56 protein-coding genes (1 of these 56 only partly in view) are annotated in these 55,122 nt (G+C 66.6%); 21 read left to right on the forward strand and 35 right to left on the reverse strand.

Features of this window, described 5'->3' with window-relative positions:
- Window positions 1-334 precede the first annotated feature (334 nt).
- Entirely contained in the window at window positions 335-745 is a 411-nt protein-coding gene (locus tag INR38_RS21390) for a hypothetical protein (protein WP_013802153.1), read from the reverse strand.
- Between the two features lie 820 nt (window positions 746-1,565).
- On the opposite strand from INR38_RS21390, the gene INR38_RS21395 reads away from it, so the two are divergent.
- Window positions 1,566-2,765 carry a COX15/CtaA family protein gene (locus INR38_RS21395; protein ID WP_180319408.1) on the forward strand — a complete coding sequence of 400 codons (1,200 nt, stop codon included), beginning with the start codon at window positions 1,566-1,568 and terminating at the stop codon, window positions 2,763-2,765.
- Window positions 2,762-3,667: a heme o synthase gene (cyoE, locus tag INR38_RS21400; RefSeq protein ID WP_012205889.1), complete on the forward strand. Its 906-nt coding sequence runs from the start codon at window positions 2,762-2,764 to the stop codon at window positions 3,665-3,667. The genes INR38_RS21395 and cyoE overlap by 4 nt, the downstream gene beginning before the upstream one ends.
- Window positions 3,668-3,747: 80 nt before the next feature.
- Here cyoE and INR38_RS21405 read toward each other — a convergent pair whose 3' ends face one another.
- The 7 genes from INR38_RS21405 to cyoA form a co-directional block, all read right to left on the reverse strand.
- Window positions 3,748-4,284: a response regulator transcription factor gene (locus INR38_RS21405; RefSeq protein WP_013802156.1), complete on the reverse strand. Its 537-nt coding sequence runs from the start codon at window positions 4,282-4,284 to the stop codon at window positions 3,748-3,750.
- 29 nt (window positions 4,285-4,313) lie between these two features.
- Complete coding sequence (locus tag INR38_RS21410; RefSeq protein WP_013802157.1) at window positions 4,314-5,615, reverse strand: ATP-binding protein; 1,302 nt, start codon at window positions 5,613-5,615, stop codon at window positions 4,314-4,316.
- A 177-nt stretch (window positions 5,616-5,792) separates the two neighbouring features.
- Window positions 5,793-6,506, reverse strand: coding sequence for an SURF1 family protein (locus tag INR38_RS21415; RefSeq protein ID WP_013802158.1), 714 nt, complete (start codon window positions 6,504-6,506; stop codon window positions 5,793-5,795).
- 71 nt (window positions 6,507-6,577) lie between these two features.
- Window positions 6,578-7,018: a cytochrome o ubiquinol oxidase subunit IV gene (gene cyoD, locus INR38_RS21420; RefSeq protein WP_012205885.1), complete on the reverse strand. Its 441-nt coding sequence runs from the start codon at window positions 7,016-7,018 to the stop codon at window positions 6,578-6,580.
- Window positions 7,019-7,651 (reverse strand): cytochrome o ubiquinol oxidase subunit III, encoded by a 633-nt coding sequence (cyoC, locus tag INR38_RS21425; RefSeq protein WP_012205884.1) that lies wholly within the window; start codon window positions 7,649-7,651, stop codon window positions 7,019-7,021.
- Window positions 7,644-9,650 carry a cytochrome o ubiquinol oxidase subunit I gene (gene cyoB, locus INR38_RS21430; protein ID WP_013802159.1) on the reverse strand — a complete coding sequence of 669 codons (2,007 nt, stop codon included), beginning with the start codon at window positions 9,648-9,650 and terminating at the stop codon, window positions 7,644-7,646. The genes cyoC and cyoB overlap by 8 nt, the downstream gene beginning before the upstream one ends.
- A gap of 66 nt (window positions 9,651-9,716) precedes the next feature.
- Window positions 9,717-10,763, reverse strand: a complete 1,047-nt coding sequence (gene cyoA / locus INR38_RS21435; RefSeq protein ID WP_012205882.1) for a ubiquinol oxidase subunit II — start codon at window positions 10,761-10,763, stop codon at window positions 9,717-9,719.
- Window positions 10,764-11,061: 298 nt separating this feature from the next.
- On the opposite strand from cyoA, the gene INR38_RS21440 reads away from it, so the two are divergent.
- The gene (locus INR38_RS21440) at window positions 11,062-12,399 is read left to right on the forward strand and encodes an MFS transporter (protein WP_013802160.1); all 1,338 of its coding nucleotides are present in this window, start codon (window positions 11,062-11,064) and stop codon (window positions 12,397-12,399) included.
- A 56-nt stretch (window positions 12,400-12,455) separates the two neighbouring features.
- On the opposite strand, the gene INR38_RS28775 is transcribed toward INR38_RS21440, so the two are convergent.
- Window positions 12,456-12,689, reverse strand: coding sequence for a hypothetical protein (locus tag INR38_RS28775; RefSeq protein ID WP_017403895.1), 234 nt, complete (start codon window positions 12,687-12,689; stop codon window positions 12,456-12,458).
- A 192-nt stretch (window positions 12,690-12,881) separates the two neighbouring features.
- Complete coding sequence (locus tag INR38_RS21450; RefSeq protein ID WP_128422700.1) at window positions 12,882-13,082, reverse strand: hypothetical protein; 201 nt, start codon at window positions 13,080-13,082, stop codon at window positions 12,882-12,884.
- A 168-nt stretch (window positions 13,083-13,250) separates the two neighbouring features.
- On the opposite strand from INR38_RS21450, the gene alaS reads away from it, so the two are divergent.
- The 3 genes from alaS to INR38_RS21465 all read left to right on the forward strand — a co-directional run bounded on the left by alaS (window position 13,251) and on the right by INR38_RS21465 (window position 18,315).
- The gene (gene alaS / locus INR38_RS21455) at window positions 13,251-15,875 is read left to right on the forward strand and encodes an alanine--tRNA ligase (protein WP_065346358.1); all 2,625 of its coding nucleotides are present in this window, start codon (window positions 13,251-13,253) and stop codon (window positions 15,873-15,875) included.
- 88 nt (window positions 15,876-15,963) lie between these two features.
- On the forward strand, window positions 15,964-17,055 hold the full coding sequence (locus INR38_RS21460) for an ABC transporter substrate-binding protein (RefSeq protein ID WP_013802163.1): 1,092 nt from the start codon (window positions 15,964-15,966) through the stop codon (window positions 17,053-17,055).
- Window positions 17,056-17,064: 9 nt separating this feature from the next.
- Window positions 17,065-18,315, forward strand: a complete 1,251-nt coding sequence (locus tag INR38_RS21465) for a sensor domain-containing diguanylate cyclase (RefSeq protein WP_013802164.1) — start codon at window positions 17,065-17,067, stop codon at window positions 18,313-18,315.
- A 22-nt stretch (window positions 18,316-18,337) separates the two neighbouring features.
- Here the strand turns inward: INR38_RS21465 and INR38_RS21470 are convergent, their stop codons facing one another.
- From INR38_RS21470 to INR38_RS21490, 5 genes are all read right to left on the reverse strand, one after another.
- Entirely contained in the window at window positions 18,338-19,360 is a 1,023-nt protein-coding gene (locus tag INR38_RS21470) for a GGDEF domain-containing protein (RefSeq protein ID WP_088164513.1), read from the reverse strand.
- A gap of 34 nt (window positions 19,361-19,394) precedes the next feature.
- Window positions 19,395-20,174, reverse strand: coding sequence for a tRNA (guanosine(46)-N7)-methyltransferase TrmB (gene trmB / locus INR38_RS21475; protein ID WP_012205875.1), 780 nt, complete (start codon window positions 20,172-20,174; stop codon window positions 19,395-19,397).
- 40 nt (window positions 20,175-20,214) lie between these two features.
- Window positions 20,215-21,153, reverse strand: a complete 939-nt coding sequence (gene gluQRS, locus INR38_RS21480) for a tRNA glutamyl-Q(34) synthetase GluQRS (RefSeq protein ID WP_065346362.1) — start codon at window positions 21,151-21,153, stop codon at window positions 20,215-20,217.
- A gap of 55 nt (window positions 21,154-21,208) precedes the next feature.
- A complete protein-coding gene (locus tag INR38_RS21485; RefSeq protein ID WP_013802167.1) occupies window positions 21,209-22,336 on the reverse strand; it encodes an FAD-dependent oxidoreductase in 1,128 nt (375 codons plus the stop codon).
- Window positions 22,337-22,470: 134 nt separating this feature from the next.
- Window positions 22,471-23,409, reverse strand: a complete 939-nt coding sequence (locus INR38_RS21490; protein ID WP_034394359.1) for a LysR family transcriptional regulator — start codon at window positions 23,407-23,409, stop codon at window positions 22,471-22,473.
- Window positions 23,410-23,542: 133 nt separating this feature from the next.
- Here INR38_RS21490 and INR38_RS21495 point away from each other — a divergent pair, with 133 nt between their 5' ends.
- The 3 genes from INR38_RS21495 to INR38_RS21505 all read left to right on the forward strand — a co-directional run bounded on the left by INR38_RS21495 (window position 23,543) and on the right by INR38_RS21505 (window position 25,426).
- Entirely contained in the window at window positions 23,543-24,244 is a 702-nt protein-coding gene (locus tag INR38_RS21495; RefSeq protein ID WP_012205871.1) for a pirin family protein, read from the forward strand.
- 44 nt (window positions 24,245-24,288) lie between these two features.
- Window positions 24,289-24,696, forward strand: coding sequence for a DoxX family protein (locus INR38_RS21500; protein WP_012205870.1), 408 nt, complete (start codon window positions 24,289-24,291; stop codon window positions 24,694-24,696).
- 160 nt (window positions 24,697-24,856) lie between these two features.
- Window positions 24,857-25,426 carry a flavodoxin family protein gene (locus tag INR38_RS21505; protein WP_088164517.1) on the forward strand — a complete coding sequence of 190 codons (570 nt, stop codon included), beginning with the start codon at window positions 24,857-24,859 and terminating at the stop codon, window positions 25,424-25,426.
- Window positions 25,427-25,446: 20 nt separating this feature from the next.
- Here the strand turns inward: INR38_RS21505 and INR38_RS21510 are convergent, their stop codons facing one another.
- The 4 genes from INR38_RS21510 to INR38_RS21525 all read right to left on the reverse strand — a co-directional run bounded on the left by INR38_RS21510 (window position 25,447) and on the right by INR38_RS21525 (window position 29,066).
- The gene (locus INR38_RS21510; protein WP_207443109.1) at window positions 25,447-26,787 is read right to left on the reverse strand and encodes an FAD-dependent oxidoreductase; all 1,341 of its coding nucleotides are present in this window, start codon (window positions 26,785-26,787) and stop codon (window positions 25,447-25,449) included.
- Window positions 26,784-27,539, reverse strand: coding sequence for an amino acid ABC transporter ATP-binding protein (locus tag INR38_RS21515; protein ID WP_207443108.1), 756 nt, complete (start codon window positions 27,537-27,539; stop codon window positions 26,784-26,786). The genes INR38_RS21510 and INR38_RS21515 overlap by 4 nt, the downstream gene beginning before the upstream one ends.
- Complete coding sequence (gene ehuD, locus INR38_RS21520; RefSeq protein WP_207443107.1) at window positions 27,536-28,201, reverse strand: ectoine/hydroxyectoine ABC transporter permease subunit EhuD; 666 nt, start codon at window positions 28,199-28,201, stop codon at window positions 27,536-27,538. Before ehuD ends, INR38_RS21515 begins: the two co-directional genes overlap by 4 nt.
- A 91-nt stretch (window positions 28,202-28,292) precedes the next feature.
- Window positions 28,293-29,066 (reverse strand): ABC transporter substrate-binding protein, encoded by a 774-nt coding sequence (locus INR38_RS21525; RefSeq protein WP_063325443.1) that lies wholly within the window; start codon window positions 29,064-29,066, stop codon window positions 28,293-28,295.
- Between the two features lie 235 nt (window positions 29,067-29,301).
- Here INR38_RS21525 and INR38_RS21530 point away from each other — a divergent pair, with 235 nt between their 5' ends.
- Complete coding sequence (locus INR38_RS21530; protein WP_034365152.1) at window positions 29,302-30,081, forward strand: IclR family transcriptional regulator; 780 nt, start codon at window positions 29,302-29,304, stop codon at window positions 30,079-30,081.
- Window positions 30,082-30,171: 90 nt separating this feature from the next.
- Here the strand turns inward: INR38_RS21530 and INR38_RS21535 are convergent, their stop codons facing one another.
- From INR38_RS21535 to INR38_RS21550, 4 genes are all read right to left on the reverse strand, one after another.
- Entirely contained in the window at window positions 30,172-30,945 is a 774-nt protein-coding gene (locus INR38_RS21535; protein ID WP_207443106.1) for a sulfurtransferase, read from the reverse strand.
- Between the two features lie 65 nt (window positions 30,946-31,010).
- On the reverse strand, window positions 31,011-31,880 hold the full coding sequence (locus tag INR38_RS21540) for a MinD/ParA family protein (protein ID WP_013802173.1): 870 nt from the start codon (window positions 31,878-31,880) through the stop codon (window positions 31,011-31,013).
- Entirely contained in the window at window positions 31,867-32,730 is an 864-nt protein-coding gene (locus INR38_RS21545; protein WP_081816226.1) for a GGDEF domain-containing protein, read from the reverse strand. Before INR38_RS21545 ends, INR38_RS21540 begins: the two co-directional genes overlap by 14 nt.
- Window positions 32,681-34,426, reverse strand: a complete 1,746-nt coding sequence (locus tag INR38_RS21550; protein WP_207443105.1) for a SulP family inorganic anion transporter — start codon at window positions 34,424-34,426, stop codon at window positions 32,681-32,683. Before INR38_RS21550 ends, INR38_RS21545 begins: the two co-directional genes overlap by 50 nt.
- A 150-nt stretch (window positions 34,427-34,576) precedes the next feature.
- On the opposite strand from INR38_RS21550, the gene INR38_RS21555 reads away from it, so the two are divergent.
- From INR38_RS21555 to INR38_RS21575, 5 genes are all read left to right on the forward strand, one after another.
- A complete protein-coding gene (locus INR38_RS21555; RefSeq protein ID WP_013802176.1) occupies window positions 34,577-35,047 on the forward strand; it encodes a BON domain-containing protein in 471 nt (156 codons plus the stop codon).
- A 100-nt stretch (window positions 35,048-35,147) separates the two neighbouring features.
- Window positions 35,148-36,377 carry a PLP-dependent transferase gene (locus tag INR38_RS21560; RefSeq protein WP_013802177.1) on the forward strand — a complete coding sequence of 410 codons (1,230 nt, stop codon included), beginning with the start codon at window positions 35,148-35,150 and terminating at the stop codon, window positions 36,375-36,377.
- A 98-nt stretch (window positions 36,378-36,475) separates the two neighbouring features.
- Window positions 36,476-38,227 carry an alkaline phosphatase D family protein gene (locus INR38_RS21565; RefSeq protein ID WP_207443104.1) on the forward strand — a complete coding sequence of 584 codons (1,752 nt, stop codon included), beginning with the start codon at window positions 36,476-36,478 and terminating at the stop codon, window positions 38,225-38,227.
- A gap of 112 nt (window positions 38,228-38,339) precedes the next feature.
- The gene (locus INR38_RS21570; protein ID WP_099751135.1) at window positions 38,340-39,149 is read left to right on the forward strand and encodes a DUF2189 domain-containing protein; all 810 of its coding nucleotides are present in this window, start codon (window positions 38,340-38,342) and stop codon (window positions 39,147-39,149) included.
- 64 nt (window positions 39,150-39,213) lie between these two features.
- Window positions 39,214-39,399, forward strand: a complete 186-nt coding sequence (locus INR38_RS21575; RefSeq protein WP_123693602.1) for a hypothetical protein — start codon at window positions 39,214-39,216, stop codon at window positions 39,397-39,399.
- Window positions 39,400-39,418: 19 nt separating this feature from the next.
- Here INR38_RS21575 and INR38_RS21580 read toward each other — a convergent pair whose 3' ends face one another.
- On the reverse strand, window positions 39,419-40,084 hold the full coding sequence (locus tag INR38_RS21580) for an arylesterase (RefSeq protein ID WP_034398647.1): 666 nt from the start codon (window positions 40,082-40,084) through the stop codon (window positions 39,419-39,421).
- 16 nt (window positions 40,085-40,100) lie between these two features.
- Between INR38_RS21580 and INR38_RS21585 the strand changes: the two genes are divergently transcribed.
- A complete protein-coding gene (locus tag INR38_RS21585; protein WP_013802182.1) occupies window positions 40,101-40,811 on the forward strand; it encodes an ABC transporter ATP-binding protein in 711 nt (236 codons plus the stop codon).
- 25 nt (window positions 40,812-40,836) lie between these two features.
- On the opposite strand, the gene sstT is transcribed toward INR38_RS21585, so the two are convergent.
- Window positions 40,837-42,060 (reverse strand): serine/threonine transporter SstT, encoded by a 1,224-nt coding sequence (sstT, locus tag INR38_RS21590; protein WP_013802183.1) that lies wholly within the window; start codon window positions 42,058-42,060, stop codon window positions 40,837-40,839.
- Window positions 42,061-42,277: 217 nt separating this feature from the next.
- On the opposite strand from sstT, the gene rlmB reads away from it, so the two are divergent.
- Window positions 42,278-43,069: a 23S rRNA (guanosine(2251)-2'-O)-methyltransferase RlmB gene (rlmB, locus tag INR38_RS21595; protein WP_012205857.1), complete on the forward strand. Its 792-nt coding sequence runs from the start codon at window positions 42,278-42,280 to the stop codon at window positions 43,067-43,069.
- On the opposite strand, the gene INR38_RS21600 is transcribed toward rlmB, so the two are convergent.
- From INR38_RS21600 to INR38_RS21620, 5 genes are all read right to left on the reverse strand, one after another.
- A complete protein-coding gene (locus tag INR38_RS21600; protein ID WP_034394298.1) occupies window positions 43,066-43,467 on the reverse strand; it encodes a DUF1428 domain-containing protein in 402 nt (133 codons plus the stop codon). The two genes, rlmB and INR38_RS21600, sit on opposite strands and share 4 nt — an antisense overlap.
- A gap of 25 nt (window positions 43,468-43,492) precedes the next feature.
- Window positions 43,493-43,969 (reverse strand): SRPBCC family protein, encoded by a 477-nt coding sequence (locus tag INR38_RS21605; protein WP_034394293.1) that lies wholly within the window; start codon window positions 43,967-43,969, stop codon window positions 43,493-43,495.
- A gap of 8 nt (window positions 43,970-43,977) precedes the next feature.
- Window positions 43,978-44,361, reverse strand: coding sequence for a VOC family protein (locus tag INR38_RS21610; RefSeq protein WP_013802186.1), 384 nt, complete (start codon window positions 44,359-44,361; stop codon window positions 43,978-43,980).
- A 47-nt stretch (window positions 44,362-44,408) separates the two neighbouring features.
- Entirely contained in the window at window positions 44,409-44,831 is a 423-nt protein-coding gene (locus INR38_RS21615) for a VOC family protein (protein ID WP_207443103.1), read from the reverse strand.
- 68 nt (window positions 44,832-44,899) lie between these two features.
- Window positions 44,900-45,403: a VOC family protein gene (locus INR38_RS21620; protein ID WP_013802188.1), complete on the reverse strand. Its 504-nt coding sequence runs from the start codon at window positions 45,401-45,403 to the stop codon at window positions 44,900-44,902.
- A 223-nt stretch (window positions 45,404-45,626) separates the two neighbouring features.
- Here INR38_RS21620 and INR38_RS21625 point away from each other — a divergent pair, with 223 nt between their 5' ends.
- Window positions 45,627-46,265: a TetR/AcrR family transcriptional regulator gene (locus tag INR38_RS21625; RefSeq protein ID WP_207443102.1), complete on the forward strand. Its 639-nt coding sequence runs from the start codon at window positions 45,627-45,629 to the stop codon at window positions 46,263-46,265.
- Window positions 46,265-47,110 carry an NAD-dependent deacylase gene (locus INR38_RS21630; RefSeq protein ID WP_043796117.1) on the forward strand — a complete coding sequence of 282 codons (846 nt, stop codon included), beginning with the start codon at window positions 46,265-46,267 and terminating at the stop codon, window positions 47,108-47,110. Before INR38_RS21625 ends, INR38_RS21630 begins: the two co-directional genes overlap by 1 nt.
- A gap of 44 nt (window positions 47,111-47,154) precedes the next feature.
- Here INR38_RS21630 and INR38_RS21635 read toward each other — a convergent pair whose 3' ends face one another.
- From INR38_RS21635 to INR38_RS21645, 3 genes are read right to left on the reverse strand one after another with little or no spacing between them, the layout of a single operon-like run.
- The gene (locus tag INR38_RS21635) at window positions 47,155-48,135 is read right to left on the reverse strand and encodes an aldo/keto reductase (protein ID WP_197943566.1); all 981 of its coding nucleotides are present in this window, start codon (window positions 48,133-48,135) and stop codon (window positions 47,155-47,157) included.
- A 46-nt stretch (window positions 48,136-48,181) separates the two neighbouring features.
- Window positions 48,182-48,790, reverse strand: coding sequence for a chromate transporter (locus INR38_RS21640; RefSeq protein ID WP_207443101.1), 609 nt, complete (start codon window positions 48,788-48,790; stop codon window positions 48,182-48,184).
- Window positions 48,787-49,398, reverse strand: coding sequence for a chromate transporter (locus tag INR38_RS21645; protein ID WP_013802193.1), 612 nt, complete (start codon window positions 49,396-49,398; stop codon window positions 48,787-48,789). Before INR38_RS21645 ends, INR38_RS21640 begins: the two co-directional genes overlap by 4 nt.
- A 285-nt stretch (window positions 49,399-49,683) precedes the next feature.
- Here INR38_RS21645 and INR38_RS21650 point away from each other — a divergent pair, with 285 nt between their 5' ends.
- Entirely contained in the window at window positions 49,684-51,504 is a 1,821-nt protein-coding gene (locus INR38_RS21650; RefSeq protein WP_207443100.1) for an ABC transporter ATP-binding protein/permease, read from the forward strand.
- 28 nt (window positions 51,505-51,532) lie between these two features.
- Here INR38_RS21650 and INR38_RS21655 read toward each other — a convergent pair whose 3' ends face one another.
- Complete coding sequence (locus tag INR38_RS21655) at window positions 51,533-52,957, reverse strand: dihydrolipoyl dehydrogenase (RefSeq protein ID WP_207443099.1); 1,425 nt, start codon at window positions 52,955-52,957, stop codon at window positions 51,533-51,535.
- Window positions 52,958-53,194: 237 nt separating this feature from the next.
- Window positions 53,195-53,689, reverse strand: coding sequence for a hypothetical protein (locus INR38_RS21660; RefSeq protein WP_207443098.1), 495 nt, complete (start codon window positions 53,687-53,689; stop codon window positions 53,195-53,197).
- A 294-nt stretch (window positions 53,690-53,983) separates the two neighbouring features.
- Here INR38_RS21660 and INR38_RS21665 point away from each other — a divergent pair, with 294 nt between their 5' ends.
- Window positions 53,984-55,122, forward strand: partial view of an HAF repeat-containing protein gene (locus INR38_RS21665; RefSeq protein WP_207443097.1) — the 5' portion only. It continues 76 nt past the right edge of the window; only the first 1,139 of its 1,215 coding nucleotides appear in the window; it begins with the start codon at window positions 53,984-53,986; its stop codon lies beyond the right edge, outside the window.

The raw sequence follows: 55,122 nt of genomic DNA on the forward strand, positions 1-55,122 counted from the left end.
AGCTCCTGCCGCATTTCCTCCAGCACCTGAATGGCTCCCTGGATCATGGCCTGTCTGTGCTCCAGCGCAGCCTTTTGGGCCTGCAGCCGGTCCAGCTGCTCGGCGACCAGCGCCTCGTCGGCCCGCAGCTTCTTCAGCCGCTCCTGTATGGCCTCCATTTCCGGGGCGCTCATCTGCCAATCCTCCAGCATCGAAGGGCGCCGAGCATGGCCCGGACCCTTCTCACAATTCACACGAATGCCGGCAATTATCTGTGCGCCTTAGTGATTGGCTATGAATGAATTGACATAGATTGTCATCGACCGGCGCAGAAGGCCGAAGGCTGTGCAGTTGTTCAAAGCAGCCAGGTCCTGTTGGGCCGGTTGCCGTCGATTTCCACAAGTCCTGCGTCCTGCAGTATGGGCAGGATGTAGGTGATCACCACGGCCGCGTTGTCGTTGGCCTGCTTGGCCGCAAAGCCCAGAAAGCCGGGCCGGTGCTGGCTGGAGGCCACGATGCAGGGCCGCTCGGCGCCGTGATGCTCCTGGGCCAGATGGCGCAGCACGGCGCCGAAGGCTTCCCGCCTTATGCGCACCGTGTTGCCCTTGTGCGTTCTGACTTCCAGGCCGCTGTCGCTGCGGCGGATGACAGTGAAGGACGCGGTGCGTCCCTTGTCGGGCGTCTTCAGGGGCTTGTCCTGGGCGATGCCGTCCCAGAAGGCATTGAAATCGTTGTTGGAGAGCACGCGCACGAAAAAGAGGTCCATTGCCTGGAGGTTTTCTTGGACGTGGAGTCTCCCTGGCTTCGACTGGCCGAAGATGAGCAAATCTGAGCAGTGCCGCTCAATGTGCGAGAAATTTGAGGAAGATCCGGCCTTGCCGCGTTCTGACCTCGGTCCCTTCGATAAAGCCCATCAGTCTGGCCGAACCGTCCATGGAGTACAGCGCCGGCCCATCGATGCGGTAGATGGGCCTGGTCCCGCACCGGACGAATTCATCGCCTTCGACACGCCCGATTTCGTTTCCGTGCCCATCAAGCACAGTCCACGAGCCTCCTGCAATCATGGCCTCACCCGGCAGTTGCCGGTTCCCAAGTGAAACCACCAATCTAAGGAACGCGAGGTGTCTGAATCTGAGCGAATCTGAGCAGTCGTGTAAAGCTGGGCCGCCGACGCCTTGGGCAGGGTCCTGTGGAAACTCGTGTGCGCCAGGCCCAAGCCGCATCGCACCGGCCAAAAGAAGCTGGCTGCGATCTAGGGGCACTGCATGCGTGGGCGATTGAGCGGTTCGCAGCCAAGTAGAATTGTTTCATATCAAAGACATGCTGCTCTGAAAGTTGCAGCGACCGGGCCCGCTTGCGGGCCTTGTGCATGAGGTGCGCCTCCCACTGCCTGTATCTGGGTGCATGTCCTGATTCTCTGTAGGCCCGGCCTGCGATCCAATCTCGCGCATGGGGCTGAGCCTTCTCGTCAAATTGCTCTCATTTATGAAGATCTGCTGTCGCCAACCGGATGCGCCTGCGGCATTGCCTTTCGGCTTGCCCGGGGGCCATGCCGTGTGGTGCACGCCGCGCTGCGGAGGGCGGGCGTGAGCGAACAGGCGCTGTACGATCTGGCCCCCGTTCTGGAGCTGATGCTGCTGGGCCTGTTGCTGGCGCTGGGCCCCCTGGCCTGGGTGTGGCTGCGCAACCGCAGCGGCGGCTCGCTCAAGCGGCTGCAGGCGCTGTCGGTGCTCACGCTGTTCCTGACCTTCGATCTGGTGCTGTTCGGCGCCTTCACCCGCCTGACTGATTCCGGCCTGGGCTGCCCCGACTGGCCGGGCTGCTATGGCAGCGCCAGCCCCATGGGCGCCCGCGCGCAGATTGCCGAGGCGCAGGCCGCCATGCCCACCGGGCCGGTGACGCATGGCAAGGCATGGATAGAGATGGTTCACCGCTATCTGGCAACCACCGTGGGCGTGCTCATCATCGCCATGACCATCATGGCCTGGCGGCGCGCGCGGCGCCTGGGCAGGGCGGGTGGCGCAGGGGCCGAGCGTACAGGGGCGGAGGGCACAGGCGGTGCCCTGAGTCCGTGGTGGCCCACGCTGGCGCTGTTCTGGGTCTGCCTGCAGGGCGCCTTTGGAGCCTGGACCGTGACCATGAAGCTTTTCCCGGCCATCGTGACCCTGCACCTGCTGGGCGGCACGGGGCTGCTGGCCTTGCTGTGCGTGCCCGCCGTGGGGTTGAGCCGTGCTGCGCGCCAGCAAAGGGCGACCGTGATTTCGCCCGCGCTGCGCGCGGGGCTGTGGCTGGGCCTTGCGCTGCTGGTGCTGCAGGTGGCGCTGGGCGGCTGGGTCAGCACCAACTATGCGGTGCTGGCCTGCAGCAGTTTCCCGACCTGCCAGGGCAGTTGGTGGCCGGCCATGGATTTTTCGCAGGCGCTGCAGATCTGGCGTCCGTTGGGCCTGCTGCAGGACGGCAGCAACATCAGCTTTGCGGGCCTCACGGCCATCCACTATCTGCACCGCCTGGCAGCCTATGTGGTGGTGGCTGCGCTGGCCGGGCTGTGGTGGCGTTTGGGTGAAGTGCCCGCACTGGCGTCGCAGCGCCGCGTGCTGGGTGCGTTTTTGGTGCTGCAGGTGCTGACAGGCCTGTCGAACGTGGTGCTCGATTGGCCGCTGGTGGCCGCGGTGCTGCATACGGGCGGCGCAGCTGCGCTGGTGACCGTGATTGTTTGGTGCCTGGCGGCCAGCCGCCCGGGCGCACTGCGGGACGGTCTGCCGGTTGCCCGTGGAGAGATTGCATGAGTAAACAAGCTTCCCTGAGTGTCGAGCCCTCGCGCTGGACACAGTTCTATGCCCTGACCAAGCCGCGTGTGGTGCAGCTGATCGTGTTCTGCGCACTGATCGGCATGGTGCTGGCCGTGCCAGGCTGGCCCAACGCCGACCAGTGGCTGCACATGGCGCTGGCCTGCCTGGGCATCTGGCTGGTGGCGGGCGCGGCTGCCGCCTTCAACTGCCTGGTGGAGCGCCATATCGATGCGCGCATGAAGCGCACCTCCTGGCGGCCCACGGCGCGCGGCGAGCTGAGCAGCCAGCAGGCGCTGGCCTTCTCGGCCATCCTGTGCACGCTGGGCGCGCTGGTGCTGCTGCTGTGCACCAACCCGCTGACCATGTGGCTGACGCTGGCCACCTTCGTGGGCTATGCCGTGATCTACACGGTGATCCTCAAGCCCGCCACGCCGCAGAACATCGTGATCGGCGGTGCCTCCGGTGCCATGCCGCCCGTGCTGGGCTGGGCCGCGATGACGGGCCAGGTCGGTCCCGAGGCGCTGATCCTGTTCCTTATCATCTTCCTGTGGACACCACCCCATTTCTGGGCGCTGGCGCTGTACCGCGTGGAAGACTACCGCCAGTCCGGCCTGCCCATGCTGCCCGTGACGCATGGCAGCGAGTACACGCGGCTGCAGATCCTGCTGTACACGGTGATCCTGTTTGCGGCCTGCATGCTGCCCTTCATGTACGGCATGAGTTCCTGGCTGTACCTGGTGGTGGCCGTGGTGCTGAGTGTGGGCTTCTGTGCCTATGCCTTTGCACTGTGGCGCAATTACTCGGACCAGCTGTCGCGCAAGACCTTCCGCTTCTCGCTGATCCATCTGAGCGTGCTGTTCCTGGCGCTGCTGATCGATCACTACCTCTGGCTGGGCTGATGGGTTGATGGCCTGAGGGCCATGGCCGCGCAATGACAAACCGGGCCCTTGAGGCCCGGTTTGTCTTGGTGCCTGCCGCCTTACTTGATCTGCCGCTTTTCCAGCTTGCGCGCCAGCGTGCGCCGGTGCATGCCCAGGCGGCGGGCGGCTTCGGAGATGTTGAAATCGCTCTCGGCCAGGGTTTCGTGGATGTGTTCCCACTCCAGCGTCTTGATGGAGGTGGGGTTGCGTGACAGTTCCACGTCGGTGCGGCCCTCGAGGCGGCCGAAGGCGGCCTCGATATCGTCGGTGTTGGAGGGCTTGGCCAGATAGTGGCATGCGCCTAGCTTGACCGCCTCCACGGCCGTGGCAATGCTGGCATAGCCTGTGAGCACGACGATCAGCGCCTCGGGGCTGTGCTGGTGCAGCATCTGCACGCAGCTCAGGCCCGACGCGTTGCCCGCCAGCTTGAGGTCCATGACGGCGTATTGCGGCGAGTGCGTCTGCAGCAGCTCGCGCACTTCCTCGGCGCTGGCGGCCTGCAGCACGCGGTAGCCACGCCGCTCGAACGAGCGCGTCAGCGTGCGCGCAAAGGTCGCATCGTCTTCAACCAGCAGCAGGAGGCGGGAGCTGTCCATGGGCGATTCGGGTTCCTGTGGGCGCCGCTTCAGGCGCCGGGTTCAATGGCAATCGATGACAGGGGCAGGCGGATCTCCACCTCACTGCCCCGCGGCGGGGTGTTCCTCACCTGAACGCGTCCGCCCAGCGAGCGCGCCACGTTGAGCACCAGGAACAGGCCCAGCCCCCGGCCCGGGCGCTCCGTCTTGGTGGAGATATGGCGCTGGCCCAGCTGTTCCAGCACGGCGGGTGCAAAGCCCGGTCCCTTGTCGCGCACGGTGATGCACAGCATGCCAGTGCGCACGGCCAGGTGCAGCGCCACATGGCGGGGGGAGGCTTCGGCCGCATTGTCGAGCACATTGCAAACCATTTGCTGCAACGCGGTATCGGAAAGAATGGGGAAGTCCTCGTCGGCCTGGACATAGTCGAAATGCTCCACGGCGTGGCGTGACTGCCAGTGCGCGACCACGCCGTCCATGAAGGCGCGCAGCGTGGTGGCCTGTGGCGCATCGGCGCGGGTCTCGCCGGCCGACATGAGCACGCTGGAGACGATGGACTTGCAGCGCAGCAGCTGCTGCTGCATTTCCTGCAGGTCGGCCAGCAGGTCGGGGTCTTGCGTGATCGCGGGCATGCGCTGCCAGTCGCCCAGGATGACGGACATGGTGGACAGCGGCGTGCCCAGCTCGTGCGCCGCGCCCGTGGCCAGCAGGCCCATGCGCACGATGTGCTCCTCTTCGCTGGCACGCTGGCGCATGTTGGCCAGCCGTGCGTCACGCCGGCGCAGGTTGGAGACGATGCGGCGCAGGAAGACCACCAGCAGCACCGTGGTCAGCCCGAAGCTGATCAGAATGCCGCTCACGTACAGGCCGGGCAGCCCGTCGGGACCTGCAGCGCCAATGGGCAGGGGCCAGTGCACGATGGCCAGCACCAGGGTGCACAGCGAGGTGCTGGCAACGATGATCCAGGCGTGCACGGGCCTGAGCAGCACGGCGCCCAGAATGCCCTGCAGCAGGAACAGATAGATGAAGGGATTGCTGGCGCCGCCGCTCAAATACAGCTGTATGGCCAGGGCGAGCACGTCGGCCAGCAGGGCCAGGAACAGGTTGCGCGCCGAGATCTGGCGGCGGTGGCTGCGGTACCAGTAGATGTAGCCAAGATTGGTGAAGACGCTGGCCATCAGCACCAGGGCCATGGCCGGCAGCGGCAGGGTGATGCCGAAGCCGTAGTGCACCAGGGAGATGGTGATCACCTGCCCGACCACGGCAAACCAGCGCAGCTGTATCAGCAGCTGCATGTTCTGGCGTTCGGTGGTGCGCTCGACGCGGAACAGGGACTCTGAAGGCGAATTCACGCGGGCGATTGTGCGCTACCGCAGGCAGCCGTGGCGCGGCAGGGTCTTGTAGAGGACTGGCGTAAAAAAGGCCACCGATGTCATCGGTGGCCCTGTTGCCTGGAGCGACGGCTTTACGGCTCTACGGCTTTACGGCTCTACGGCTCTACGGCTCTACGGCTCTACGGCTTTACGGCTTTACGGCTTGCTGCTTGCCTGCCGGTCATTGCGCCTGACCAGCCAGGCCGCGCCGACCACCATCAGCGCCAGCCCGTACCAGGTCAGCGCATAGACCAGGTGGCTGTTGGGGAAGCGGATCACGGTCATGCCCGGGCGCGGCCAGGTGCCGTCTGCCACGGGCTGGCCCGGCAGGCCTGCGTCGATGAAGTAGGGGGCTGCATGGTCCAGGCCCTGGGCCTGTGCAATGGCCGCCACATCGCGCGAGAACCAGCGCTGCTGCGCGGGATCGTTCTCGCGCAGGAAGCCGCCGCGCGGCTCGCTGATGCGCAGCAGGCCGGCCACCGTCACCGGATCCTGGGGCGCCTGTGCGGGCTGATCCTGCCAGCGTGCGCGCTGCGCTGTGGGAATGAAGCCCCGGTTCACCAGCACCTGGTTGCCGTTGTCCATCTGCAGCGGCGTCAGCACCCAGAAGCCGGCACCCAATTCGGTCACGGCCTGGGTCAGCACGGTCTTGCCGGCCAGCCAGTGGCCGCTGGCCTGCACGGCGCGGTACTCGTGGTCGGCGGCCGTGATCTGCGGCCATTCGGCGGGCGGGGGCAGGGCAGCGGGCGCGGCGTGCACGCGCTGGTCCACGCGCTCTATCAAGTCCAGCTTCCAGGCACGGCGCTGGACCTGCCAGCTGCCCAGGAAGATGAAGCCCAAAAACAAGGCGATGCCCACCGAGATGAGCATCGCCTGAGCGAGTGGGCCACGCCGGCGCGATGCGCCGGCGTGGCTGGAGGGCCCGGAGTTTCCGGATGCGGTCAAGGCGTGACCGAGGCCGGAGCCGTCTGCGCGGCAGGGTCGGCCGGCATGGTGTGCTGGGGCATCATGTTGGTGTTCATGTGGAACATGACCCACAGGGTGCCCGCAATGCCGATGGCCACGAAGACCACGGTGAAGATGGTGGACAGCAGGGTCCAGCCGCCTTCGATCTTGCCGTTCATGTGCAGGAAGAAGACCATGTGGACCAGGATCTGCACCACGGCGAAGCCGCCGAGCACCATTACGGCCGTTGCACGGTCCGAGATGACATTGCTCATCACCAGCCAGAACGGGATGGCCGTCAGGATGATCGAGAGCACGAAGCCCCACATATAGCCCGAGAAGGTGCTGTGCGGGCCTGCGTCGTGGTGGTGATCGTCATGGCCGTGATGGTCGTGGTGACCGTGGCCATGGCCGGCGTGGATGTCGTGTGCAGCCATTTACAGCACCCCCATCAGGTAAACAAAAGTGAAGACGCCGATCCAGACCACGTCCAAGAAGTGCCAGAACATCGACAGGCACATCAGGCGGCGGTTGTTCTCGTGCGTCAGGCCGTGCTTGTTGATCTGGATCATCAGCGTGACCAGCCAGATCAGGCCGAAGCTCACGTGCAGGCCGTGGGTGCCCACCAGCGTGAAGAACGAGGACAGGAAGGCGCTGCGCTGAGGGCCTGCGCCCTCGTGCAGCAGGTGGGAGAACTCATAGAGTTCCAGGCCCAGGAAGCACAGGCCGAACAGGCCGGTGATGGCCAGCCACAGCTGGGTGCCGCCCAGCTTGCCCTGCTGCTTTTGCAGCATGGCGAAGCCGAAGGTGATGGACGACAGCAGCAGGAAGGCCGTGTTCATCGCCACCAGGGGCAGGTCGAACAACTGGGCGCCCGTGGGGCCTGCAGCGTAGTTGCGGCCCAGCACGCCATAGGTGGCGAACAGCGCTGCAAAGATCAGGCAGTCGCTCATCAGGTAGAGCCAGAAGCCCAGAGCGGTGCCGTTTTCGGGATGGGGCTCCTCGGCGAGGTGGTACTCGCGCGGGGCCAGGGCGGCAGCGCCGCCTGCGGTGTAACGGGTATCAGACATGACGTGCCAGCTGTTGTGTGCGCAGTTCTTCCGTGGCCGCGACTTCCGCGGCGGGGATGTAGTAGTCGCGCTTGTAGTTGAACGTGTGGATGATCGATGCCAGCACGGTGGCGGCGAACGACGCAATGGCCAGGGGCCACATGTGCCAGATCATCGCGAAGCCGAAGACCGTGGACAGCGCGGCGATCACGACACCGGCGCCGGTGTTGGACGGCATGTGGACGGGCTTGAAGCCGGTCAGCGGACGCTGGTAGCCGTGCTTCTTCATGTCCCACCAGGCATCGATCTCATGCACCACGGGCGTGAAGGCGAAGTTGTACTGGGGAGGGGGCGAGGAGGTGGCCCACTCCAGCGTGCGGCCTTCCCATGGGTCGCCGGTCACGTCACGCAGCTGGTCGCGCTTGAAGTAGCTGACCACCAGCTGGATCAGGAAGCTGCCGATGCCCAGTGCCACCAGACCGGCGCCCAGGGCGGCGATCACGAACCAGATCTGCAGCGAGGGGTCCTCGAAGTGGTTGGCACGGCGTGTCACGCCCATCAGGCCCAGCACGTACAGCGGTGTGAAGGCGACCCAGAAGCCGACCAGCCAGAACCAGAACGAGCACTTGCCCCAGAACTCGTCGAGCTTGTAGCCGAAGGCCTTGGGGAACCAGAAGTTGATGCCGGCGAACACGCCGAACACCACGCCGCCGATGATCACGTTGTGAAAGTGGGCGATCAGGAACAGGCTGTTGTGCAGCACGAAGTCGGCCGGGGGAACGGCCAGCAGCACGCCGGTCATGCCGCCGATGGCAAAGGTGCACATGAAGCCCACGGTCCACAGCATCGGCACCGTGAAGCGGATGCGGCCGCGGTACATGGTGAACAGCCAGTTGAAGATCTTGGCGCCCGTCGGGATCGAGATGATCATCGTCGTGATGCCGAAGAAGGTGTTCACGCTGGCGCCGGAGCCCATGGTGAAGAAGTGGTGCAGCCAGACCAGGTAGGACAGGATGGTGATACACACCGTCGCGTACACCATGGAGGTGTAGCCGAACAGGCGCTTGCGGCTGAAGGTGGAGACGATCTCCGAGAAGATGCCGAAGCAGGGCAGGATCAGGATGTAGACCTCGGGGTGGCCCCAGATCCAGATCAGGTTCACGTACAGCATGGGGTTGCCGCCCAGCTCGTTCGTGAAGAAGTTCGTGCCGACGTAGCGGTCCAGCGACATCAGCACCAGGGCTGCGGTCAGGATGGGGAACGAGGCCACGATCAGCGCGTTGGTGCACAGGGCGGTCCAGGTGAAGACGGGCATCTTCATCAGGTTCATGCCGGGTGCGCGCATCTTGATGATGGTCACGATCAGGTTGATGCCTGACAGCGTGGTGCCGACGCCGGCCACCTGCAATCCCCAGATGTAGTAGTCAAGCCCGACCCCGGGGTTCTGCGCCCCCAGGTTGGACAGTGCCAGCCAGCCGGAGGTGGAGAACTCGCCCAGGAACAGCGAGATCATCACCAGCACGGCGCCGCCCGTGGTCATCCAGAAGCTGAAGTTGTTCAGGAACGGGAAGGACACGTCGCGGGCGCCGATCTGCAGCGGCACCAGATAGTTCATCAGGCCGGTCACGAAGGGCATGGCCACGAAGAAGATCATGATCACGCCGTGGGCCGTGAAGATCTGGTCGTAGTGGTGCGGAGGCAGGTAGCCCAGGTTGTCGCCGAAGGCCATGGCCTGCTGCAGGCGCATCATCAGCGCGTCGGCAAAGCCGCGCAGCAGCATGACCAGACCGAGGATCATGTACATGATGCCGATCTTCTTGTGGTCGATGCTGCACAGCCAGTCGCGCCACAGCGGGCCCCACAGGCGGAACTTGGTGAGCAGGCCCAGCACGGCAAGGCCGCCGAGCACCACGGCGATGAAGGTCGCCAGCACGATGGGCTCATGCGCCATCGGGATGGAGTCCCAAGTGATGCGTCCCAGCAGCCAGTGGGCCTGTGCCGGGGAGGTATGTTCAGACATATCGAGTCTCTTAGGTCGTGATGGGAGCGGGCGGCGGTCTGGCCGTCGTCCGCGTCCGCTAACTGCTTATTGCTGCGCAGCGGCTGCGGAGCCGTCGCGCTGGTCCAGGAAGGCCACGACGCGGTCGGCGTTTTGCACCGTGCACACATCCTGGGGCAGGTTCATGCCCACGGCCTTGAGATAGGCTTCGCCGCCGGCAGCGTCGATGGCCATCATGTGATGCATGCACATCTTGCCTTCTTCGACACAGCGGTTGAGCACCTTGTCGTACAGGCCTTCGTCCACCGTGGCGAAGCGCTCGACCGGGTTGCGCTCGCTGGGCTTGACCAGGTTCAGGTAGGTATCGCGCGTCAGGGCCTTGCCTTCGGACTTGGCCTTGGCAACCCACTGATCGAACTCTTCGTTGCTCAGGCCATGGAACTTGAACGTCATGCCCGAGAAGCCGGCGCCGCTGTAGTGCGATGCTAGGCCGTGGAACACGCCGGGCTTGTTGATCACGGCGTTCAGCTCGGTCTGCATGCCGGGCATGGCATAGATCATGCCGGCCAGGTCAGGCACGTAGAAGGAGTTCATCGTCGAGGTGGCGGTCAGCTTGAAGTGGATGGGACGATCCACGGGAGCGGCCAGCTCGTTGACGGTGGCGATGCCTTTTTCAGGGATGAAGAACAGCCACTTCCAGTCCATGGCCACGACCTGCACCTCCAGCGGCTTGACATCGGTGCTCAGCGGCTTGGTGGCCGAGACGCGGTCCAGCGGACGGTAGGGGTCCAGCTTGTGGGTGCTGATCCAGGTGATGGCGCCCAGCGCGATGATGATCATCAGCGGCACGGACCAGATCACCAGCTCCAGCGTGGTGGAGTGGTGCCATTCGGGGTCGTAGTGGGCCTCGGTGTTCGACTGGCGGTATTTCCAGGCGAAAAGCAGCGTGAGGATGATCACCGGGATGATGATGATCAGCATCAGCAAGGTGGCCGTGACCACCAGGTTGCCTTGCTGCGCGGCGATGTCGCCGGCGGGGTTGAGCACGACGGCTTTGCTGCAGCCAGTGAGACTGGCTGTCAAAGCGGCCGCGGTGAGCCACGCAGGCCCACGGAGTTCCTTGATTTTTAGCATGCTAGGGGCGCAACAAGAGCGCGTTTACATAGAAACGCGGATTACAAGATCCGGGCAAATGTATTACGAAGTATAAATTTGTCCATTGGACATTTTGTCCAACGTCAAGGAGAACCCGGGAACTTTCTGCTACCTGGGCGGGTGCACGGCAGGTGCCTGGCGGTCCGGAGGCCGCATTTTCGCGTCGCGCGCAGCAGGACAAACACCGAGGCCGGTCGAGGTGGAAACCGCCTTGCGCCAGATCAAGCGAGGGCGTAGAACAGAGCTGTCAGTGAGACGAGACAAGGAGCATCCATCTATGAGCGGCCTCGACACAACTGCAAGCTTCCCCGGCGGAAGCTATGAGAGCAAAGAATCTCTGTCCCGCGCCGACACCCACGAAGATGTCACGCCCAACGAAATCGCCGTCGGCGTGATCATCGGGCGATCCTCGGAGTACTTCGACTTCTTCGTGTTCGGCATCGCTTGCGTGCTGGTCTTCCCGGCACTGCTGTTTCCCTACCTTTCCAAGCTCGACGGCACGCTGATGTCGTTCGCCATCTTCTCGCTGGCCTTCGTGGCCCGGCCGCTGGGCACGGCGCTGTCCATGGCCGTGCAGCGGCGCTGGGGGCGGGCGACCAAGCTGACGCTGGCGCTGTTTCTGCTGGGCGTGTGCACCGTGGGCATGGCCTTCCTGCCCAGCTACCAGCAGGCGGGGGTGAATGCCATCATCGTGCTGGCGCTGCTGCGCATAGGTCAGGGCATTGCGCTTGGCGGCTCGTGGGACGGCCTGCCGTCGCTGCTGGCCATGTCGGCGCCCAAGAACCGGCGGGGCTGGTATTCGATGATGGGCCAGTTGGGCGCGCCGCTGGGCTTCGTGCTCGCGGCAGGGCTGTTTGCCTTCATCTACGCCCATGTGGGAGCCGACGAGTTCCTCAGCTGGGGCTGGCGCTATCCCTTCTGCGTGGCCTTTGCCATCAACGTCGTGGCACTGTTTGCCCGGCTGCGCCTGGTCGTGGGCCAGTCCTACACCGAACTGCTGCAGCAGCGTGAGCTGGAGCCCATGGGCGTGCTGCCGCTGATGCGCGACGAGGGACGCAACGTGGTGATCGGCGCGTTTGCCGCCCTGGCCAGCTTTGCGCTGTTCCACCTGGTGACCATCTTCCCGCTGTCCTGGATCTCGCTGTACTCGGACCAGTCGGTGACCCATGTGCTCGGGGTGCAGATCGTGGGCGCCTTCTGTGCGGCTGCCGCCATCATGGTCTCGGGCTGGCTGGCCGACCGTGTGGGCCGGCGCAACACGCTGGGCACCATGGCCTGCCTGATCGGCATCTTCAGCTTCCTGGCGCCCTGGCTGCTGGGCAGCGGAACGATGGGGAACAACGTGTTCATCATCGTCGGCTTCATCCTGCTGGGCCTGTCCTATGGCCAGGCGGCAGGCACGGTGACGTCCAACTTCCCCTCACGCTATCGCTACACGGGTGCTGCGCTGTCCTCGGACATGGCCTGGCTGGTGGGTGCGGCATTCGCTCCGCTGGTGGCCCTGGGCGTGTCCTCGCGCTTTGGACTGGTGGCGCTGGGGATCTATCTGCTGTCGGGTGCGCTGTGCACGCTGGCGGCGCTGGGCATCAACCGCGCCATCGAGACGCGCGACTGAACGGGCGCAGCAAATCAAAGGCCGGCTCTGCCGGCCTTTTTCGTTGTGACTTCGCCTCAGGGGTTTTCACCGTAGCGCTGCTTGAAGTCGAATTCGAGCCTGTCGCAGTCCTGCACCGATTCAAACTGCTGCGTCTTGCGCTCGGCCTCTGGCCGCGCGGTTTCCTTGCGGCAGATCTTGATGGTTTCGCGCTCCACCCAGCGCGCCTCGCCTTCGGGCGTGGACAGCAACTGGCCAGCCAGCATGAGCACAGCGAAGAAGGCCACGGGCAGGCCGATGAGCCAGGGCACGATGCGGCTTTTTGGCGGCTTGGGCGATTTCGGCGGTGTTGGCTGTTTGGCCGGATCGGATCCGTTGGCGCTGGCAGCGGGGGCCGGTTCGCTGGAATGGGGCTCGGGTGTCTGTGGTTGCGCCATGGTGTGCTTGCTGTGGTTCCGGCTGGCGATTATCCAGGGCGCCCATCGCGCGCAGTCTGAGCGGGATCAGGGAACGGCGAGATCGCCTGTGCTAGCCATCTCCCCCATCTCCTGCACCAGCCATTTCTCCAGCGCAAGAATGTCGGCCCTGCGGCCCGGATGGGGCGCCACCCACAGCTGCAGGCGCCGCGGACCGGCCAGTCGCGCGCCGCTGTTGCGCGCGCATGTCAGCGATCCGGCCAGTGACGGGCTGGAGATCGTGCTCAAGGGCGGGCAGATGGGAGGAGAGGCCTTCTTTGGCCACCTGCGTGATGGAGGCCAGGCAGGGCTCGCTGCCGCAACCATGGGGCAAACCTATAATGCGCGTTGGTCCCGACGGGACACCCTCCCGCCAGGGACAGCGCCCCGCGTGCGCGCTCCGAACTCCTAGACACCATGAGCACACCCACTTTCACCGTTGCCGACATTCGCAAGAGCTTTCTGGACTTTTTCGCATCCAAGGGCCACACCATCGTGGAGTCGAGCCCCCTGGTGCCCGGCAACGATCCGACGCTGATGTTCACCAACTCGGGCATGGTCCAGTTCAAGGACGTGTTCCTGGGCACCGACAAGCGCCCCTACAAGCGCGCCACCTCGGTGCAGACCTGCCTGCGCGCAGGCGGCAAGCACAACGATCTGGAAAACGTGGGCTACACGGCCCGCCACCACACCTTCTTCGAGATGCTGGGCAACTGGTCCTTCGGCGACTACTTCAAGCGCGAGTCGCTCAAGTGGGCCTGGGAGCTGCTGACCGAGGTCTACAAGCTGCCCAAGGAACGCCTGCTGGCCACGGTCTATGCCGAGGACGACGAGGCCTATGACATCTGGACCAAGGAAATCGGCTTGCCGCCCGAGCGCGTGATCCGCATCGGCGACAACAAGGGCGGCCGCTACAAGAGCGACAACTTCTGGATGATGGCCGACACCGGCCCCTGCGGCCCCTGCTCGGAAATCTTCTACGACCACGGCGCGCACGTGGCCGGCGGCCCTCCGGGCAGCCCTGACGAAGACGGCGACCGCTTCATCGAAATCTGGAACAACGTGTTCATGCAGTTCGACATGGACGAGCAGGGCAACGTCAAGCCGCTGCCCGCGCCCTGCGTGGACACCGGCATGGGCCTGGAGCGCCTGGCCGCCATCCTGCAGCATGTGCACAGCAACTACGAGATCGACCTGTTCCAGGCGCTGATCAAGGCCGCTGCGCGCGAGACGCACATCGCCGACATCGAGACCCCCTCGCTCAAGGTGATCGCCGACCACATCCGCGCCACCGCCTTCCTGGTGGCCGACGGCGTGATCCCCTCCAACGAAGGCCGCGGCTACGTGCAGCGCCGCATCGTGCGCCGCGCCATCCGCCACGGCTACAAGCTGGGCCAGAAGACCCCGTTCTTCCACAAGCTGGTCAAGGACCTGGTGGCCGTGATGGGCGATGCCTATCCCAAGATCCGCGAGCAGGAAGCGCGCATCACCGAAGTGCTGCGGGTCGAGGAAGAGCGCTTCTTCGAGACCCTGGCCAACGGCATGGAAATCCTGGACGCTGCGCTGGCCGGTGGCGCCAAGGTGCTGCCCGGCGACGTGGCCTTCAAGCTGCACGACACCTATGGCTTCCCCCTGGACCTGACCAACGACGTCTGCCGCGAGCGCGGCCTGAGCGTGGACGAGGCGGGCTTCCAGACCGCCATGGAAGAGCAGAAGAACAAGGCCCGCGCAGCAGGCAAGTTCAAGATGGACCGCGCCCTGGAATACACGGGCGATGCCAATGCCTTCACGGGCTACCAGAAGCTGGCCGAGGCCGCCAAGGTGGTGGCACTGTATGCCGAAGGCAGCGCCGTGCAGGAACTCAAGGCCGGCCAGAGCGGCGTGGTCGTGCTCGACACCACGCCTTTCTACGCCGAGTCCGGCGGCCAGGTGGGCGACCAGGGTGTGATCAGCACTGCGGGCGCACGCTTCGCGGTCGAGGACACGCTCAAGATCAAGGCCGATGTGTTCGGCCACCACGGCGTGCTGGAGTCCGGCAGCCTCAAGGTGGGCGATGCCGTGCAGGCCGAGGTGGACACGCAGCTGCGTGCGGCCACCATGCGCAACCACTCGGTCACGCACATCATGCACAAGGCCCTGCGCGAAGTGCTGGGCGATCACGTGCAGCAAAAGGGCTCGCTGGTCAACGCCGAGCGCACGCGCTTCGACTTTGCCCATAACCAGCCCGTGACCGCTGAAGAGATCCGCGAGATCGAACGCCGCGTGAACGCCGAGATCCTGGCCAACACGCCCACCGATGCGCGCGTGATGGACATCGAATCGGCCAAGGCCACGGGCGCCATGATGCTGTTCGGCGAGAAGTACGGCGACTCCGTGCGCGTGCTGGACATCGGCAGCAGCCGCGAGCTGTGCGGTGGCACCCACGTGCAGCGCACGGGCGACATCGGCCTGTTCAAGGTGGTGGGCGAAGGCGGCGTGGCCGCTGGCGTGCGCCGCATCGAGGCGGTGACCGGCGAGAACGCGCTGGCCTACCTGCAATCGCTGGAATCCACGGTGGACCAGGCCGCCGCCGCGCTGAAGGCGCCGACGGCCGAGCTGAACACCCGCATCGGCGGTGCGCTGGAGCAGATCCGCGCGCTGGAGAAGGAAGTGGCTGCGCTCAAGGGCAAGCTCGCTTCCAGCCAGGGCGACGAGCTGGCCGGCCAGGCCGTCGACGTCAAGGGCATCAAGGTGCTGGCCGCCAGGCTCGAAGGCGCCGACGCCAAGACCCTGCGCGACACCATGGACAAGCTCAAGGACAAGCTGGGCGCCGCAGCCATCGTGCTGGCCGCCGTTGATGGCGACAAGGTGCAACTGGCTGCAGGCGTGACTAAGGCCGAGACCTCGCGCATCAAGGCTGGCGATCTGGTGAACTTCGTGGCCAGCCAGGTCGGCGGCAAGGGCGGCGGCAAGCCCGACATGGCCATGGCCGGCGGCACGGACGCTTCGGGCCTGCCCGCGGCGCTGGCCGGTGTGCAGGCCTGGGTGGCAGAGCGCGTCTGACCCAGCTGCGCGGCAGATGATTCCTGCTGCCCCTTCTTCGGGACGCCCCGGTGGACTCCACCGGGGCGTCTTGCCGTGGGCGCTGCGTATGACCTACATGGCCTGGGTGATGGGCGTGCTGGCGCAATCGGCCGCTGCCGCCGCGCAAAGCGTGGTCTTCATCAACCCCGGCCGGTCTGACGAGCGCTACTGGACCACGGTCAGCGAGGCCATGCAGGACGCGGCCAGCAGCCTGGGCATGCAGCTGCAGGTGCGCTATGCCCAGCGCGACCACCTGCGCCCCATCGAGATTGCGCGCCAGATTGCCGCCTTGCCCAAGGCGCAGCGGCCCCGCTACGTGATGTTTACCAACGACTACAGCGTGGCGCCTGAAATCCTGCGCACGCTGGAGGCCGCAGGCATCGACAGCTTCATGGCCTTCAGCGGCGTGCCCGAGACGTTGCGCGGCCAGACCGGCGTGGCGCGAGAGCGCTATCGCCACTGGCTGGGCAGCCTGGAGCCGGGCGCCGAGGAGGCCGGCTACCTGACCGCCAAGTCACTGTTCGCCGCGGCGCGGGCATCGGGCCAGGCGCGTGCGGCCGATGGCCGGCTGCACATGGTGGCCATTGCCGGGGACCGCTCCACGCCCTCCTCGGTGGAACGCAATGCCGGCATGCGCCGCGCGGCGGCCGAGGCCAGCGACGTGGTGCTGCAGCAGGAAGTCTTTGGAGAATGGCGCCGCGAACGCGCCGAGCAGCAGGCGGCCGTGCTGTTCCAGCGCTATCCCGAGGTGCGCCTGGTCTGGGCGGGCAACGATGAGATGGCCTTTGGCGCCATGCAGGCCTGGCGCGCGCGGGGCGGCTCGCCGGGGCGTGACGCCTTCTTCAGCGCCATCAATTCATCGGCCGCCGCCATGACGGCGCTGCGCACGGGCGAGCTGTCGGCACTGGCGGGCGGGCATTTCCTGACCGGCGCCTGGGCCCTGGTCATGCTCTACGACCATGCGCACGGCACCGATTTCGCCTCCGAAGGGCTGGAGCAGGTGCGGCCCATGTTCACGCTGCTGGACAAGTCACAGATCGACCGCTACGAGCACAGGATCAGCGCGCCGCTGGCCCCTCTGGACTTTCGCAGCTACAGCAAGCACCTCAATCCCCGGCTGCGGCGCTACGGATTCGAGCTCAAGCACCTGCTGCGCTGAGCGCCTTCCATGCCCCGCTTCCGTTCGATCGCCTCCCTGCTGATCCTGCGCATCATGCTGCTGGCCGTGGCCTGCATGCTGGTGTTTGGCGGCGCCCACGCCTGGTGGGAGTACCGCAAGGGGCAGCAGGAGTTTCGCCGCTCCATGGAGACGCTGGTGGCCAACAGCATGATCTCGCTGTCCGCCGCGCTGTGGGACATCGAGCCGGCCCTGGTGCGCGAGCAGGTGCAGTGGCTGGGCAAGCTGCCCCTGGTGGGACATGTGCAGCTGCGCGTCACCTCCACGGGCGAGATGTACGAGGCGGGCGAGCCCAGGGATGGCCGCGCGCCTGCCGTGTCCATGCTCATTCCGGCACCGCGTCACAGCCAGTCCAGCCTGCCGCTGGGCGAACTGCAGGTCTGGGAGAACCGGGGCCACTACCTGGAGGTGCTGCGCGACTCCACGCTGCGCGTGCTGCTGGGCTATGCGCTGTTCACGGCCCTGGTCTGTCTGATGGTGGCCTGGGTGATGCGCAGGGAGCTGCGCCAGCCGCTGCAGCAGATTGCGGGCTTTGCGGCCAACCTCAAGCCCAATGAGTTGTCGAGGCCCTTGGTGCTGGAGCGGGCGCGGCGCGGGCAGCGCGACGAGATCGACATGGTGGTGCAGGGCTTTGGCCAGTTGCAGCATGACCTGCGCGGCCACATCGAGCATCTGGACCTGCTGGTGGCCCAGCGCACGGCCCAGCTGGAGGAGCTGGTGGAGGAGGTCAAGCGCATGTCGCTGACCGATGCGCTGACCGGATGCCTCAACCGCCGCGCCATGGACGAGCGCCTGGCCTCCGAGGTCGCCCAGGGCCAGCGCCTGGGTGCGGCACTGAGCGTGATGTTCGTGGACGTGGACCGCTTCAAGCAGGTCAATGACAGGCACGGCCATGCCGCAGGCGATGCCGTGCTGCGCGAGGTGGCACTGCGTTGCCGGCACGCACTGGAGCGGGAGCCTTCGGCGCAATGGATGGCGCGCTATGGCGGGGAGGAGTTCCTGATCGTGATGCCCGGTGTGGCTGCGGCCCAGGCCTGGGCGCTGGCCGGGCAGCTGCGCGAGGCCATACGCTCCACGCCCATACAGGTCCATGGCCTGGAGCTGGCGGCGACGGCCAGCTTTGGCGTGGCGCAACAGCAGGGTGCCGAGAGCGCGCAGGAACTGCTGCAGCGCGCCGATGCCATGCTCTACGAGGCCAAGCACGCCGGGCGCGACTGCGTGCGCGTGGCCGGCCTCGCCTGAACGGCACGGCGCCAGGGCCGGCTCAGAACAGTTCGATATCGTTGCTGTTCACCTGGGGTGCCAGCAGCCCCTGGGTGATCAGATCACCGTAGTACCAGGTCTGGTTGCGGCCATGCTCCTTGGCGTGGTAGAGGGCCTGGTCGGCATGGCCCAGCACCTCCACGGGTGCGCCCGTGCCCATGGCGGCAAAGCCCGTGCTCACGGTGATGCGGCCGACCTGGGGGAACTCGTAGCTCTCCACGTCGTGGCGCAGGCGCTCCAGCGCCTTGCGGGCATTGACCAGGCTGACCGAGCGCAGCAGCACCACGAATTCCTCGCCGCCGAAGCGGAACACACGGTCCTTGGCGTCGAAGCAGCTGCGCAGGATGTTGGCCACCAGGATCAGCACCTCGTCGCCATACAGGTGGCCAAAGCGGTCGTTGATGCGCTTGAAATGGTCGATGTCGATGGCGGCCAGCCACTGGCCGGGAACGTCTTCCGTGGCCACGCCCGGCATGGCCATCGGCGGCTCCTGCAGCGACAGGCGCAGGAACTGCTCGTCGAAGGTCTTGCGGTTGAGCAGGCCGGTCAGCGCATCGCGTTCGCTGTAGTCCAGCAGGCTCTGGTAGTTGTGATAGACGCCGAAGATGCCCTGGATCACATCGAGCCGGCTGGGCGAGAAGGCCGTGGACTGCGTGATCTCCAGGCAGTGGTAGGCCGTCTCCTGGCGCCACAGCGGCAGCCACAGCACGTGCTGGCCATCGGGCTGCACGGCCGAGGCGATGAGGGCGCGCTGCTGCAGCGCCTGCTGCAGCGCGGGCATGGAGGCCAGCTCCACGCTTTGCGGGTCATACAGGGCCTCGGCATCGGTGGACATGACCTGATCGCCCTGGCTCCAGGTGCGCGCACGCACGCAGTGCCTGCCGTCGGGCATGGCGAACAGCTCCAGCGCCCGCACCTGCACCACGCCATTGAGCTTGAACAGGGTGGACAGCACCGAGATTTCCAATCGCAGATGGTCCCTGTGGGCCGTCATCTCGACCAGATTCTGTAGCAATGGCTGCATGCGAGGCCTTGTATTGGAAGAGGGCGCGACCGGCTCAGCGGCGCTCAAACACCAGATCCCACACGCCGTGGCCCAGGCGGATGCCACGGTTTTCGAACTTGGTCAGCGGCCGGTAGTCGGGCTTGGCGGCATAGCCTTCGGCCGTGTTGGCCAGCAGGGGTTCCGCGCCCAGCACCTCCAGCATCTGCACCGCATAGGGCTCCCAGTCGGTGGCGCAGTGGATGTAGCCACCGGGACGCAGCCGCCGTGCCAGCTTGGCCACCAGAGGCTCCTGGATCAGGCGGCGCTTGTTGTGCTTTTTCTTGTGCCAGGGATCGGGGAAGAAGATGTGTATGCCGTCCAGGCTGGCCTCGGGCAGCATGTTGTCGATGACTTCGACGGCGTCGTGCTGCAGGATTCGGATGTTGGAGATGTCCTGCTCGCCAATGCGCTTGAGCAGGGCGCCCACGCCGGGCTCGTGCACCTCGCAACACAGGAAGTTGTCATCGGGGCGCACGCGCGCGATGTGCGCCGTGGCCTCGCCCATGCCGAAGCCGATCTCCAGGATCAGGGGTGCCTGGCGGCCATAGGTGGCAGAGGCATCCAGCGGCGCGGCCTGGTAGTTCAGCACGAAGCGCGGACCCAGCTCCTCGAAGGCCTTGGCCTGGCCTGTCGTGGTGCGGCCGGCGCGGCGCACATAGCTCTTGATGGTCTTGGGATGGGCCACGCCCTCGGGCGGCTGGCCGGTACGGGCGGCCGCAGGTGTGGAGGGCGAAGAGGAATCGTGCGGCGCACCGGGGGCAGCGGACATGGTGTTCGGGGTATCGCCGTCCATGGACTGCTCGGCTTGGGGGGAAGAAATTGGGTTCACGGGCTCAATTGTATGTATGGCGCCAGCCCCTGACCCAGAACTGCAGCGCTTCGCCCAATGCGGCCTGGGGTGATGGCTGGGGCAGTCCCAGGTGGGCGGCTGCGGTGCGCAGCGCGGTCACGGGGGCGCTCAGGTCCAGTGCAGGGGCGCCGTGCTGCTTGGAAAGCTTTTCGCCGTCGGGCATGAGCACCAGCGGCGTGTGCAGGTACTGCGGGTGACCTATGCCCAGGGCGCGCTGCAGCAGCATCTGGCGGGGCGTATTGTCGGCGAGGTCGGCGCCGCGCACCACATGGGTGATGCCCTGCAGGCCGTCATCGACGACCACGGCGAGCTGGTAGGCCCACAGGCCGTCGGCCCGGCGCAGGACAAAGTCGCCCACGCCGTGGATCACATCCTGCTGCTGGGCGCCCAAGCGGCGGTCCTGCCAGTGCAGCACGGGGTCGTGGCGGGTGAAGCGGTCCAGCGCAAAGCGCCAGGCCCGGGCGCTCTTGCCGTGCAGGCCGTCGCGGCAGGTGCCGGGGTAGGGCCGCTCCACATGGCGCTCATGGGCCCAGCCCAGGTTTTCCCAGGCTGCCTCGATGTCCTTGCGCGTGCAGCCGCAGGGATAGGCCAGGCCGCCGGCCTTGAGCCGCTCCAGTGCGCTTTCGTAGAAGGTGTGGCGGCGGGACTGCCAGACGGGCTCTTCATCCGGCAGCAGGCCGCAGGTGGCAAGCTGGTTCAGGATGGCGGTGTCGGCACCGGGCTGGCAGCGCGGAGGGTCTATGTCCTCGATGCGCACCAGCCAGCGGCCGCCATGGGCGCGTGCATCCAGCCAGCTGGCCAGCGCCGCCACCAGGGAGCCGGCATGCAGCAGGCCCGTGGGTGAGGGCGCAAACCGGCCGACATACGGGGATGGGGCGGGTGCGGAGCCGGTCTCGGCGGATTCAGGGGCGGCGGGAATCATCGGGGCCGGATGTTAAGGCCTTGCGCCGCCCCCTGCCAGGACCTGGTGGCCTGGTTCAGTCCGCAACCAGCGCCAGGGCCATTTCCAGTCCCGAGACAAAGGCATCCTCCACGCGGCGGCCAATGCACCAGTCGCCGCACAGGCCCAGGCCCGCATCCTTGTTTCGCAAATGGCTGCGGCCCAGCGGCGACAGGGTCTGCGCATGGGGCCAGAGGTAGACGCTGGCATGGCGGGGAGGGATGCGGATGCGCGTGATCTCGCCAAAGGCCTTCTGCATCTTGGCCAGCACGCGCGGGGCGTCGTCGGCACGGTGCTCCTGCGACCATTGGGGGCTGGCCAGCACGGTCCAGCGTTCGCTTTGGGAGCGGCCCGGCTTGGAGGATTCTCGTGCCACCCAGACCGCGCGCTCATGCGTGGTGCGGGCCGCATTCCACTGCGGTCCCAGGGTGGAAAGGCCGGCCTCGGTGGCCATGGGGTAGGACAGCGTCAGCGCCCAGCAGGGCGCCATTTCCACGGCCGCCATGCCCTGCACCAGCGACAGGGCCAGGGGCGTGGTCTGCAGCAACTGGCGCGCCTGGGGCGCGGGCAGGGCGAGTATCACTTCATCGAATCCCGTGCGGATCTGCGTGGTCGGCTCGGTCGTCTCCACATGCAGGCTCCAGCCGTGCGATCCGGGCTGGCGTTCGAGCTTGGTCACGCGCTGGCCCAGGTGCAGGCGGTCGGCATCCCACAGCGGCGCGGCCCAGGCCAGCGGCAGGGCCTGCATGTCGGGCGTGGCCACCCAATGGGCTTCGGTGGGTGCGGGTGCGGCGCTGGACTGGCGGCCCTGCGCATCCAGCACGCGCAGCGTGCTCACGCTCCAGGGGCGGCACAGGCCGGGCACGGTCTGCAGGGCCAGCTCGAAGCGCTTGTCGCGCACGGTGAAATACTGCGCGCCGATGTCGAAGGCGCCATGCGCGGCGTTGACAGAGCGCATGCGCCCGCCCACCTGGGGCAGCCGCTCGTAGACATGGACATCGTGGCCGGCCTGCATCAGCGTGCGTGCGCAGGCCAGGCCCGCCATGCCGGCGCCAATCACGGCAATGCGGCGTGCGCCGGCCTTGGGGCGCGCCTTGGAGGCTTCGGGGGGCTTGGTGGCCTTTTTCTTGACCGTGGACTTGGAGGCAGCGCGGGAAGCGTTCATGGAGCAGACCTTTGCGGGCAGTGGCAGATTCCGGGAAGCATGTCCTTTCCGGCCTGTTGCACCGCAGCGGCGTGGCAGGCCGGGACCTGTAACCACTCTACACCCGCGAAGACCGCCCGGCGGCGTGCGCCAGCTCAATGTCGGTGATGATTTTCCATGAGAGCGCGGCGCGTGGCGGGGCTCTCCAACTGCTGCAGCCACCACTGCAGCGCGCGCGGCGGGACCTGCTGTGGCGGGCAGGACCATGCGTAGTGCATGCGCACGTTGCGCGAGGGCCGGGCGACCTGGCGCGTCACCAGCAGGCCGGCCTGCACATACACATCGGCCATGAAATGGGGCAGGAAGCCGCAGCCTATGCCGCGCACCTGGGCCTCGATCTTGGCCTGCATGGAGTCCACGGTGAAGATGTCCTGGCCGCTGAGCAGGCCCATGCTGGCGCTGTCGCGCAGGCCTGAATCGGCCACGGCGATGATGCGGTGCTGCAGCAAGGTGGCGTCGGTGATGGGCTCGGGCGCCGTGGCCAGCGGATGGTGGGGCGCCACGGCAAAGACAAAGTCCAGCTCGCCCAGCTCGCAGGCCTGCAGGCCCGCCACGTTGCTGGAGTTGACGGCCACCCCGATGGCCAGGTCGGCCCGGCCCGAGGTCAGCGTCTCCAGCGTGCCGGTGAGGATGCCGTCGCGCAGCTTCAGCCGCGTGGGTGGCTGCATGGCGTAGAAGGCCTCGACCAGCTCCAGCATCGGCGTGCGCGCCACGGCACCATCGACCACGATGGTCAGGTGCGGCTCCCAGCCCGTGGCCACGCGGCGCACGCGGTGGGCCACGGTGTCGATCTCATGCAGCAGGCGCACCCCCTCGCGCAGCAGCTCCCGGCCGGCCTCGGTGGGCTGGGCGTGGCGCGAGCGGCGGTCGAACAGCAGCACGTCCAGCGCATCTTCGATCTGGCGCACACGGTAGGTCAGGGCACTGGGCACCAGGCCCAGCTGGCGTGCAGCGGCGGCAAAGCTGCCGGCCTCGGCAATGGCCTGGAGCATGGCCAGGCTGTCGGGGGTGAGCACGTCGCGGGGGCTGGGCATGGGGCGTTATGGCTTCAAAAGCTTTGAATGATGCCATCAATCCTGCTGCGCCTTGCCTGCGGCAGCGGCTTCTACAGTGGAGCCATCGACGCAAGAGTTTCGAAGATCTGACACGTTGGAAAGGGACAAAAACATGATCGCCCTGCGCAAATCCCGGGAACGCGGCCATGCCGACCATGGCTGGCTGCGCTCGCACCACAGCTTCTCGTTTGCGGGCTACCACGATCCGCGCCACATGGGCTTTGGCAACCTGCGCGTGATCAACGAGGACCACATCGCCCCGGGCACGGGCTTCGGCTCCCATGGCCACAAGGACATGGAGATCATCAGCTACGTGCTCGAAGGCCGGCTCTCGCACAAGGACAGCATGGGCAATGAGCAGACCATCTCGCCCGGCGAGGTGCAGCGCATGAGCGCCGGCTCGGGCGTGGTCCACAGCGAGCACAACCATGCGCCGGGCCAGACCACGCATTTCCTGCAGATCTGGCTGCTGCCCAGCGAAACGGGCATTGCGCCCGGCTATGCGCAAAAAGCCTTTGCCGACGAGGAAAAGCGCGGCCGGCTGCGCCTGGTGGCCTCGCCCGATGGCGCCGAGGGCTCGGTCACCGTCCATGCCGATGCCCGGCTGTATGCCGGGCTGTTCGACGGCGATGAGCAGGCCGAGCTGGAACTGCCCGCCGGCCGCAAAACCTATGTGCACCTGGTGCGCGGCGCGCTGAGCGTCAATGGGCAACGGCTGACAACGGGCGATGCGGCCCTTGTGGAGAATGAACCGCGACTGCGCCTGCACGACGGGGAACAGTCCGAGGTCCTGGTCTTCGATCTGCAAGCCTGAGAGCGTGCACAGCACGCTCTGAAGATTCACGAGGAGTACCCATCATGTTGAACCGTCTGAGCAACCCGCTGGCGCTGGCCGGCCGCATCCTGATCGCGCTGATGTTCGTGCCTGCGGGCTTTCAGAAAATCGGAGGCTTCGCCGGGACTGTGGGCTATGCCGCATCGGTAGGCATGCCCATGCCGCAGATCGGCGTGGCCATTGCCCTGGTAGTGGAGATCGTCGGCGGCCTGGCCTTGCTGCTGGGCTGGTGCACGCGCTGGGCGGCCCTGGTGCTGGCGTTCTTCACGCTGGTGGCCAGCTTCTTCTTTCACACCTACTGGAGCGTGCCGGCCGACGCGGCCATGATGCAGCAGCTGCTGTTCTGGAAGAACATCGCCGTGACTGGCGGCCTGCTGGGCTTTGCCGCCCACGGTGCCGGCGGCTGGAGCGTGGATGCGCGCCGCCATTGAGTGGGTCGGGCAGCGTTGGCCATGCCCTGATTTTTGTTAGGCTACTGCCTTGAGTGGGCCCCGCAGCAGCGCTGCGGGGCCCTTTGGCGTGGATGGATTGATGAATGCGGCGCTGGCTGGCCTGTGGCTGCGCAGGGCGTTCGAGGATTGGATTTCTTGTATGGCAGATATCGTGGTGGTCTACCACTCGGGTTACGGACACACCCAGCGCATGGCCCAGGCCGTGGCCGACGGCGCAGGCGCGCGCATGCTGTCGATCGACAGCGACGGCCAGCTGCCTGCGGGTGGCTGGGAGTTGCTGGCGGCGGCAGACGCCATCATCTTTGGATCGCCCACCTACATGGGCGGGCCGAGCTGGCAGTTCAAGCGCTTTGCCGATGCCTCTTCCAAGCCGTGGTTCGTGCAGGCCTGGAAGGACAAGCTGTTCGCCGGCTTCACCAACAGTGCTAGCGTCAACGGCAACAAGCAGACCACGCTGGACTACCTGTTCCAACTGGCCATGCAGCATGGCGGCCTGTGGGTGGGCAGCGGCATGCTGCCGTCCAACGCGCGCGCCGCACAGCGCAATGACCTCAACTGGATAGGCGCCTTCAGCGGTGCCATGGCGCAATCGGCCTCGGATGCCTCGGCCGCCGAGATGCTGCCGGGCGACCTGGAGACGGCGCGCGTGTTCGGCGAGCGCGTGGCGCAGCAGGCGCTGCGGCTGATGCGCCAGGCCGGCGCGGCTTGATCGGCCGTCCCCACTGAACCTCACGCCCCCAGCCGGTCCAGCAGGCTGTACCAGGCTACTCCCGCCGCTATGTACAAACGTTGCAACCCATGCAGCGGTATCGGCTGAACCGGCGTTACCGGAAAAGAGCAGGCCAGCGTATTTCCGCCGGCCATCAGCGCTGCCGCCTCCCGCCCCAGCAGGGTGGCCATGGCAATGCCGCGGCCGTTGTAGCCCAGGGCCATGGTGATGCCGGGGGCAGGCTGATGCAGATGGGGCATGAAGTCGCGTGTGACGGCGATGCGCCCGGCCCAGCGGTACTCGTATTGGAGGGGGCCCAGGCCGGGAAACATCAGCGCCACGGCGCGTTCCAGATGGGCATAGTCGCCTGCGCCCTGCGGGTCCGCAAAATGGCCGCGCCCGCCCATGAGCAGACGGCCTTGTGCGTCCTTGCGAAAGTACAGCAGCAGGCGCTGCGAGGTCGAGCCTGTCTCGCCCCCGGGCAGGATGTGCGCGCCCGCCTTGCCCAGGGGCTGCGTGGCCACGATGAAGCTGTTGGCTGCCAGCACCGTGCGTGCCAGACCAGGCCACAGGCCATCGGTATAGCCGTTGGTGCCCAGCAGCACCTGCCTGGCCTGTATGCGGTGACCCTGGGCCGTGGTGGCGACCCAGTGGTCCGTGCCCTGGCGCTCCAGTGCCAGCACGGGTGATTCGCTGTGAACCTGCACGCCCAGGGCCTGTGCGGCGCGCACCAGTCCGCGCACGTAGGCCAGGGGCTGTATGGCGCCGGCGCGTCCATCCAGCCAGCCGCCGGCAAAGGCGGGCGTGCCTGTGCGTGCTGCCGTGGCAGCGCGGTCCAGCAGTTCCACGCGCACGCCGCGCCGTTCCCACTGCCGGGCGCGTGCGTGCATGCCGTCCACCGCCTGCTGGGTGTATCCGACCTGCAGCCAGCCGGCACGCACGGGCGCGCAGTCGATGCCGTGCCGTTCGATCAACCCGTACACAAGGTCGGCCGAGCGGGAGACGGCGTCGATCAGCCGCTCGCCACGAGCGGCGCCATGGATGCGCTGCAGTTCGTCGGGGTCGTATTTGAGGGTGGGATTCACCTGGCCGCCGTTGCGGCCCGACGCACCCCAGCCGGGAGCATGGGCGTCAAGCACGCACACGCTGGCGCCGCTTTCGGCCAAATGCAGTGCTGCCGACAGGCCGGTATATCCCGCGCCGATCACCAGCACGTCGGTGGTGGTCAGCGCTGCCGCCAGCGGTGGCGTGGGCGGTGCGGCGGGTGCAGTGGCCGCCCACAGCGATGGCGCTGACGGGTGCGACAGCACGGGGCGTACCGACGAAGACGATGCGATGGAGGCGGTAGCTGCCATCGTCATGCCGCACCTTCTGATGGCGCACAGTGCTGGTGCAGCACGCGCCGCAGGAAGTCCTGCGTGCGTGCATGGCGCGGTGCGCCCAGCACCTGGGCCGAAGGGCCTTCCTCCACGATGGTGCCGCCATGCAGAAAGCACACGCGGTCGGCCACCTCGCGAGCAAAGGCCATCTCGTGCGTGACTACGATCATCGTCATGCCTTCTTCGGCCAGCTGGCGCATCACGCCCAGCACGTCGCCCACCAGTTCGGGGTCCAGGGCCGAAGTGGGTTCGTCGAACAGCATGGCCTCGGGCTTCATGGCCAGGGCGCGGGCAATGGCCACCCGCTGCTGCTGTCCGCCCGACAGCTGTGCGGGCCAGGCCTGTGCCTTGTCTGCCAGGCCTACCTTGCGCAGCAGCTCCAATGCCTCGGCATGGGCCTGGCCGGGAGCCTGGCCCTTCACATGGATGGGGCCTTCCATCACGTTCTGCACCACGGTGCGGTGCGGGAAGAGGTTGAAGCGCTGGAACACCATGCCCATGCGGCTGCGCAGCGCGTGGATGGAGGGCGCGCGTGTGTCCACGTGCTCCCCGAAGGCACGCACCTCGCCGCCCTGGTACGACTCCAGGCCGTTGATGCAGCGCAGCACCGTGGACTTGCCTGATCCCGAAGGGCCGATCAGGCACACCACTTCTCCACGTGCCACGCGCAGGTTGACGCCCCGCAGCACGCGATGCTCCCCGTAGGCCTTTTCCAGGTGGTCGATCTCGATCATGGCGACTTCCTCCCCGCTCCAAAGCGCTTCTCCAGACGCCTGAGCCCCCATACCAGCGGCAGGCTCATGGCCAGGTAGAGCAGGGCGACCAGGGTGTAGACCGTCATGTTCTGGAAGGTGGACGCTGCGATCAACTGGCCCTGGCGCGTCATCTCGGCCACGGTGATGGTGGAGACCAGGGACGAGTCCTTGAGCATCATCACCAGGGTGTTGCCGTAGGGCGGCAGCGCAATGCGGAATGCCTGCGGCAGCACGACGCGGCGCATGAGCAGGGCGGGTCGCATGCCCATGGCCAGTGCGGCTTCCCGCTGGCCTGGGTCCACCGCCTCGATGCCGGCGCGGAAGTTCTCTGCCTGATAGGCCGAATAGGCAATGCCCAGGCCGATCACGCCGGCCTGGAATGCGGTGAGCTGGATACCGACCTCGGGCAGCACGAAGTAGATGTAGAACAGCTGCACGATGATGGGCAGGCCCCGTATCACATTGACCACGGTCGATGCGGCCCACGAGATGGCGCGCACGGGTGAGAGCTTGCCCAGCGCCAGCACCAGTCCGATCGCGCTGGACAACAGGAACGACAGCGCGGTGACCTGCACCGTGACCACCGCTCCTTGCAGCAGGATGGGCAGGAACTCTCGCGCGTGCTGCACAAATGCTTGCATGGCGTACTTTCCTCGAAGGTGTCATTGCCGTGCATTGCGCGGCAAAGGGGGGAGGCGAGGCGCGAGGCGACCCGGCGGGCGTCCGATGTCCTCAGATGCCCCACTTCTTGACGATCTGGGCCAGGGTGCCGTCTGCCTTGATGGTGGCGATGGCCTTGTTCAGGCGGGCCAGGGTTTCGGTGTCACCCTTGCGCACCACCAGGCACACATCCCCCACGTTGGAGGGCTTGTAGCTTTCGGCCAGCTTCACGCCCTGGAAGCTGTGCTGGCGTATCTGGTAGGCAATGATGGGCTGGTCACCCAGCCCTGCCTTGATGCGGCCAAGCGCCAGATCGCGCGTCATATCGGCTACCGAGTCGTAGCTGCGCACTTCCCTGAAGATGCCTTTTTTCTGCAGCAGGTCGTAGAACACCGTGCCCACCTGGGCACCGACGACCTCGCCCTTGAGGTCGTCCAATGACACATAGGCCTTGGCATCGTCGGCCTTGACGATCAGGCCCTCGCCGTAGGAGTAGACCGCATCGCTGAAATCTACCACCTGCTGGCGTGCGGCGGTCTTGAGCATGGCGGCCGAGATGATGTCGATCTTGCTGGATGTGAGCGAGGGGATCAGCGCCGCAAAGCTGGTCTGCTGCACATGGGCCTGGAAGCCTCCGGCCTTGGCCACGGCCTGCATGGTGTCGACCATCATGCCCTGGATGCTGTTGCTCTTGACGTCCAGAAAGGTGAACGGAATGCCTGTGGGCGTGGCGCCCACGTTGTAGCTGGCCGGGGCGCTGCCGCCTTGCGCTGCAGCCAGCGCGACGGCGCCGGCGGCACACATGCCCAGGGCGAGGTGGAGGACGCGGTGGACAAAACCTGGCATTGCCTGACTCCTTGGCGTGAACGACGGAAGGAAACAGCAGGGACAGGTCACCTTGGGAGCAGCCCCTCGCCTGCAGCGGAGAATTCTCGGAACCGCGCCAATGATCAATGTGGATGAATCTTTAGAAAATAAGAGAAAACCACTAAGCAATTCAAAGAAATCGATATGCGATTCTTTGGAAGTGGATGCCTATACTTGCGCCATGCAAGCAACGCCTCAACCCGCTTCGTCACCGATGGATGACGACACCAACCCACTGTTCAACCAGTCGCTGGAGAAGGGCCTGGCCGTGCTCTGCGCCTTCAGCGCGCAGCACCGGAGCATGACGCTGGCCGATGTGGCTGCCGCTGCGGGCATCAACAAAAGCTCGGCGCAACGCATGGTGTTCACGCTGGAGCAACTGGGCTATGTCCGCAAGCATCCGCAAACCCGGCGCTACCAGCTCGCGCCGCGCGTCATGCGCGTGGGCTACAACTACCTGGCAGCCAATCCGGTGATCGACCTGGCCAATCCGTATCTTTCGGAGCTGACCAAGATCACGACCGAGACCACCTGCCTGACCGAGCCCGACGGGCTGGAGATGGTCTACGTGGCACGCTTCATCAGCGCCCAGTTTGTGCCGGTGCACATGCCCATTGGCAGTCGCATCCCCATGTACTGCACTGCCTCGGGGCGTGCCTGGCTGAGCGCACTGCCCGATGAAGAAGCCCTGGCCCTGCTGCGCCAGAGCGAGCGGACCGCGCACACACGTTTCACCATCACGGACGAGGCCGCCATCCTCGATGAACTGGCCCAGGCGCGTCGGCGCGGCTATGCCGTCAACCGGGAGGAACTCTTTCTGGGCGACATGACGCTGGGCGCGCCCGTCATCGGCAGCCATGGCCGCCCCGTGGCTGCCGTGCACATCGTCGCGCCGACCAGCCGATGGACGGTAGAGGAGGCGCAAGCCCGCCTGGGCCCAGGGCTGCTGGCCTGCGCCCGCTCGCTCAGCAACTCGGTGCGAGCCCTGGGTTGAACAGCGGCCGATGCTGCAGCCGGTACGGCCGCATTGGTGTCGCACGCCGCAAGCGTGGCGTGCATGCCCCGTCAGGGCTGGGGGCGCAGTCTATGGAGACGGAATCTCCTGGGCCTGCGGATGCTCCAGCTGGGGTGCGGCCGACAGGTCCGCGTCCACGGCCCGGCGCTCGTCAAAGACGAAGCAGCCGCCGTCATAGAAGGCGCCGTCGGTTTCCTCGAAGTACTTGAGGATGCCGCCTTCCAGCTGGTAGACATGCTCCAGGCCTTCGTCCCGCATCAGGATGGCGGCCTTCTCGCAGCGTATGCCGCCCGTGCAGTAGCTGACCACGGTCTTGTCGGCCAGCTCGGCCTTGTGGGCGCGCAGCGCGGGCGGGAACTCGGTGAACTTGGTGATGCGCCAGTCGATGGTGTCCTTGAAGGCGCCGGCATCGACCTCGAAGTCGTTGCGCGTGTCCAGCGTCACCACCTCGCGGCCCTCGTCATCGTGGCCCTGTTCCAGCCAGCGGCGCAGCGTGGCGGGGCTGACCGATGGCGCGCGGCCCTCTGCCGGGCGGATGGTGGGGTGGTCCATGCGGATGATCTCGCGCTTGACCTTGACCAGCATCTTGCGAAACGGCACGGTGTCGGACCAGCTTTCCTTGGGGGCCAGGTCGGCAAAGCGCTCATCGGCGCGCAACTGGTCAACGAAGCTGTGAACCGCCTGGGCGGGGCCGGCCAGGAAGAAGTTGATGCCTTCCTCGGCCAGGAGGATGGTGCCCTTGAGCGCCAGGGCCTGGGCGCGTTCGGCCAGGGTGTCGCGCAGCGCCGCTGCATCGGGCAGCGGCGTGAACTTGTAGCAGGAAATATTGAGGATGTCGGACACGGGCAGGCAGGCGGGTGCGGCACAGGCCGCGGGTTGGATCGGGGCGCCGGCGAGAGGCGACCCGATCAGCCGCCCGACACCAGCAGGGCCTTGATTTTATTGGCCAGCTGGGCCACTGCCAGCGAAGCCGGTGCGCCGGGCATGGACTGCAGCAGCAACTGGCGGCGCATCACCGCCTCGCGCACGGCCGGGTCGGATGGAATATCCCCCAGGTGCGTGAGCCGCAATGGCTCGCCGGAGGCCGTGTTGACAAAGCGGTTGAGCACCTGCTGCAGCTGGCCCGTGATGGCGCGGCCATCTCCGGGGCGTGCCGCCTGGTTGATGGCCAGGCGGATCTGCTGGCGTTTTTGCTGGATGGCCAGCACCTTGATGGCCGCATAGGCATCGGTCAGCGAGGTGGGCTCGGGCGTGGCGATGACCAGCACCTCGGTGGCCATGGACACGGAGAACAGCACCACGTCCGAGATGCCTGCGCCGGTGTCCAGCAGCACGATGTCGTAGCGCGGGGCCAGTGTCTCGATGGTGTGCGTGAACTGCTGGCGGATCTCGGGCGTGAGCCGCGAGTACTCGATCATCCCGGAGCCGGCCAGCAGCACCGAGTAGCCGCCGGGCGCGGGCAGGATGGCTTCCTCCAGCGAGGAACGGCCGGTGAATACATCGTGCAGCGTGACCTTGGGGTAGAGGTTGAGCACCACATCCAGGTTGGCCAGACCCAGGTCGGCGTCAAGCACCAGGACCTTGAGGCCATGGCGTGTCAGCGCTGCGGCCAGATTGGCCGAAACGAAGGTCTTGCCCACGCCGCCCTTGCCGCTGGTCACGGCGATGATGTGTCCGCGCGGCTTGGCGCGCACGGCATCGCTCATCGGAACGGCAGCGGGCAGGGAGGGGTGGGGAATGGCGTTGTCGCTTACCACCTGGCTATCAGCGGAGTCCATCTTCGGGGTCCACATCGGTTGCAATATCTGGATTCAGCCCATTGTCAAACGGGGACGGGGCATACAAAGGTCCGAAAAGCAGGCTTTTTTCCTCCGCGCTTACCGTACTGTCAGGTTGTTCTTCAATGTGCACGCGGTTGCGGCCGGCGGATTTGGCCAGGTACAACTGTTTGTCGGCACGCTCGGTCCACAAGGTTGTGGTGCTGCGTATCCACTGCAGCGCATAGGCGCCGCCGATGCTGATGGTGATCTGCAGTGTCAGCGTGGGTGAGATGACGACCGGCATGCGCTCGATGGCGCTGCGTATGCGTTCGGCCACGGAGACACCGAAGGTCGCAGGGCAGGCGGGCAGCACGATGGCGAATTCCTCTCCTCCGTAGCGGGCCAGCGTGTCCATGGGGCGCACGCAATTGGTCAGGGTACGGGCCACCGACTGCAGAACCCGGTCGCCCACGATATGGCCGTGCTGGTCGTTGATCTGCTTGAAATGGTCGATGTCCAGCATCAGCATCAGGGCCGCTTCGCCAGACCGCGCCACGCGGTCGATCTCGCGCTCGGCAATGGTGCGGAAATGGCGGCGGTTGGCCAGCCCCGTGAGCGGGTCGCGCAGCGACAGCGAGCACAGTTCATCGATCAGCGCCTGCAGATATCGCGTCGGCGAATCCGTGGGCAGATGGACCGCCCCACCAGCGTGGGTAACCAGCGCGTGGGCTGTGGCCAGGCGCAGGTCGCGCAGGTATACGGATTGGTGGGATGCGGGGGCAGTCACGGAGGGCTGAATGAAAAGCCAGTGAAGTGTATCAGTGTGTAGGCTCAATTGTCGCCGCGCCGGCATCGACTTTTGCACCATCGGTGGTAACAGATGTTGATCCTGGTGCAGGCACGAACGGCGGCAGGGCAAGGGCGGCGAGGAATTCCGCATCGGTGCGGTACAGCCGCAGGTGCGGTCCGCGGTGCAGGGCGCCTGCCCGCAGCAGCACCTGTTCGGCCGGCAGCTTCAGGCCCACCACATGCAGCACGCCGCTGCGCTTGGCCGCCAGCAGTTGCAGGCGCACGAAGGTCTCCACACCCGTCACGTCGATGCGGTTGATGGGCTGGGCCAGCAGGCACAGATGGTGCGTCTCCGGGCGCAGCGCCCATTCGTCACCGATACGACGCTCCAGGGCCGAGGCCGAGCCGAAGTCCAGCTCGGCATCCATGCGCAGGGCCAGCAGGCCCGGCGCCAGCGGCTGCAGTTGCCAGAGGTTGCGGTCGCGCAGGCTGCCGTCGGGATGCTGGCCCACTTCGATGATGCGCGGATGCAGGCGCTGGTAGAGGAAATAGCCCAGGCTCAGCACAATGCCCGCGAACACGCCCCAGTACATGCGCGGCGCCGTGACGATGGTCAGCAGCAGCGTGGCCAGCGCAATGCTGCCCTCCACGCGCGACACCTTGAACAACTGCAGCAGCACGCGCGGCTTGACCAGGTTGACCACGGCCGTGATCACGATGGCCGCCAGCGCCGCCTTTGGCACGTGGTACAGCGCCGGGATGAACCACAGCACCACGATGACCACCAGCAGGATGGAGAACACGTTGGACCAGCCCGTCTTGGCGCCGGCCAGCAGGTTCACGGCCGAGCGCGAGAACGAGGCGCTGGTGGCAAAGCTGCCGAACAGGCCCGCACTGATCTTGGACAGCCCCTGGGCGACCAGGTCTTGGTTCTCGTTCCAGCGCGTGCCGGCCTGCTGGTGCTCCACCTGGGCGCTGGAGGCCGTCTCCAGAAAGCTCACCAGCGAGATCACCAGCACCGGCATCACCAGGGCGCCGAACTCGTCCCAGCTCAGCAATCCCGGCAATTGGAAGCTGGGCAGGCCTGCCGGCAGATGGCCGACCACGGCGCCACCGTCATCGGCAAAGTCCGTGGCCCAGCTGATCACGCCGGTCAGCGCAATGATGAAGATGGCCGAGGGAAAGGCGGCGCGCCAGCGCTTGGCCAGCACCAGCAGCGCAATGCTGGCAATGCCGTAGAGGATGGACTGCCAGTCGAAAAGCTGCAGCGAAGGCGTGTTCCAGACCGCGCTCCAGGTCGAACGCAGTCCCAGCAGGGTGGGCAACTGCGAGGCCAGAATCAGCAGCGCTGCCGCCTGTGTGAAACCCGTGAGCACGGGCGAGGTCACCAGATTGAGCAGCCAGCCGGCGCGCATCAGGCCCAGCGACCACTGCACCAGGCCCGACAAAATCGCCATCCAGGCGGCCAGGGCCACCCAGTGCGCGGAGCCGGGTTCGGCCAGGCCCGTGAGGGAGGCGCCGATCAGCAGTGCACTCAAGGCCGTGGGTCCCACACCCAGGCGCGGCGAGCCGCTGAACATCACGGCCACCAGGGCAGGGACGATGGAGGCGTAAATGCCGGTGATCAGCGGCATGCCGGCAAGCGCCGCATAGGCCACGCCCTGGGGCAGAAGCATCAGACCAACGGTGAGACCTGCCCAGAACTCCCCGCGCAGCACGGCTGCCGAGGGTTTGGGCCATGCCAGGAAGGGAAACCAGCGCGCCAGGGAATGCATGGCCGCTATTGTCATGCTAACTGGATGGTGCCGGGATGTTCGGGCTTGTCCTACAGGCGCTTGCGTCGGCGTCGTATGGGTTTGTCCCAGGGCCATAAATAAAGTCGAGGCCTGTGTTGACCGCCTCACAACTATTCAAGGAGTAACCGCATGACTTTCATCACCCAACGCTGCTGCCACATCCTCGCCGTGTCCGCCCTGGCCTTCGGCCTCGCCGCATGCGGAAAGACCGAAGACACTGCCGGCCAGAAGCTCGACTCCGCCGTCCAGCAGTCCCAGCAGGCCGCGCAAAGCGCAGGCCAGAAGATCGACAACGCCATGAGCAGCGCCGGCACCAAGATCGAGGAAGGCGCGATGAAGGCCGAAACGGCCACCAACAACGCCATGAGCCAGGCAGGCGCCGCGCTCGACGATGCAGGCATCACCGCCCAGATCAAGGCCGACCTGATCAAGGAACCCGATATCTCCGCGCTCAAGATCGACGTGGACACCAAGGCCGGCGCCGTCACGCTGACCGGCTCGGTGCCCAGCGATGCGCTCAAGATGCGCGCCGGCGACATTGCCAAGGCCGTCAAGGGCGTGAACAACGTCAGCAACATGCTGGAGATCAAGGCCAGCTGATCGCAGCCACCGGCTTTGCTCCCCCAACGAAAACCAGGCGCTATGTCCGCCTGGTTTTTTTATGCCTGAACGCCGTGGCCCAGCGCATAAGATGCGCTGCATGAGCACACCCGACCTGCAGATCAGCACCCATCTCATCCACCATCCCTACCAGCCGCCCGAAGGCTTTGTCGCGCCGCAGCCGCCGGTGCATAAGGCCTCGACGGTGATCTTCGAGAACGTGGCGGCCATGCGCCGCCGCCAGTGGCTGGACAAGAGCAGCTACACCTACGGCCTGCACGGCACGCCCACCACATTCTTGCTGGAAGAGCGCCTGAGCGCGCTGGAAGGCGGCCTGCAATGCCTGCTGGTGCCCAGCGGCCTGGCGGCCATCGCCACCACCTCCCTGGCCCTGCTGCGCACCGGCGACGAGATGCTGCTGCCCGACAACGCCTACGGTCCCAACAAGACCCTGAGCGAGGGCGAGCTGGCCCATTTCGGCGTGCGCCACCAGTGCTATGACGCCATGGATGTTGCCGACCTCGAAGCCAAAATCACGCCCAAGACGCGTTTGGTCTGGCTGGAGGCGCCGGGCTCGGTGACCATGGAGTTTCCTGACCTCATCGCCATGGTGCGCCTGTGCCGCGCGCGCGGCATCACCACCGTGCTGGACAACACCTGGGGTGCGGGCCTGGCCTTCAATCCCTTCGACTTGCTGGGCGACGGCTCGCACAGCCTGGGCGTGGACGCCACCGTCCATGCGCTTACCAAGTACCCCAGCGGCGGCGGCGATGTGCTCATGGGCAGCATCATCACGCGCGACCAGGCGCTGCACATGCGCATCAAGCTGGCCCATATGCGCCTGGGCCTGGGCGTGGGCGGCAACGACACCGAGGCCGTGCTGCGCTCGCTGCCCAGCATTGCGCTGCGCTACCACGCACAGGACCGCGCCGCGCGCGAGCTGGCGCGCTGGCTGCAGCAGCAGCCGGCCGTGGTCCAGGTACTGCATCCCGCGCTCGAGGGCGCTCCGGGCCACGAGAACTGGAAGGCCCTGTGCGGAGCCGCCGGCGGCGGCGAGGGCGTGGCGGCCGGCCTGTTCAGCGTGGTCATCGACCCGCGCCACGGCCAGCAGGCCGTGGACCGCTTCTGCGACAGCCTGCGCCTGTTCAAGATCGGCTACAGCTGGGGCGGCCCCATCAGCCTGGTCGTGCCCTATGAGCTGCCGTCCATGCGCAGTTGCCCCACGCCCCAGCTGCGCAGCGGCACCGTGGTGCGCTTTGCCATCGGCCTGGAGGCCGTGCAGGACCTGCGTGCCGACCTGGAGCAGGCCCTGGCCGCTGCGTTCGCATAGTTGAGCGCCAGGCGCCGGTGACATGCGCCTGTCACCGGCAACACCGATGCTCGTTGGCTTCATACCATCCCACGGGGGCCTCCAGGCCCCGGTCCAGCATGAAGCACAAAGAGAGCATCACCAATATCCTGCAGCACGCGAAGACCGCGTCCAATGGGCCCGACATCGTGGCCAGCCGCCGCCATTTCGTGCGCGGCATGGGCGCATCGGCCCTGGCGCTGCCACTGGCCGGCTGCGGCGGCTCCGATGGCGACAGCAGCATTCCCGTCGAGTTCCGCCACGGCGTGGCCAGCGGCGACCCGTTGAGCGACCGCGTCATCCTCTGGACCCGCGTGACGCAGCCCCAGGGCCATTCCAGCGACATCGAGGTGGAGTGGGAGCTGGCCTCGGACGCCGACTTCAAGAACATCGTGGTGTCGGGCAAGGCCATGGCGCGCGCCACCCAGGATTTCACCTTCAAGGCCGACGCCACGGGCCTCAAGCCGGCTACGCGCTACCACTACCGCTTTCGCTGCCAGGGCATGACCAGCGCCACGGGCCGCACGCGAACCCTGCCCGTGGGCGCCGTGCAGCAGGTCAAGCTGGCCGTGTTCTCCTGCGCCAACTACCCGGCGGGCTACTTCAACGTCTACGCGCATGCCGCGCGCCAGGGCGATCTGGATGCCACCGTGCACCTGGGCGACTACATCTATGAATACGCACGCGGAGGCTATGCCAATGGCAAGGCCGAAGCCATGCAGCGCCAGAGTCTGCCGGCCAACGAAATCGTCAGCCTGGCCGACTACCGCCAGCGCCATGCCCAGTACAAGAGCGATGCCGACCTGCAGGCCCTGCATGCGGCGGCGCCCATGATCGCCGTCTGGGATGACCACGAAGTCTCCAACGACACCTGGATGCACGGCGCCGAAAACCACCAGCCGGCCACCGAGGGCGATTTCGAACTGCGCAAGGTGGCCGCGCTCAAGGCCTATCACGAGTGGATGCCCACGCGCAACGCGCAGCCCGAGATCATCTACCGCAGCTTCGCCTTCGGCGACCTGCTGGCGCTGCACATGCTGGACACGCGCGTCATCGGCCGCGACAAACAACTGGACTACGCCGACTACTTCACCGCCCAGGGCCTGGACGCGGGACGCTTCACCTCCGACATGGCCAATCCTGCGCGCCAGCTCATGGGCGCCACCCAGACCCAGTGGCTGGGCCTGCAGCTGGCAGCCTCGCAGGCCACCTGGCAGGTGCTGGGCCAGCAGGTGCTGATGGGGCGCATGGAGCTGCCGGCGCCCTTGCTGATGGACATACTCAGCCCCGGCAGCGGTGTCTCGCTGCCGGCCTACGCGGCACTGCTGGCCAAGGCGCAGGCCAACCCGGCCAGCCTGACGGCGGCGGAAAAGGCCATCCTGGCCCAGCCCAGCATTCCCTACAACCTCGATGCCTGGGACGGCTACGCCGTGGCACGCGAGACCGTGCTGGCCACGGCGCGCAGCCTGGGCAAGAATCTGGTCGTGCTGGCGGGCGACACCCACAATGCCTGGGCCAGCGAACTGCGTGACCGCAGCGGGCAGGCCGTGGGCGTGGAGTTCGCCACCTCGTCCGTCAGCTCGCCGGGTTTCGAGGAATACCTGTCGGGCCAGGACCCGGCCCAGCTGCGTGGCGCGCTGCTGCAATTCATCTCCACGCTCAAGTACTGCGATACCTCGCGCCGTGGCTACATGATCGTCACGGCCACGCCGCAGGCCTGCCAGGCCGAGTGGATCTACGTGGACACCGTGTTCAGCCGCCAATACCAGGCTGTGCGCGATGCGGCCTGGAAGGTGCTGCCCGGCCAGCCGGGCAAGCTGGTCCAGGCCTGAGTGCAGACTCGGGTGCAGACCTGGGGGGCTGGGCGGGCCTCGGTAGTTTCCGCCATGGCAGCAGTGCCATGGCTGCGATAACTTTGGACTCGCTGATCCAGGAGGTCCAGGCATGCAGGCATCCCCCGCTCCCGAGAAAGCTTCCGACAACCCGGCGGGCATGCTGCAGGTGCAACTGCTGCGCATGGCCGATCCCTGGCGCTGGCTGGCCCTGGGCTGGCGCGATCTGCGGCGTGCGCCCGGCGTGGCGCTGTTCTACGGCCTGTGCTTCTGGGCCATGGCCCTGCTGATCGGCTGGGTGTTCCGCGCCAGCCCGGAATACAGCATGGCCATGGCCAGCGGCTGCCTGCTCATCGGCCCCTTCCTGGCCATGGGCCTGTACGACACCAGCCGCCGGCTGGAGCGGGGCTTGCCGCCCCAACTGAGCAGCTCGCTGACCTGCTGGGACACGCAGATGGGCAGCATGGGCATGCTGGTCATGGTGCTGCTGGTGCTGGAGATGCTCTGGGCGCGCGCCTCCATGGTGGTCTTTGCCGTGTTCTTCGATACCGGCATGCCCACCACGGCCGGCATGCTGCAGGCCGTGGCACGGCCCGAGAACTGGGAATTCCTGGCCATTTACCTGCTGGTCGGCGGCGCATTTGCGGCCCTGGTATTCGCCAGCATGGTGGTGGCGCTGCCGGCCATGCTGGACCGGGGCAGCGATGCGCTCACGGCCTGCATCACCAGCATGCGCGTGGTCGGCCTGAACCTGGCCGTCATGCTGCAGTGGGCCGCGATCATCACCGTGCTGGTGGCGGTTGCCCTGTGGTGGTATGGCGCGGGCCTGCTGCTGGTGGGGCCTTTGCTGGGCTGTGCCAGTTGGCATGCATACCGTTGCAGCGTGGGCGATTCCGCCGTGCCTGCGTCCACCATATCCTGAGGTTTTCCTGGCATGCCCCGTCTTGCGGCTACAGTGGGGCTTGCAACAACAGAGGAGTCCACCTGTGGCGACACCCAATTACGCCTATGAAAAACGCCAGCGCGAACTGGCCAAGAAGCAGAAGAAGCTAGAGAAGGAGAAGGCCAAGGCCGAAAAAAGACCCGACGACCAAGAGGGCGGCGGCTCAGAAGGTAATGCGCAGGCATCTCCTGCAGCAGCCCGTCCCGGCGAGGAAGGCCGCAGCAACTGACACCCTGCCTGCCCTGAGCTCAGGGCAGCAGCTTGCTGAGCTGGGGCCAGACGTTGTCCAGCATGCGCGGCTGGGCCTTGGCCGTGGGGTGGATGCGGTCGGCCTGGAACCACTGGGCCGAATCGGCCGCATCACCGATGCCGGCCAGCAGGAAGGGCACCAGCGGCACCTTCTGCTCCTGCGCCACCTTGGCAAACAATTGCTCGAACTGGCGCGTATAGCCGCTGCCATAGTTGGGCGGCACCTGCATGCCCACCAGCAGCACCTTGGCTCCGGCATCCCGGGCCGCGCGCACCATGGCGTCCAGATTGCCCTGCGTGCTTTGCAGCGGCAGACCCCGCAGCGCATCGTTTCCACCCAATTCGATTACCACCACCGATGGCTTGTGCTGCTTGAGCAAGGCAGGCAGGCGAGAGCGGCCGCCCGAGGTGGTCTCGCCGCTCACGCTGGCGTTGACCAGCGGCACATTCTTTGGGCTCTCCTGCAGGCGCTTTTGCAGCAGTGCCACCCAGCCCGTGCCACGGGCCAGCCCGTACTCGGCACTCAGCGAGTCGCCCAGCACCAGCAGCGGGCCCGTCTCGGCTGCCCACGTGGACGTGGCCGTCCAAGTACCCAGCAGGCCGAAGGCCAAGCCGGCCGATATAAAGTGGCGGCGTCGGCGCATTGCGCGCAGCTTGTCTTGCATCGTCTTCCCATCCTCCATGTCACAAAGCACTGCCCAGCCCCTGATCGAAGTCGAGCATGTCTTCAAGTCGGTCAGCGATTCGACCGGAACACTGGATATTCTGCGGGATATCGATCTGCGTTTTGCCGCAAGGGAAACCGTGGCCATCGTCGGTGCCTCGGGTTCGGGCAAAAGCACGCTGCTGTCCATTCTTGCCGGCCTGGATACGCCTACGCGCGGCACGGTGCGGCTGCAGGGCCAGGACATGTTCGCGCTGGATGAGGATGCACGCGCCGCCGTGCGCGCGCAAAAGCTCGGCTTTGTGTTCCAGAGCTTCCAGCTGCTGGGCAATCTGACGGCGCTGGAGAACGTGATGCTGCCGCTGGAGCTGGCAGGCAGCCGCGAGGCCCGCCGCCGCGCCACCGAGATGCTGGAGCGCGTGGGCCTGGGCCAGCGCCTGGGTCACTATCCCAAGCTGCTGTCGGGCGGCGAGCAGCAGCGCGTGGCGCTGGCTCGCGCCTTCGTGGTCGAGCCCGCCGTGCTGCTGGCCGACGAGCCCACGGGCAGCTTGGACTTTGCGACCGGCGAAACCATCATGGAGTTGATGTTCGCGCTCAACCGCGAACGCGGCACGACGCTGGTCATGGTCACCCATGACCGAGCCATCGCCGCGCGCTGCGAGCGCCGCGTGACCATCGAGGCCGGCCGCGTCGCCAGCATCGAAGAGGGGCAGGCGCTGGCGGCCTGATCGGGGCGCCAGCAAGGGGTGGCGCTCAGGCCGCCACGGCCTCACGGCGCCCGGCTGCCTCGCAGGCAGCTGCCGTGAAGATCACGTCGGTCGAGGAGTTCAGCGCGGTTTCGGCCGAGTCCTGGATCACGCCGATCACAAAGCCCACGCCAACCACCTGCATGGCCAGATCGTTGGAGATGCCGAACAGGCTGCAGGCCAGCGGAATCAGCAGCAACGAGCCGCCGGCCACACCCGAGGCTCCGCAGGCGCAGACCGCGGACACCACGCACAGCAAGATGGCGGTCAGCAGATCGACCTCGATGCCCAGCGTGTGGGCCGCAGCCAGCGAGAGCACGCTGATGGTGACGGCGGCGCCGGCCATGTTGATGGTCGCGCCCAGCGGGATGGAGACACTGTAGGTGTCCTCATCCAGGCCCAGGCGCTTGGCCAGCGCCAGGTTCACGGGGATGTTGGCGGCCGAGCTGCGCGTGAAGAAGGCCGTCACCGCGCTCTCGCGCAGACAGGTCAGCACCAGCGGATAGGGGTTGCGGCGCGTCTGTGTCCAGACGATGAGCGGGTTCACCACCAGGGCCACGAAGAGCATGCAGCCCAGCAGCACGGCCAGCAGGTGCGCGTAGTCCAGCAGCTTTTCCAGGCCCGACTGGGCAAAGGTGCCCGCCACCAGGCCGAAGATGCCAAGCGGCGCCAGCCGGATCACGCCCTGGATCACGCGGGTGATGGCCTGGCCCAGGTCCTGCATCACGGTGCGCGTGGACTCCGAGGCATGGCGCAGGGCCATGCCCATGGCCAGTGCCCAGGCGAGGATGCCGATGTAGTTGGCATTCATCAGCGCACGCACGGGGTTGTCGAAGGCGCTTTGCACCAGGGCCATCAACACTTCGCCAATGCGCCCGGGTGCGCCCTGGGCCGGGGCGGCATCCTTGAACTGGATGGTGGAAGGGAAGGCCATGCTGGCCGCCACGGCGACCACGGCCGCCGCAAAGGTGCCCAGCACATACAGCCACAGGATGGGGCGGATCTGCGTGGCCTGGCCAGGCCGGTGGTTGCTGGTGGCCGAGACCACCAGCAGCAGCACTAGCACGGGCGCCACGGCCTTGAGGGCGGAGATGAACAGCGTGCCCAGCAGGGACACGGACTGGGCGGCCTCGGGCCAGAGCCAGGCCAGCAGGCCGCCAGCGACCAGGCTGATGGCGATCTGGCCGACCAGGCTGGTGCGGGCAAGCCGGGCGAAGAGGGCTTTGAGCATGATGGTTGGCAAAGAAAAGGAAAAAACTCAAGCGATGGAAAAATGCAAAGCGGCATGCCCGTGGCTACGGTGCATGCCGCAATGTGCAGGGCTGCTGGAAGGCGGCCAAGCCGCGCAGTGTAGCGGCTACGTAAAAACCACAGGAGCCGTTGCGCGCAGACGGGCTTCGCAAGGCGGGGCCCGGGGCACCGCTCAATTGGCGGGATAATTGCGCCCCATGTCGTCCCCCAAAGTTCTCTTCGGCTTCCACGCCGTCGGCGTGCGCATGAAGACCGCGCCCCAATCCATCATCGAGGTCTACTACGAGGCCACGCGCCGCGATGCGCGCATGCGCCAGTTCCTCGACCGCGCCAAGTCGGCCGGCGTCCGGCTGATCGAGGCCGACGGCGAACGCCTTGCCAAGCTGGCTGGCAGCCATGGCCACCAGGGCGTGGCCGCGCGCGTGGAGGCCGTGGCCCAGGTGCATTCGCTGGACGAATTGCTGGAGCAGCTGGAGGCTGACGGCATCAGCAAGCCGCTGCTGCTGGTGCTGGACGGCGTGACCGATCCGCACAACCTGGGGGCCTGCCTGCGCGTGGCCGATGGCGCCGGCGCCCATGCGGTGATTGCGCCCAAGGACCATGCGGTAGGCGTGAACGCCACCGTGGCCAAGGTGGCCAGCGGCGCGGCCGAGACCGTGCCCTATTTCATGGTCACCAACCTGGCGCGCACGCTCAATGAGCTCAAGGAGCGCGACATCTGGATCATCGGCACCAGCGACGATGCGCCCAAGACCCTGTACGAGGTGGACCTCACGGGCCCCACGGCCCTGGTGCTGGGCGCCGAAGGCGACGGCATGCGTCAGCTCACGCGCAAGACCTGCGACGAGCTGATCGGCATCCCCATGATGGGTGCCGTCTCCAGCCTCAATGTGTCCGTGGCCAGCGGCGTGTGCCTGTACGAGGCGCTGCGCCAGCGCGGCCAGGGCACCACGCCTGCCGTGTCTGCCGCCCCGGCTGACCAGATCTAGGCCGGCGCGCCGCTGGCGCCCGCACTTGCACCTTCGCCCGTGCCCAGTTCCACCACGCTCTCGAAGCCGCCCCAGAACATGCGCTTGGCGTCGAAGGGCATGGTGGCCGGGTCCATGGAGGCAATGCGCGGGTCCTTCATGACGGCGGCATTGATGCGGTCGCGCTCCGCGCGCGACGCATAGATGATCCATGAGAAGAACACGATCTCGCCTTCCTTGAGCTGCACGGCCTGGGGAAACGAGGTCAGCTTGCCCATGGGCACGTCGTCGCCCGCGCATTCCCAGTACTGCAGCGCGCCGTACTCCATCCATACCTTGCCTGCGGCCTGCGCCACCTCGCGGTAGGCCTGCAGGTTGGCCCGGGGAACGGGCAGCACGAATCCGTCGATGTAGTGCATGGCTCTCTCCTGGTGAAATCCGGCTTCAGAGCCGGGCTGCGAGCTCGGCCAGCTGGTCCGTGCACTGGCCCCAGCCGGTGTGAAAACCCATGGCTTCGTGCTGGGCGCGGTCGGCAGCACTCCAGTGCCGCACCCGGGCGGTATAGCGGGTCTGGCTGCCTTCGGGGTCAAAGCTGACGATGCCCGTCATGAAGGGCTTGTCGGCAGGCACCCAGCCTTGGGTGAATGCGTCGGTGAAGACCAGGCGGCGGTTGGGAATGACTTCCAGGTAGACACCGCTGCCGGGCATCTCCTGGCCTTCAGGGCTGCGCATGACGATGAGGCTGTGGCCGCCGGGCCGCACATCGTTGTCCACGCGGGACACGCTCCAGGGGCTGGGCGCAAACCATTGCTGGATCAGCGCGGGTTCGGTCCAGCAGCGGTAGAGCCTGTCGGCAGGAATGTCCAGCAGGCGCGTGAGCACCAGGTCGTTGGCGTGTTCGGGAAGGTCTTGTGCTGTCATGGCGCTCCTCATTGCATGGAATGCAGGCCGATTCGGTTGCCCTCGGTGTCCACCACGACGGCGCAGTGCCCGTGGGGGCCTATGGAGAATTTGGCCTGCTCGATGCGCCCGCCTGCGGCCTCGACGCGGCCCTGTTCGATGGCGCAGTCCTCGCAGCCGAAATAGACCAGGGTGCCGCCGCCGCCGGAAGGTGCGCCGTCCATCCGCACCAGCATTCCGCCCGCGCCGGGGCCTGTCATGTCCATCGGAAAGGACAGCATCTCCTGGCTGTCGGAGCCATCGGGCGCGGGCAGATGCTCCAGCTTGCCCTGGAAGACGGTTTCATAGAACCGGCGCGCACGCGCCATGTCCTGCACATGGATCTCGAACCAGACGACTGGGTTGGCGTTCATGAAGACTCCTTCTTGGGTGACAGAGGCAATGTGTCGTCCGGCCTTGTTCAGGCCTCGCCCTTGACGTTGACCATCCAGGGTGTGTTGAAGCGGTCCGTCACCATGCCAAAGCCTGGCGACCAGAACGTGGCCTGGAAGGGCATGGTCACCTTGCCGCCTTCGGCCAGCGCGTTGAAGATGCGGCCGCCTTCGGTGGCGTCGTCCACGCCGATCGAGATCCACATGCCCTGGGCCTGCTGGTAGCCGCCGCCACCGCAGTTGTCGGTGGCGTCCGAGGCCATCAGCGCCTGGTCCTTGATCTGCAGGTGGGCATGCATGATCAGGCGCTTGTCGGCCTCGGGCATCTGCTCCATGCCCGGTGTCTCGCCAAAGGTGCTCTGGTGCACGATGGTGCCGCCGAACAGCTTGGCGTAGAAGGCAAAGGCCTCGGCGCAGTTGCCGTTGAAGTTCAGATAGGGAATGAATTGCATGGAATGCTCCTGAGGTGGTTGGTGGCGAGGGGAGGGGGAGATGAGTGGGAGGATGGGCGCCGGTGGCCTCAGCGGCCGTCATGCGCGCGCTCAAGGGCGGCGATGTCCAGCTTTTGCATGCCCAGCAGGGCCTGCATCACGCGTTGGGCGGCGGCCATGTCGGGCCCCCCCATCCAGCCCGCCATCTGGGCCGGAACGATTTGCCACGACAGGCCATGGCGGTCCTTGAGCCAGCCGCATTGACGCGCCGCCGGGTCGCCGCCCTCGGACAGGGCGCCCCAGTAGTGATCTATCTCGTCCTGCGTATCGCAACTGACCATCAGCGAGACGGCCTCGTTGAAGCGGAACATCGGGCCGCCGTTGAGCGCCAGAAAGGGCTGGCCGTCCAGCTCGAACTGCACCGTCATCACGCTGCCCGCCGGCCTGCCGTGGATGTCGTGGCCGGCCTCGCCATAGCGGGCAATGGCCGTGATGCGGGAATCGGGAAAGACTTCCGTATAGAAGCGCGCCGCCTGCTCGCCCTGGTTGTCAAACCAGAGGCAGGGCTGGATGCGGCCGGTGTGCAAAGCCATGCTTGTCTCCTTGGTGACGGTGAAAACCGTTTTTGCCGTTCGATGCCGGCTTTTTATCGATTTCTGCCCGGCGTGTGTACGCCGTTCACATATGCTAGGGACTAAAATGGACGCTGTCCACATCAGGCGCTGTCAGCTTCGGTGTCAAGCTGTAAATCGGCGGGGCAGGGCTGTCGTCCCTTATGTGTGACGTGGTCATGCAGAAAAAAAAGGAATCAAAACAGTGACGCAGCGACGTGTCAGGCGTGAGTCATACCACCATGGCGACCTGCGCCAGGCCCTGGTCGAGGCTGGCCTGGCACTGGCGCGTGAAGGTGGTCCCCAGGCCATCGTGCTGCGCGAGGCCACGCGGCGGGCGGGCGTGGCGCCGAATGCGGCCTATCGTCACTTTGCCAACCGCCAGGCACTGTTTGATGCCGTGCGCGCTGCGGCCCTGGGCGCACTGGCCGCGGCCATCGAGGCCGAAATGGTCCAGGCCCGTTCCCTGCCCGATGCGCTGCAGCGCTCACGCGCCTTGCTGGCTGCCGTGGGCCGGGGCTACCTGGGCTTTGCCCAGACGGAGACCGGCTGGTTCCGCACGGCCTTTGCCTCTGTCGAGTACGACGTGGACCTGCCGCCCGACACCACGCGTGCGGCGGCCATGGGCCTGAACCCGTTCGAGCTGCTGGGCTACGCGTTGGACAGCATGGCCGAGGCCGGCGTGCTGCCGCCCGAGCGCCGGCCCCAGGCCGAGTTCCTGGCCTGGTCGGCCGTGCACGGCATGGCCTTGCTGGTGATCGACGGCCCGCTGCGCCGTGCCACATCCGAGCAGCGGCGTGCGCTGGCGCTGCGCCTGCTGGAGATGGTGGAAAAAGGCATTTGATGCGCCCTGGGGCGGCGCTGCCGCACAATGGCCTGCTTTTTTTCCTTCGCCCTCCGATGCCCGACGAACCTTCCCCCACTTCGCTGCCTGCGGCTGCCGCCGAACTGCCCGGCCAGGGTGAGCTGCACGAGCTGCGCGAGCGCATCGCGCATGCAGCGCACATCGCCGTGCTCACGGGCGCAGGCGTCAGTGCCGAGTCCGGCGTGCCCACGTTCCGCGATGACAAGAACAGCTACTGGGCGCAGTTCAACCCGCAGGACATGGCCAGCGAGGCGGGCTTTCGCGCCCATCCGCAGCGCGTGTGGCAGTGGTATGCGCACCGGCGCGAGGCCGTGGCAGCAGTGCAGCCCAATGCAGGCCACCATGCGCTGGCGCAATGGGCCTTGCAGCACCCGGGCCGCATGACCCTGGTCACGCAGAACGTGGATGGCCTGCACCAGCGCGCGGGCAGCCCCGGCGTGCTGTGCCTGCATGGCGAGTTGATGCGCGACCGTTGGCTCGAGCGGCCCCGCGCCTGCTGCGACCTGGCCGGGCAGAACCCTGGCGAGCCTCCGCAGTGCCCTGTTTGCGGCAACCTGGTGCGCCCGGGCGTGGTCTGGTTCGGCGAGTCCCTGCCCATGGGCGTATGGCAGGCCGCCGAGGCTGCCGTGCAGCGCTGCGAGGTACTGCTGGTGGTCGGCACCTCGGGCGCCGTGTATCCGGCAGCGGGGCTGGCCCGAATCGCGCGCCGGGCAGGCGCGCACGTGGCCGTCATCAACCCGGCGCCTTCCGAGCTGGATGACGCAGCGCACCAGTGCCTGCGCGGCCCATCGGCCCAGATCCTGCCCGCGCTGCTGGCGGGCTGAGAGGCCCCGGGCCAGGGCGGGCAGGCTGCCCTGGCCTGCGCAGGTCAGTCCCTTGCGCCTTCTTCCTGACTGGCCTGGTTGAGCTCGGCCACGTCCTGAGCCGACAGCTGCAGGCGCGTGGCTTGCACCAGTTGCTGCAACTGGGCCAGCGAGGTCGCGCTTGCGATGGGCGAGGTCACAAACGGGCGCTGCATCTGCCAGGCCAGGGCCACGCACGCGGGCTGGCTGTTCAGGCGCGCAGCCACCGAGTCCAGGGCCTGCACAATGCGCAGGCCGCGCGGATTCAGGTAGGTGGCCACGGTCTTGCCTCCGCGCGCACTCTTGGCTGCGTCTTCGCTGCTGCGGTACTTGCCCGTCAGAAAACCCGCTGCCAGCGCATAGAAGTTGATGATGCCCACCTGCTCGGCCGCGCACAGCGGCGCCAGATCGCGCTCCAGCACGGCGCGGTCGTACAGGTTGTACAGCGGCTGCAGGCTCTCGTAGCGCGGCAGGCCCAGCTCGGCGCTGGTGCGCAGGGCCTCGGCCAGGCGCGGTGCGCTGTGGTTGGAGGCGCCAATGGCCCGCACCTTGCCTGCGGCAATCAGGTCGGCAAAGGCGCCCAGGGTATCGGCCAGCGGCACGCTGGCGTCGTCGTCATGCGACTGGTACAGGTCGATGTAGTCCGTCTGCAGGCGCTGCAGCGAGGCATCCACGGCCTGGCGGATGTACTCGGGGCGCAGGCCCACCCGGCCCTCGCCCATGTCCTTGCCGACCTTGGTGGCCAGCACGATGTCGGCGCGCCGTCCGCTGCGCCTGAGCCATTTGCCGATCACGGTCTCCGACTCGCCGCCCGCATGGCCCGGCGCCCAGCGCGAGTACACGTCGGCCGTGTCGATGAAGTTCATGCCGGCATCCAGCCAGGCGTCGAGCAGCGAGAACGACGTGGCCTCGTCCACGGTCCAGCCGAAGACATTGCCGCCAAAGCACAGCGGCGAGACCTGCAGGCCGCTGCGGCCCAGGGAACGAAGGGAAGGGGCTTGCGCCATGTACGGCTCCTTTTGACGAAAAAACCAGGGTAGTCCTCAGGACCTCTCAGATCCAGCCCAGCGCACCCAGCAGCGCGCCCGCGCCCAGCAGCCACAGCAGATGGATGCGCGTGCGCCACACCAGCAGGGCGCAGGCCAGGGTCAGCAGCCACAGGCGCCAGTCCTGGGCCGGGCGGCCGCTGGCGCTGCCCAGCAGCCAGCCCGTGGCCAGCAGCAGCCCGATGACCAGCGGCCCCATGCCCTGCTTGAAGGCACGCACGCCGCGCCGGTTCCTGTTGCGCTGGCCCCAGCGCGAGGCCTGCCAGGCCAGCACGGAGCTTGGCAGCAGGATGCCGACCATGCAGATGGTCACGCCCAGCGCGCCAAAGGTCCATGCCAGCGGCCCGGTGCCCCCGCCCGCGTTCAGGCCCAGGTTCCAGCCCAGCAGGGCGATGAAGAGCACATTGGGCCCGGGCGCCGCCTGGGCGATGGCGATGGAGCTGCTGAACTGCGCCTCGCTGAGCCAGCCGTGGCCATCGACCAGGAAGCGGTGCATGTCGGGCGCCGTGGCAATGGCGCCGCCCACGGCCATCAGCGACAGCGTCAGGAAATACAGCAGCAACTGCAGCCAGTCGGCGGGCTGCAGGTTCAGGGCGATCTGTTGGGCGGCGTTCATGGGGCGAGCTTTCTCCAGGTCAGCACGCAGCCGGCACCGCCGACCACCAGCAGCACCCAGGCCAGCGGCACGCGCAGCACGGCCATGGCAATGAACGAGGCCAGCGCCAGGGCCGCGCTGCACCAGCGCCCCAGCGGGTGTCGGCTCAGCGTGCTGGTCAGCTTCAGCCCCATGCCCGCCACCAGGCCGGCCGCGACGGCGCCCATGCCGCGCAGCGCCCCGGCCATGGCGGGGTGGTCGGCCAGCTGCGAATAGATCACGGTCAGCGTCAGCACCAGCAGCATGGGAAAGCACAGCATCCCGCACACGGCGACCACGGCGCCACGCCAGCCGAAGTAGCGCTCGCCAATGGTGATGGACAGGTTGACCACATTGGGCCCGGGCATGATCTGGGCCACGGCCCAGTCCTCCACGAACTCGTCGTTGGTCAGCCAGCGCTTTTTCTCGACCAGCTCGCGCTGCACCACGGCCAGCACGCCGCCAAAGCCCTGCAGGGCCAGCCAGGTGAAGGACCAGAACAGGTCGCGCAGGTTGGCGGGGGCGGGGCGCTGGGCAGGCGCATCGGCGGTGTCGTGTGGCGGGGAAGCCTGGGGCGGCGATGCGGGCATGTTCTGGCTTGTGTCTGGGCCGCCCAGGCAGGGCCCGGGGACGGCATCGCTGTTGTCATGGGGTGGGACCGTGCGGGCCGATCCTGTCTCCGTGCCTGCCTCGGGGTGGCACGCACGGAATATTAATCCTGCGCAGCGGCCTCGTCGGCAGCGGCCCCATCGGCAACGGCGATGGGGGCATTGCAAGCGCAGATGGCTTGCTGCCGGCATGCACCCGGGCCTGCCCGCCGGCCTGCCTGAACAGGAGTAGATTCTCTCCACCCACACAACCCGAGGATCTCCGGCATGGACATGGATTGGAGCAAGGCGCTGCAGGAAAGCCTGGTCTGGCTGGCGGCGGCCTCAGTGATCACCGTCGTGGCTTTCGCGGCCGTGGCGCTGCTGGTGGTTCGATTCACCCGCTGGGGTCGGCAGTTCTGGCAGCTGGCCGGCCCGTTCCTGCACCCCAGAAACAGCTGGTGGCCGCTGCTGGTGTTCATGCTGCTGCTGGTGCTGGCCCTGGTCTCGGTGCGCATGAACGTGCTGTTTTCCTACTGGTACAACGGGTTCTACAGCGCGCTGCAGGAACTGGACCAGAAGGGCTTTTGGCGATTTCTGGGCATCTTTGCTGTGCTGGCCACCATCCACATCCTGCGCGAGCTGTTCAATTTCTATGTGAACCAGGCGTTCCGCATCCGCTGGCGGGTCTGGCTCAACGAGCGCGTGACCACCGACTGGATGCGCGGCGACGCCTACTACCGCAGCCACTTCCTGGACGAGCCGGTGGACAACCCCGACCAGCGCATCGAGCTGGATGTGAACACCTTTGTCTCGAACTCGCTGACCCTGGCGCTGGGCGCCGTCAGCGCCGTGGTCTCGCTGGTGGCGTTCACGGGCATTCTCTGGGGGCTGTCCGCGCCCATTGCCGTGGCGGGCGTGGAGGTTCCGCGGGCCATGGTCTTTGCGGTCTACATCTATGTGATCATCGCCACGCTGATCGCCTTTCGCCTGGGCCAGCCGCTGATCCGGCTGAACTTCCTGAACGAGAGGCTGACCGCCAACTTCCGCTACGCCCTGGTGCGCGTGCGCGAATACGCGGAGAACATCGCCTTCTACCAGGGCGCGGCCATCGAGCGCAACACGCTTTTGACGCGCTTCTCGGCGTTGATCGCCAATGTCTGGGCGCTGGTCTACCGCAGCCTGAAGTTCGACGGCTTCAACCTCACCGTCAACCAGGTGGCCGTGGTCTTTCCCTTTCTGCTGCAGGCGCCGCGCTTTTTCAGCGGTGCCATCAAGCTCGGTGATGTGATGCAGACCTCGCAGGCCTTTGGGCAGGTGCAGGATGCGCTGTCCTTCTTCCGAACCTCCTACGACACCTTCGCCCAGTACCGCGCTGCGCTGGACCGCCTGTGCGGCTTTCTGGATGCCAATGCCCAGACCCGCGAACTGCCCCAGGTCGTCCACAGAGAGCAACCCGGCGCCCTGGACATCGAGGGCCTGCAGGTCAGCCGCCCTGATGGCCACCACCTGCTCAGCGGCCTGCAACTGAAGCTCATTCCCGGCCAGGCGCTGCTGATCAAGGGGCCTTCGGGCAGCGGCAAGACCACCTTGCTGCGGTCCATTGCCGGCCTGTGGCCGCACGCCGAAGGCACGGTGGGCCGCCCGGGCGGCCACCAGGCGCTGTTCCTGTCTCAGCGTCCGTATCTGCCGCTGGGTGACCTGCGCACAGCCATTGCCTATCCCGCCGATGCATCGCCGCAGGACGACGAGCGGCTGCAGCAGGCGCTGCGCCAGGTCAGCCTGGCCCATCTGGCCGACAAGCTGGATGTGAACCAGGATTGGTCCCGCATCCTGTCGATTGGCGAGCAGCAGCGCCTGGCCTTTGCCCGCGTGCTGTTCAACCGGCCCGCCATCGTCTTTCTCGATGAATCCACCTCGGCCATGGACGAGGGCCTGGAGCATGCGCTGTACACCCTGCTGCGCGAGCAGATGCGCTCGACCATGCTGGTGAGCGTGGGCCACCGCAGCACGCTGGCGGGTTTCCATACCCACGCGCTGGCGGTCGATGGCAATGGCGGGTGGACGCTGTCGGAAGGAAGCGCACCGCAGAGCGCGCCCCAGGCTTGATCCGCGTGCGGCCCTGGGCCGCGCGAGATCAATCGTCCATGGGCAAGGGATCGCAGTTGCCCAGGTCGGAAGGCGGAGGCTCGCGCAACTGGCGTACCGCGTCGCGCAGGGCGGTGCGCAGGCCCTCTTCAAGCACGGGGTGGTAGAAGGGAGCACGCAGCAACTCGTGCACGGTCAGTTGCTGCTGCACGGCCAGGGCCAGCAGATGGGCCAGATGCTCGCCGCCCGGTGCGCACATTTCCGCGCCCAGCAGCAGGCCGCTGGCCGGGTCTGCATAGACATGAAGCAGGCCCGCGTTGCGCTGCGCAGCGCGCGCACGCCCCTGGTGCGCAAAGTCCACGCGGCCCACCACAAAGTCCTGCCCCAGCAGCGCCTTCATGGGCTGGCCCACCACGGCTGCCTGGGGCGAGCTGAAGACAATGGACAGCGGCGCGCGCCGCTCGAAGCAGGCCACGTTCTCTGCCATGGCGTTGGTGCCGGCAATATGGCCTTCGTCCACGGCCTCATGCAACAAGGGGCGGTCGCCATTGGCATCGCCCGCGAGGAACAGCGGCAGCTCGCCGACCTGCAGTGTCTCGCGGCTCACGGGCGGCTGCCCATGCTCGTCCAGCTCAAGCCCCAGCGTCTCCAGCCCCAGGCCTTCCAGCTGCGGGCGCCGGCCCATGGCGGCCACCACATGGTCCACGACGATGCGGGTGTCGCCTGCACGCACGACGATGCTGCTGTCCGGGCCCTTGCTCAACTGCACTTCATGGTCGGTGATCACCGTCATCTCTTTCTCAAGCAGATGCCGCAATGCGTCGGTGACATTCGGGTCGGACAGGCCGGCAAGCTTCGGGCCGCGTCCCAGTGCGGTGACCTCCAGTCCCAGCCGTGCCAGCGCCTGTGCAATCTCCACGCCCAGCGGACCCAGGCCGACGACGGCCACGCGCGGGCCCAGCGTCTTGCGTTCGAACAAGGTGTCGGTGGTCAGGATGCGCTTGCCAAAGCGCTTCCATTCCTCCGGCACCACGGGGCTGGAGCCCGGAGCGAGGATGAGCTTGCGCGCAGCCAGCACCTTGCCGTTGACCTCGATCCGATTGGCTGCCAGCAGCCTGGCACGCCCGTCGATGGCCCGCCAGCCCAGGCCCTCCGTGGCCTTGATCGTGCTTGCCACGAACTCGTCGCGCAGCTTGCGCACGCGGCGCAAAACGGCGGGCAGGTCCAGCTGCAGCCCGCTCGCGCCGCGTATGCCGAAGGTATCGAAGTGATGGCGCGCATGGAAGGCGTTGGCCGCCTCGATCAGCAACTTGGACGGCATGCATCCCACCCGCGCACAGGTCGTTCCCCAGGGCCCGTCGTTGACGATGGCGAAATGCTCCGTGTGCTTGCGCACCTCGCGCAATGCCGACAGTCCGGCCGAGCCGGCACCGACGATGATCACGTCGAGGGCGGTGGTGGGTGGGTTTTTCATGCTGTCTGATTCCTTTGACTGTGGCACCAGGTCCCGTGGAGGTCTCCGCTGCCGGTGGATGTGCCGAAAGGTGTGCCGACGGGAGTGCCGACTGAAGTGCCGACAGATGGTCGAGATGACTGCCTCGCCTGCCATGGGACATGCGTGCCAGTCTGCATGCTGGCGCTCGCGGCAGTCGTAGGCGAAGGGCCGAAACCGCTGCTGGACATTCAGGGCCCGGCCCGTGCCGCGCAGGGACTAGCCGGATGCCCAGTGTTGCCATGCCGCGTCCGTGCGCCTGCCTGATGCGCTGAAATCCGCTTCCCGCGCAAAGCGCCTGAGAGATGTCTCGGTAACCCTCAAATGGCTGACACGGCACAAGCGGCTTTTCGCCGTTTGCAGCCAGCGGCGCAGGGACCAATGAAGCTGCGCCACCACCCCGCCATGCACCTGTGCGCTGTGCAGGCGCAGGCGGCCATCAAGGATGAAGGCCTTCACCGTCCGGGCGGACAACTGCAGGTCCTCGCAGACCTGCCGCAGCCCGACGCCCTCGCGGACCCGGGTGCTCAGGCCGCGCCTGTGCATCTGGCAGCGAACGGAGCGTTCGCTGCGGTTCAGCCGGCGGCAGATCACCTGCACGGGCAGGACGCCGGCCCAGCGTTCGAGTGCAAGCAGTTCTGCGGGACTCCAGCGGCGGCGAATTGCGCCATTCGGCCATGCGCTGTCGGATGTCAGGCAGTGTGTGATTGCCATGGAAAGCTCCCATTCATATGGCGCTGCGCTGTGGCATGGCCTGAATCCCGGATGCCGATGAGACAATTATTGATGGGGGATTCTTTTGCAAGCTTTTGATTTTGTTGATTGTTTTTGTTGTTTTGATTGCTGCTCGGATGGACGACTCCATACCGCGATACCTATCGTGGGGCCGGGATGCGGATCACGGAAATAGCGTCTGCACCGGCACGCATATGCCAAGCCCCATGCGGATTTCCTGTTCGGCACCCGATTTCCATGAACGACTTCTTTGCTTTTTCAGGAGAACCCTTCATGCGCCTTCAGCCAAAGCATTTGAATTTTTCCGTTGCGTGCCTTGCGTTGCTGGCACTGCCGGCCGCGCAGGCCCTGCCCATGCAGGACGTGGGCACGTCGGCAGGTCCGCAATGCGTGGGCCTGGACATCAACAACAGCGGCCATGTCGTGGGCGCCTGTGCAGAGAGCGACGGCTCGTCCGCAGGCTTCGTGTCGCTGGCGCCGGGCAGTGCGGCAGACCTTGTGCGCCTGTCGCCGGGGCGCAACTGCAACGCGGCGGCCATCACCAACAGCGGCCAGGTGGTGGGCAGCTGCCTGGACGGCAATTCGGTGTCCGTAGGCGTGTTCTGGAATGCGGCCACGCCCGCCACGGTGCAGACACTGCAGCCGCTGACGCTCGATGTGCGCAGCATGCCCACGGCATTCAACCAGGGCGGCTATGTGGCGGGCGTCAGCCTGAGCGGCAGCAACACGGCCCGCCCTGTCATGTGGCGCAACAATGAAACCACGGCACGCGCGCTGCCGGCGGGCCTGCTGGGCCTGAACAGCACCAACTGCATTCCGTCCGATGTGGACAATTTCGTGGTGGGCGGCAACATGCCGGGCATCGTGGGCAACTGTCCCGACAACAGCGGGCATCCGCGTCCTGTCTATTGGTCTGCCGCAGTTCTGGGCGGCTATATGGCCACGGCCCTGAACCTGCCTCTCAATGCCGTCTTCTGCCGCGCAAAGACCGTCGTCAATACCCGCATCATGGGCTACTGCGATTTTGGTGCCCAGGGTGGACGCACCGTCGTCTGGCTCAACTCGTCCTCCAGTCCGCAGGTGCTGTCCATATCGTCACCACCCGCGCGAAACAGCGGCGTCGATCTCAACATCCTCGGCGAGGTGATTGGGCACTACCAGTTGGCAGACGGGCGCAGCATGCCCTATTACTGGAACAGCCAGACCGGTGTCATCCGCGATATTCCTCCGCTGCCTGGCGGCATGAATGCACGTGTGGTGGATATCGGTGACAACGGAACGGTGGCGGGCCACAGCGAACTGGCCGACGGAAGTTCGCACGCCATCACCTGGACCCCCTTGGGCGGCACCGTGGACCAGGGAACCCTCGCAGGCGGCGAGAACAGTGCGGCCTCGGCACTGAGCCAGGATGG

Origin of the sequence: Delftia sp. SD018 (assembly GCF_017355445.1) — a bacterium.
Classification (GTDB): Bacteria; Pseudomonadota; Gammaproteobacteria; order Burkholderiales; family Burkholderiaceae_C; genus Comamonas; species Comamonas acidovorans.

Bases quoted from the DNA above. Each gene is read 5' to 3' on its own strand.
- INR38_RS21390 (WP_013802153.1), bottom strand. From the start codon at position 745: ATGGACCTCTTTTTCGTGCGCGTGCTCTCCAACAACGATTTCAATGCC.
- cyoE (WP_012205889.1), top strand. From the start codon at position 2,762: ATGAGTAAACAAGCTTCCCTGAGTGTCGAGCCCTCGCGCTGGACACAG.
- INR38_RS21405 (WP_013802156.1), bottom strand. From the start codon at position 4,284: ATGGACAGCTCCCGCCTCCTGCTGCTGGTTGAAGACGATGCGACCTTT.
- INR38_RS21415 (WP_013802158.1), bottom strand. From the start codon at position 6,506: ATGCTCATCTCGGTGGGCATCGCCTTGTTTTTGGGCTTCATCTTCCTG.
- cyoD (WP_012205885.1), bottom strand. From the start codon at position 7,018: ATGGCTGCACACGACATCCACGCCGGCCATGGCCACGGTCACCACGAC.
- cyoC (WP_012205884.1), bottom strand. From the start codon at position 7,651: ATGTCTGATACCCGTTACACCGCAGGCGGCGCTGCCGCCCTGGCCCCG.
- cyoB (WP_013802159.1), bottom strand. From the start codon at position 9,650: ATGTCTGAACATACCTCCCCGGCACAGGCCCACTGGCTGCTGGGACGC.
- cyoA (WP_012205882.1), bottom strand. From the start codon at position 10,763: ATGCTAAAAATCAAGGAACTCCGTGGGCCTGCGTGGCTCACCGCGGCC.
- INR38_RS21440 (WP_013802160.1), top strand. From the start codon at position 11,062: ATGAGCGGCCTCGACACAACTGCAAGCTTCCCCGGCGGAAGCTATGAG.
- alaS (WP_065346358.1), top strand. From the start codon at position 13,251: ATGAGCACACCCACTTTCACCGTTGCCGACATTCGCAAGAGCTTTCTG.
- INR38_RS21460 (WP_013802163.1), top strand. From the start codon at position 15,964: ATGACCTACATGGCCTGGGTGATGGGCGTGCTGGCGCAATCGGCCGCT.
- INR38_RS21465 (WP_013802164.1), top strand. From the start codon at position 17,065: ATGCCCCGCTTCCGTTCGATCGCCTCCCTGCTGATCCTGCGCATCATG.
- INR38_RS21470 (WP_088164513.1), bottom strand. From the start codon at position 19,360: ATGCAGCCATTGCTACAGAATCTGGTCGAGATGACGGCCCACAGGGAC.
- trmB (WP_012205875.1), bottom strand. From the start codon at position 20,174: ATGGACGGCGATACCCCGAACACCATGTCCGCTGCCCCCGGTGCGCCG.
- gluQRS (WP_065346362.1), bottom strand. From the start codon at position 21,153: ATGATTCCCGCCGCCCCTGAATCCGCCGAGACCGGCTCCGCACCCGCC.
- INR38_RS21485 (WP_013802167.1), bottom strand. From the start codon at position 22,336: ATGAACGCTTCCCGCGCTGCCTCCAAGTCCACGGTCAAGAAAAAGGCC.
- INR38_RS21490 (WP_034394359.1), bottom strand. From the start codon at position 23,409: ATGCCCAGCCCCCGCGACGTGCTCACCCCCGACAGCCTGGCCATGCTC.
- INR38_RS21495 (WP_012205871.1), top strand. From the start codon at position 23,543: ATGATCGCCCTGCGCAAATCCCGGGAACGCGGCCATGCCGACCATGGC.
- INR38_RS21500 (WP_012205870.1), top strand. From the start codon at position 24,289: ATGTTGAACCGTCTGAGCAACCCGCTGGCGCTGGCCGGCCGCATCCTG.
- INR38_RS21505 (WP_088164517.1), top strand. From the start codon at position 24,857: ATGGCAGATATCGTGGTGGTCTACCACTCGGGTTACGGACACACCCAG.
- INR38_RS21510 (WP_207443109.1), bottom strand. From the start codon at position 26,787: ATGACGATGGCAGCTACCGCCTCCATCGCATCGTCTTCGTCGGTACGC.
- INR38_RS21515 (WP_207443108.1), bottom strand. From the start codon at position 27,539: ATGATCGAGATCGACCACCTGGAAAAGGCCTACGGGGAGCATCGCGTG.
- ehuD (WP_207443107.1), bottom strand. From the start codon at position 28,201: ATGCAAGCATTTGTGCAGCACGCGCGAGAGTTCCTGCCCATCCTGCTG.
- INR38_RS21525 (WP_063325443.1), bottom strand. From the start codon at position 29,066: ATGCCAGGTTTTGTCCACCGCGTCCTCCACCTCGCCCTGGGCATGTGT.
- INR38_RS21530 (WP_034365152.1), top strand. From the start codon at position 29,302: ATGGATGACGACACCAACCCACTGTTCAACCAGTCGCTGGAGAAGGGC.
- INR38_RS21540 (WP_013802173.1), bottom strand. From the start codon at position 31,880: ATGGACTCCGCTGATAGCCAGGTGGTAAGCGACAACGCCATTCCCCAC.
- INR38_RS21545 (WP_081816226.1), bottom strand. From the start codon at position 32,730: ATGGTGCAAAAGTCGATGCCGGCGCGGCGACAATTGAGCCTACACACT.
- INR38_RS21550 (WP_207443105.1), bottom strand. From the start codon at position 34,426: ATGCATTCCCTGGCGCGCTGGTTTCCCTTCCTGGCATGGCCCAAACCC.
- INR38_RS21555 (WP_013802176.1), top strand. From the start codon at position 34,577: ATGACTTTCATCACCCAACGCTGCTGCCACATCCTCGCCGTGTCCGCC.
- INR38_RS21560 (WP_013802177.1), top strand. From the start codon at position 35,148: ATGAGCACACCCGACCTGCAGATCAGCACCCATCTCATCCACCATCCC.
- INR38_RS21565 (WP_207443104.1), top strand. From the start codon at position 36,476: ATGAAGCACAAAGAGAGCATCACCAATATCCTGCAGCACGCGAAGACC.
- INR38_RS21570 (WP_099751135.1), top strand. From the start codon at position 38,340: ATGCAGGCATCCCCCGCTCCCGAGAAAGCTTCCGACAACCCGGCGGGC.
- INR38_RS21580 (WP_034398647.1), bottom strand. From the start codon at position 40,084: ATGCAAGACAAGCTGCGCGCAATGCGCCGACGCCGCCACTTTATATCG.
- INR38_RS21585 (WP_013802182.1), top strand. From the start codon at position 40,101: ATGTCACAAAGCACTGCCCAGCCCCTGATCGAAGTCGAGCATGTCTTC.
- sstT (WP_013802183.1), bottom strand. From the start codon at position 42,060: ATGCTCAAAGCCCTCTTCGCCCGGCTTGCCCGCACCAGCCTGGTCGGC.
- rlmB (WP_012205857.1), top strand. From the start codon at position 42,278: ATGTCGTCCCCCAAAGTTCTCTTCGGCTTCCACGCCGTCGGCGTGCGC.
- INR38_RS21600 (WP_034394298.1), bottom strand. From the start codon at position 43,467: ATGCACTACATCGACGGATTCGTGCTGCCCGTTCCCCGGGCCAACCTG.
- INR38_RS21605 (WP_034394293.1), bottom strand. From the start codon at position 43,969: ATGACAGCACAAGACCTTCCCGAACACGCCAACGACCTGGTGCTCACG.
- INR38_RS21610 (WP_013802186.1), bottom strand. From the start codon at position 44,361: ATGAACGCCAACCCAGTCGTCTGGTTCGAGATCCATGTGCAGGACATG.
- INR38_RS21615 (WP_207443103.1), bottom strand. From the start codon at position 44,831: ATGCAATTCATTCCCTATCTGAACTTCAACGGCAACTGCGCCGAGGCC.
- INR38_RS21620 (WP_013802188.1), bottom strand. From the start codon at position 45,403: ATGGCTTTGCACACCGGCCGCATCCAGCCCTGCCTCTGGTTTGACAAC.
- INR38_RS21630 (WP_043796117.1), top strand. From the start codon at position 46,265: ATGCGCCCTGGGGCGGCGCTGCCGCACAATGGCCTGCTTTTTTTCCTT.
- INR38_RS21635 (WP_197943566.1), bottom strand. From the start codon at position 48,135: ATGGCGCAAGCCCCTTCCCTTCGTTCCCTGGGCCGCAGCGGCCTGCAG.
- INR38_RS21640 (WP_207443101.1), bottom strand. From the start codon at position 48,790: ATGAACGCCGCCCAACAGATCGCCCTGAACCTGCAGCCCGCCGACTGG.
- INR38_RS21645 (WP_013802193.1), bottom strand. From the start codon at position 49,398: ATGCCCGCATCGCCGCCCCAGGCTTCCCCGCCACACGACACCGCCGAT.
- INR38_RS21650 (WP_207443100.1), top strand. From the start codon at position 49,684: ATGGACATGGATTGGAGCAAGGCGCTGCAGGAAAGCCTGGTCTGGCTG.
- INR38_RS21655 (WP_207443099.1), bottom strand. From the start codon at position 52,957: ATGAAAAACCCACCCACCACCGCCCTCGACGTGATCATCGTCGGTGCC.
- INR38_RS21660 (WP_207443098.1), bottom strand. From the start codon at position 53,689: ATGGCAATCACACACTGCCTGACATCCGACAGCGCATGGCCGAATGGC.